This window comes from Collimonas silvisoli, assembly GCF_018305005.1.
GTDB classification, from domain to species: domain Bacteria; phylum Pseudomonadota; class Gammaproteobacteria; order Burkholderiales; family Burkholderiaceae_D; genus Collimonas; species Collimonas silvisoli.
In genome coordinates this window covers 1-56,849 of the sequence record NZ_JAGQEG010000008.1, presented here as the reverse complement: position 1 = coordinate 56,849, position 56,849 = coordinate 1, and the positions used below count along the sequence as shown (strand labels likewise).

The 56,849-nt window shown below is 58.0% G+C and carries 55 protein-coding genes and 1 pseudogene (1 of these 56 running past the window's edge); 43 read left to right on the top strand and 13 right to left on the bottom strand.

Annotated elements, in window-relative coordinates; genetic code table 11:
• Positions 1-56 carry the 3' portion of an NAD(P)H-binding protein gene (locus tag KHU33_RS03410; RefSeq protein WP_211461104.1) on the top strand. The gene continues 604 nt to the left of window position 1, outside the view, so the window shows 56 of its 660 coding nt (coding positions 605-660); the start codon falls outside the window, past its left edge; the stop codon is at positions 54-56.
• Positions 57-78: 22 nt separating this feature from the next.
• Here KHU33_RS03410 and KHU33_RS03405 read toward each other — a convergent pair whose 3' ends face one another.
• Complete coding sequence (locus KHU33_RS03405; RefSeq protein ID WP_211461103.1) at positions 79-702, bottom strand: glutathione S-transferase family protein; 624 nt, start codon at positions 700-702, stop codon at positions 79-81.
• Positions 703-880: 178 nt separating this feature from the next.
• Here KHU33_RS03405 and KHU33_RS03400 point away from each other — a divergent pair, with 178 nt between their 5' ends.
• Positions 881-1,165 (top strand): HU family DNA-binding protein, encoded by a 285-nt coding sequence (locus KHU33_RS03400; RefSeq protein WP_014004094.1) that lies wholly within the window; start codon positions 881-883, stop codon positions 1,163-1,165.
• A gap of 85 nt (positions 1,166-1,250) precedes the next feature.
• On the opposite strand, the gene KHU33_RS03395 is transcribed toward KHU33_RS03400, so the two are convergent.
• A complete protein-coding gene (locus KHU33_RS03395; protein WP_329956014.1) occupies positions 1,251-1,454 on the bottom strand; it encodes an SDR family oxidoreductase in 204 nt (67 codons plus the stop codon).
• A 225-nt stretch (positions 1,455-1,679) separates the two neighbouring features.
• On the opposite strand from KHU33_RS03395, the gene KHU33_RS03390 reads away from it, so the two are divergent.
• The 3 genes from KHU33_RS03390 (at position 1,680) to KHU33_RS03380 (ending at position 3,310) form a co-directional block, all read left to right on the top strand.
• Entirely contained in the window at positions 1,680-2,108 is a 429-nt protein-coding gene (locus tag KHU33_RS03390) for a DUF2778 domain-containing protein (protein ID WP_230414029.1), read from the top strand.
• Complete coding sequence (locus KHU33_RS03385; protein WP_211461100.1) at positions 2,105-2,371, top strand: hypothetical protein; 267 nt, start codon at positions 2,105-2,107, stop codon at positions 2,369-2,371. The genes KHU33_RS03390 and KHU33_RS03385 overlap by 4 nt, the downstream gene beginning before the upstream one ends.
• A 117-nt stretch (positions 2,372-2,488) precedes the next feature.
• Complete coding sequence (locus KHU33_RS03380) at positions 2,489-3,310, top strand: alpha/beta hydrolase (protein ID WP_211461099.1); 822 nt, start codon at positions 2,489-2,491, stop codon at positions 3,308-3,310.
• 219 nt (positions 3,311-3,529) lie between these two features.
• On the opposite strand, the gene KHU33_RS03375 is transcribed toward KHU33_RS03380, so the two are convergent.
• Positions 3,530-5,131 carry a S41 family peptidase gene (locus tag KHU33_RS03375; protein WP_230414028.1) on the bottom strand — a complete coding sequence of 534 codons (1,602 nt, stop codon included), beginning with the start codon at positions 5,129-5,131 and terminating at the stop codon, positions 3,530-3,532.
• Between the two features lie 213 nt (positions 5,132-5,344).
• Between KHU33_RS03375 and KHU33_RS03370 the strand changes: the two genes are divergently transcribed.
• Positions 5,345-7,228, top strand: a complete 1,884-nt coding sequence (locus tag KHU33_RS03370; protein ID WP_211461098.1) for a DUF885 domain-containing protein — start codon at positions 5,345-5,347, stop codon at positions 7,226-7,228.
• Positions 7,229-7,315: 87 nt separating this feature from the next.
• On the opposite strand, the gene KHU33_RS03365 is transcribed toward KHU33_RS03370, so the two are convergent.
• Positions 7,316-8,053: a helix-turn-helix domain-containing protein gene (locus KHU33_RS03365; RefSeq protein WP_211461097.1), complete on the bottom strand. Its 738-nt coding sequence runs from the start codon at positions 8,051-8,053 to the stop codon at positions 7,316-7,318.
• 185 nt (positions 8,054-8,238) lie between these two features.
• On the opposite strand from KHU33_RS03365, the gene KHU33_RS03360 reads away from it, so the two are divergent.
• Complete coding sequence (locus tag KHU33_RS03360) at positions 8,239-8,649, top strand: hypothetical protein (RefSeq protein WP_211461096.1); 411 nt, start codon at positions 8,239-8,241, stop codon at positions 8,647-8,649.
• A gap of 51 nt (positions 8,650-8,700) precedes the next feature.
• Entirely contained in the window at positions 8,701-9,486 is a 786-nt protein-coding gene (locus tag KHU33_RS03355) for a DUF2145 domain-containing protein (RefSeq protein ID WP_211461095.1), read from the top strand.
• A gap of 32 nt (positions 9,487-9,518) precedes the next feature.
• On the opposite strand, the gene KHU33_RS03350 is transcribed toward KHU33_RS03355, so the two are convergent.
• Both KHU33_RS03350 and KHU33_RS03345 read right to left on the bottom strand, forming a co-directional pair.
• The gene (locus KHU33_RS03350) at positions 9,519-10,388 is read right to left on the bottom strand and encodes a cysteine hydrolase family protein (RefSeq protein ID WP_211461094.1); all 870 of its coding nucleotides are present in this window, start codon (positions 10,386-10,388) and stop codon (positions 9,519-9,521) included.
• Between the two features lie 40 nt (positions 10,389-10,428).
• Positions 10,429-10,908 carry an HAD domain-containing protein gene (locus tag KHU33_RS03345; protein ID WP_211461093.1) on the bottom strand — a complete coding sequence of 160 codons (480 nt, stop codon included), beginning with the start codon at positions 10,906-10,908 and terminating at the stop codon, positions 10,429-10,431.
• 300 nt (positions 10,909-11,208) lie between these two features.
• Here KHU33_RS03345 and KHU33_RS03340 point away from each other — a divergent pair, with 300 nt between their 5' ends.
• The gene (locus tag KHU33_RS03340) at positions 11,209-12,204 is read left to right on the top strand and encodes an LLM class flavin-dependent oxidoreductase (RefSeq protein ID WP_211461092.1); all 996 of its coding nucleotides are present in this window, start codon (positions 11,209-11,211) and stop codon (positions 12,202-12,204) included.
• A 23-nt stretch (positions 12,205-12,227) separates the two neighbouring features.
• Positions 12,228-13,139, top strand: a complete 912-nt coding sequence (locus KHU33_RS03335; protein WP_211461091.1) for a 1-aminocyclopropane-1-carboxylate deaminase/D-cysteine desulfhydrase — start codon at positions 12,228-12,230, stop codon at positions 13,137-13,139.
• Positions 13,140-13,182: 43 nt separating this feature from the next.
• On the opposite strand, the gene KHU33_RS03330 is transcribed toward KHU33_RS03335, so the two are convergent.
• On the bottom strand, positions 13,183-13,431 hold the full coding sequence (locus KHU33_RS03330; RefSeq protein WP_211461090.1) for a hypothetical protein: 249 nt from the start codon (positions 13,429-13,431) through the stop codon (positions 13,183-13,185).
• Between the two features lie 103 nt (positions 13,432-13,534).
• Here KHU33_RS03330 and KHU33_RS03325 point away from each other — a divergent pair, with 103 nt between their 5' ends.
• Positions 13,535-14,518, top strand: a complete 984-nt coding sequence (locus tag KHU33_RS03325) for a LysR substrate-binding domain-containing protein (RefSeq protein WP_211461089.1) — start codon at positions 13,535-13,537, stop codon at positions 14,516-14,518.
• A gap of 16 nt (positions 14,519-14,534) precedes the next feature.
• Here KHU33_RS03325 and KHU33_RS03320 read toward each other — a convergent pair whose 3' ends face one another.
• Positions 14,535-15,581 (bottom strand): alpha/beta hydrolase family protein, encoded by a 1,047-nt coding sequence (locus KHU33_RS03320; RefSeq protein ID WP_211461088.1) that lies wholly within the window; start codon positions 15,579-15,581, stop codon positions 14,535-14,537.
• Between the two features lie 57 nt (positions 15,582-15,638).
• On the opposite strand from KHU33_RS03320, the gene KHU33_RS03315 reads away from it, so the two are divergent.
• From KHU33_RS03315 to KHU33_RS03305, 3 genes are all read left to right on the top strand, one after another.
• Positions 15,639-16,532 (top strand): LysR family transcriptional regulator, encoded by an 894-nt coding sequence (locus KHU33_RS03315; protein ID WP_211461087.1) that lies wholly within the window; start codon positions 15,639-15,641, stop codon positions 16,530-16,532.
• Positions 16,533-16,692: 160 nt separating this feature from the next.
• On the top strand, positions 16,693-17,895 hold the full coding sequence (locus tag KHU33_RS03310; protein ID WP_211461086.1) for an MFS transporter: 1,203 nt from the start codon (positions 16,693-16,695) through the stop codon (positions 17,893-17,895).
• A gap of 228 nt (positions 17,896-18,123) precedes the next feature.
• The gene (locus KHU33_RS03305) at positions 18,124-18,759 is read left to right on the top strand and encodes a tRNA-uridine aminocarboxypropyltransferase (RefSeq protein ID WP_211461085.1); all 636 of its coding nucleotides are present in this window, start codon (positions 18,124-18,126) and stop codon (positions 18,757-18,759) included.
• A 9-nt stretch (positions 18,760-18,768) separates the two neighbouring features.
• Here KHU33_RS03305 and KHU33_RS03300 read toward each other — a convergent pair whose 3' ends face one another.
• Positions 18,769-19,602 (bottom strand): SDR family NAD(P)-dependent oxidoreductase, encoded by an 834-nt coding sequence (locus KHU33_RS03300; protein WP_230414026.1) that lies wholly within the window; start codon positions 19,600-19,602, stop codon positions 18,769-18,771.
• A 145-nt stretch (positions 19,603-19,747) separates the two neighbouring features.
• Here KHU33_RS03300 and KHU33_RS03295 point away from each other — a divergent pair, with 145 nt between their 5' ends.
• From KHU33_RS03295 to KHU33_RS03210, 18 genes are all read left to right on the top strand, one after another.
• Positions 19,748-20,350, top strand: coding sequence for a restriction endonuclease subunit S domain-containing protein (locus tag KHU33_RS03295; protein WP_211461084.1), 603 nt, complete (start codon positions 19,748-19,750; stop codon positions 20,348-20,350).
• On the top strand, positions 20,343-21,911 hold the full coding sequence (locus KHU33_RS03290; protein ID WP_211461083.1) for a type I restriction-modification system subunit M: 1,569 nt from the start codon (positions 20,343-20,345) through the stop codon (positions 21,909-21,911). The genes KHU33_RS03295 and KHU33_RS03290 overlap by 8 nt, the downstream gene beginning before the upstream one ends.
• Positions 21,904-22,767 carry a DNA damage-inducible protein D gene (gene dinD, locus KHU33_RS03285; RefSeq protein WP_211461082.1) on the top strand — a complete coding sequence of 288 codons (864 nt, stop codon included), beginning with the start codon at positions 21,904-21,906 and terminating at the stop codon, positions 22,765-22,767. Before KHU33_RS03290 ends, dinD begins: the two co-directional genes overlap by 8 nt.
• Complete coding sequence (locus KHU33_RS03280) at positions 22,748-23,044, top strand: hypothetical protein (RefSeq protein WP_211461081.1); 297 nt, start codon at positions 22,748-22,750, stop codon at positions 23,042-23,044. Before dinD ends, KHU33_RS03280 begins: the two co-directional genes overlap by 20 nt.
• Complete coding sequence (locus KHU33_RS03275; protein ID WP_211461080.1) at positions 23,041-24,231, top strand: restriction endonuclease subunit S; 1,191 nt, start codon at positions 23,041-23,043, stop codon at positions 24,229-24,231. Before KHU33_RS03280 ends, KHU33_RS03275 begins: the two co-directional genes overlap by 4 nt.
• A 13-nt stretch (positions 24,232-24,244) precedes the next feature.
• Entirely contained in the window at positions 24,245-27,550 is a 3,306-nt protein-coding gene (locus KHU33_RS03270) for a type I restriction endonuclease subunit R (protein WP_211461079.1), read from the top strand.
• Between the two features lie 2 nt (positions 27,551-27,552).
• Positions 27,553-28,290, top strand: coding sequence for a M48 family metallopeptidase (locus KHU33_RS03265; RefSeq protein ID WP_211461078.1), 738 nt, complete (start codon positions 27,553-27,555; stop codon positions 28,288-28,290).
• 229 nt (positions 28,291-28,519) lie between these two features.
• Positions 28,520-28,798 (top strand): DnaJ domain-containing protein, encoded by a 279-nt coding sequence (locus KHU33_RS03260; protein ID WP_211461077.1) that lies wholly within the window; start codon positions 28,520-28,522, stop codon positions 28,796-28,798.
• Positions 28,795-29,334 carry a hypothetical protein gene (locus KHU33_RS03255; RefSeq protein ID WP_211461076.1) on the top strand — a complete coding sequence of 180 codons (540 nt, stop codon included), beginning with the start codon at positions 28,795-28,797 and terminating at the stop codon, positions 29,332-29,334. Before KHU33_RS03260 ends, KHU33_RS03255 begins: the two co-directional genes overlap by 4 nt.
• A 28-nt stretch (positions 29,335-29,362) precedes the next feature.
• Positions 29,363-30,073 (top strand): hypothetical protein, encoded by a 711-nt coding sequence (locus KHU33_RS03250; protein ID WP_211461075.1) that lies wholly within the window; start codon positions 29,363-29,365, stop codon positions 30,071-30,073.
• 61 nt (positions 30,074-30,134) lie between these two features.
• On the top strand, positions 30,135-31,379 hold the full coding sequence (locus KHU33_RS03245; RefSeq protein WP_230414025.1) for a hypothetical protein: 1,245 nt from the start codon (positions 30,135-30,137) through the stop codon (positions 31,377-31,379).
• Between the two features lie 182 nt (positions 31,380-31,561).
• Positions 31,562-31,969, top strand: a complete 408-nt coding sequence (locus KHU33_RS03240; RefSeq protein WP_211461074.1) for a helix-turn-helix transcriptional regulator — start codon at positions 31,562-31,564, stop codon at positions 31,967-31,969.
• 2 nt (positions 31,970-31,971) lie between these two features.
• On the top strand, positions 31,972-33,312 hold the full coding sequence (locus KHU33_RS03235; protein WP_211461073.1) for a type II toxin-antitoxin system HipA family toxin: 1,341 nt from the start codon (positions 31,972-31,974) through the stop codon (positions 33,310-33,312).
• Positions 33,313-33,443: 131 nt separating this feature from the next.
• Positions 33,444-34,637 carry an alanine transaminase gene (gene alaC / locus KHU33_RS03230; RefSeq protein WP_211461072.1) on the top strand — a complete coding sequence of 398 codons (1,194 nt, stop codon included), beginning with the start codon at positions 33,444-33,446 and terminating at the stop codon, positions 34,635-34,637.
• Between the two features lie 321 nt (positions 34,638-34,958).
• Entirely contained in the window at positions 34,959-36,179 is a 1,221-nt protein-coding gene (tagH, locus tag KHU33_RS03225; protein ID WP_211461071.1) for a type VI secretion system-associated FHA domain protein TagH, read from the top strand.
• Positions 36,172-36,984, top strand: coding sequence for a PP2C family protein-serine/threonine phosphatase (locus KHU33_RS03220; protein WP_211461070.1), 813 nt, complete (start codon positions 36,172-36,174; stop codon positions 36,982-36,984). Before tagH ends, KHU33_RS03220 begins: the two co-directional genes overlap by 8 nt.
• A 49-nt stretch (positions 36,985-37,033) precedes the next feature.
• Positions 37,034-38,776, top strand: coding sequence for a serine/threonine protein kinase (locus KHU33_RS03215; protein WP_211461131.1), 1,743 nt, complete (start codon positions 37,034-37,036; stop codon positions 38,774-38,776).
• A gap of 24 nt (positions 38,777-38,800) precedes the next feature.
• On the top strand, positions 38,801-39,286 hold the full coding sequence (locus tag KHU33_RS03210) for a TssQ family T6SS-associated lipoprotein (protein WP_211461069.1): 486 nt from the start codon (positions 38,801-38,803) through the stop codon (positions 39,284-39,286).
• A gap of 17 nt (positions 39,287-39,303) precedes the next feature.
• Here the strand turns inward: KHU33_RS03210 and KHU33_RS03205 are convergent, their stop codons facing one another.
• Positions 39,304-40,221 carry a LysR family transcriptional regulator gene (locus KHU33_RS03205; protein ID WP_211461068.1) on the bottom strand — a complete coding sequence of 306 codons (918 nt, stop codon included), beginning with the start codon at positions 40,219-40,221 and terminating at the stop codon, positions 39,304-39,306.
• Between the two features lie 138 nt (positions 40,222-40,359).
• On the opposite strand from KHU33_RS03205, the gene KHU33_RS03200 reads away from it, so the two are divergent.
• From KHU33_RS03200 to KHU33_RS03185, 4 genes are all read left to right on the top strand, one after another.
• Entirely contained in the window at positions 40,360-41,655 is a 1,296-nt protein-coding gene (locus KHU33_RS03200; RefSeq protein WP_211461067.1) for an SGNH/GDSL hydrolase family protein, read from the top strand.
• Positions 41,656-41,789: 134 nt separating this feature from the next.
• A complete protein-coding gene (locus tag KHU33_RS03195; RefSeq protein ID WP_211461066.1) occupies positions 41,790-43,871 on the top strand; it encodes an NADPH-dependent 2,4-dienoyl-CoA reductase in 2,082 nt (693 codons plus the stop codon).
• A 258-nt stretch (positions 43,872-44,129) separates the two neighbouring features.
• Positions 44,130-45,128, top strand: coding sequence for a prolyl aminopeptidase (pip, locus tag KHU33_RS03190; protein WP_230414024.1), 999 nt, complete (start codon positions 44,130-44,132; stop codon positions 45,126-45,128).
• 26 nt (positions 45,129-45,154) lie between these two features.
• Entirely contained in the window at positions 45,155-45,682 is a 528-nt protein-coding gene (locus tag KHU33_RS03185) for a BON domain-containing protein (protein WP_211461065.1), read from the top strand.
• 6 nt (positions 45,683-45,688) lie between these two features.
• On the opposite strand, the gene KHU33_RS03180 is transcribed toward KHU33_RS03185, so the two are convergent.
• Both KHU33_RS03180 and KHU33_RS03175 read right to left on the bottom strand, forming a co-directional pair.
• The gene (locus KHU33_RS03180; protein ID WP_230414023.1) at positions 45,689-47,011 is read right to left on the bottom strand and encodes a cytochrome-c peroxidase; all 1,323 of its coding nucleotides are present in this window, start codon (positions 47,009-47,011) and stop codon (positions 45,689-45,691) included.
• 104 nt (positions 47,012-47,115) lie between these two features.
• Positions 47,116-49,539, bottom strand: coding sequence for an alkaline phosphatase family protein (locus KHU33_RS03175; protein ID WP_211461064.1), 2,424 nt, complete (start codon positions 49,537-49,539; stop codon positions 47,116-47,118).
• A gap of 239 nt (positions 49,540-49,778) precedes the next feature.
• On the opposite strand from KHU33_RS03175, the gene KHU33_RS03170 reads away from it, so the two are divergent.
• Together KHU33_RS03170 and KHU33_RS03165 are read left to right on the top strand one after the other, a co-directional pair.
• Positions 49,779-50,249, top strand: a complete 471-nt coding sequence (locus tag KHU33_RS03170; RefSeq protein WP_211461063.1) for a hypothetical protein — start codon at positions 49,779-49,781, stop codon at positions 50,247-50,249.
• 27 nt (positions 50,250-50,276) lie between these two features.
• Positions 50,277-51,533, top strand: a complete 1,257-nt coding sequence (locus tag KHU33_RS03165; protein ID WP_211461062.1) for a glycosyltransferase family 9 protein — start codon at positions 50,277-50,279, stop codon at positions 51,531-51,533.
• 71 nt (positions 51,534-51,604) lie between these two features.
• Here KHU33_RS03165 and KHU33_RS03160 read toward each other — a convergent pair whose 3' ends face one another.
• Positions 51,605-52,429, bottom strand: a complete 825-nt coding sequence (locus KHU33_RS03160) for an FkbM family methyltransferase (RefSeq protein ID WP_211461061.1) — start codon at positions 52,427-52,429, stop codon at positions 51,605-51,607.
• Positions 52,430-52,663: 234 nt separating this feature from the next.
• Here KHU33_RS03160 and KHU33_RS03155 point away from each other — a divergent pair, with 234 nt between their 5' ends.
• The 5 genes and pseudogenes from KHU33_RS03155 to KHU33_RS03135 form a co-directional block, all read left to right on the top strand.
• Positions 52,664-53,803, top strand: coding sequence for a branched-chain amino acid ABC transporter substrate-binding protein (locus KHU33_RS03155; RefSeq protein WP_211461060.1), 1,140 nt, complete (start codon positions 52,664-52,666; stop codon positions 53,801-53,803).
• An 18-nt stretch (positions 53,804-53,821) separates the two neighbouring features.
• Complete coding sequence (locus tag KHU33_RS03150; protein WP_230414022.1) at positions 53,822-54,529, top strand: helix-turn-helix transcriptional regulator; 708 nt, start codon at positions 53,822-53,824, stop codon at positions 54,527-54,529.
• A 93-nt stretch (positions 54,530-54,622) separates the two neighbouring features.
• A complete protein-coding gene (locus KHU33_RS03145; RefSeq protein ID WP_211461059.1) occupies positions 54,623-55,255 on the top strand; it encodes a glutathione S-transferase family protein in 633 nt (210 codons plus the stop codon).
• Between the two features lie 25 nt (positions 55,256-55,280).
• Positions 55,281-55,400: pseudogene (locus KHU33_RS03140) on the top strand (helix-turn-helix domain-containing protein); the annotation flags it as partial.
• 270 nt (positions 55,401-55,670) lie between these two features.
• The coding region (locus KHU33_RS03135) for an aspartate-alanine antiporter-like transporter (RefSeq protein WP_211461058.1) at positions 55,671-56,849 on the top strand (1,179 nt) is incomplete at its 3' end.

The window sequence follows — 56,849 nt, the reverse complement described above, 5'->3', positions numbered from 1 at the left end:
CGCGCCAGGGCGGCCCCAAGCAGGTGCTTGAGGCAGCTGACATCAACGCGCTCTAGATTTTTGCGGCCGGCCTTGCCTTCAAGCCAGGCCGTTGCAGCCGTGCCGCAAAAAAGCAGGCCGCTGGCTCAGCCGCTCAAAATAGGCCGCCACCGCCGGAAATTCCGGGTGCTGCAAAGGCGTCATCAGCCAGCGATTCACCGACAAGCCGAGCGGCACGTCGGCCAGCGAGAACGCATCGCCCAAAATATAAGCACCGGTACTCGCCAGTTGCCGCTCCAGTATGGCGATGTGTTTGGTCCAGCTCGTCACCGATGCTTCCAGCGCGGCCTGGTCGGCATAGGCCGGATTCTTGCGCACCAGCGCCACGAAGGCATAGCGCCAAGAGTTGTTCAGCTCGGTCGCCTGCCAGTCCATCCACTGCTCGATTTTGGCCCGCGCGCGCGGCGCCGCCGGCAGCAGCGCGCCGTCGCCGTAGGCCGTGGCCAGGTAGCGAATGATGGCGTTGGATTCCCACAGCACGAAATCGCCGTCGCGGATTACCGGCACCATCGCGTTGGGATTCAAGGCCAGGTATTCCGGCGTATCGGTAGCGCGAAAGCCGCTGCCCCAGTCTGCCCGTTCGAACGGCAGGCCCAGCTCATCGCAGGTCCACAGCACTTTACGGACGTTGATCGATGATGCCTTGCCCAATATTTTCAGCATAAGAGTTCTCATTTTTTGTCGCAAAACCGGATTCTGTGCTACAGATACAACTGCCTGCAAACGAAATTTTAAAAGCAAATTGTCTGAAACCCGCGTTTGCGGTAGTCTACACCGCCGATTCCGAGCAAATACGATGCTAGAATTTGCAACTCACCACTTTTTTTGAGGATTTAACGAAATGAACAAAACCGAATTGATCGACGCCATTGCCACCGATTGCGAAATCTCGAAAGCCGCTGCACAGCGCGCTTTGGAATCCGTCGTAGACAACGTGATCAAGGCCGTGACTAAAGGTAGTACTGTTCAGTTGATTGGATTTGGTTCGTTCTCTTCCGGCAAACGCGCTGCACGCACCGGTCGCAACCCACGTACCGGCGAAGCAATCAAGATTGCAGCCGCCAAGACCGTCAAGTTCACAGCTGGTAAAGCATTCAAAGATGCAGTGAACAAAAAGAAGAAATGATGTAACGAAAAAAGCCCCTTGAAGAAATTCAAGGGACTTTTTTTTTCGTCGGCAGAAAATTCCCGATCGCCGCCGATTTCCGGCATCACAGCCCGCCATACCCGGCATCAATCACCAGCTCGCTGCCGCTGACAAAGCGGCTCGCATCCGACACCAGATACAAGATTCCCGCCGCCACATCCGTGGCCGAACCCCGGTTCGCCAGCATCCGCAATGCGGCGGTATCGGTCAGCGCCTGCGTCAGGTCACCTCGCTTGCGCATAGCCGCCGCCAATGCAGGTGGCCGCACTACACCGGGATATTTGGTAAAAATGGCGAAGGCAGTTCAAGCTGTTCTTGCCGAACAATCGAAGTAATCGCGCTGAAATATTGCTACTGATCGACCGCGAGCTAGCACACGCCACTCAGAAAATTATATATTTGACAATAAAAAAGCTTGTAAATATAATCAAATTTCATTTGCTGGCGAAGGACTATTTTGATTGAGTGCAGCTTTGTACTGAATGACAAACCCATGAGCGTTTTCTCGATTGGGGCGCTTTCTGTCCCGGCATTTTCGGGGAAGGACGCAGACGTTAACCGGCGTGCGGCGATGTGCAGCCGTAGCACAGGCCCGATTCCATCCGGGCAGTACCACATCTTTGATAGGCAATCGGGCGGGAAGCTCGGGCCGCTGTGGGACATACTTAGCGGTAGCGATAAAAGCGAGTGGTTTTCTCTCTATGCCATTGATGAAAAAATTGATGACTATGTGATTTGTAATCATATTAAACGGGGAAATTTTCGACTTCATCCCAAAGGGCGTTACGGCATCAGCGAGGGATGCATTACGATTGAACATATGTCCGATTTCCAGAATATCAGGGCGATATTGAAAGATAGGCCGCAAGTAGCTGTTGCCGGCACTTCGCTCAAAGGGTACGGTCGAGTGACTGTTCGATGAAAATGATTTATCGTGTTTTGGTTGGCTTATGGGTGCTGGTGGCAACATGGTCGCTATCTCATTGGTGGCAAACACATCCCGATACGTCACTCAATCTACCGCCTCCTATATGGGACTGGCTGGCAAGCGTGTACGGTGCAAAAAATGCCGAACAAGCGGCAGATTTAGTTTCACTCGTTGCGCTTGTTGGGTCATTGATTCTTGTTTCTGCGATGACGTGGTTAATACTTTTTATCTGTCGCCGCTTTAATATCTGCCAATAGCAATAACCATGACCACCTCGACAGTCTCGCCGCACGCAATACGCACACCAGCCCCAGGCATCTTAAGATGCCTGGGTATCCGTCCCACCAGATCTCTACGACCGAAACTAACAGACTATGACGACTCTCTATCGCGGCATGGATCGGGCGACTCTCGATGCCGCCTACAACAACACCCAGGCAATTCCAAATTTCCCCGAAGTGCTGCGGGGTTTTCAGTCGCGCAGCGCGAAACTGTATGAAAGAGTCGCGTGCCGGCGCGACCTGCGTTATGGCGAGGCTCCCCGCCAACGTTTTGATTGGCTTCCCTGCGGCAATTCCGGAGCGCCCACATTCATCTTCATCCACGGTGGCTACTGGCAGAACTGCGCCAAGGAAGATTTTGCGTTCATCGCGGATGGCGCTCTTGCCAAAGGCTTCAATGTCGTACTGGCCGAATACACGCTTGCGCCGGAAGCATCGATCACGCAAATCGTTGGGGACATCGGCCGTCTGCTGGATCACCTCGAAGCAGATGCCGAAGGGTTTGGAACAGCAAGCCGCCAAGTGTGTCTCAGCGGTCACTCGGCCGGCGGTCATCTGACGGCGCTGCATCGCGCGCACCCGGTCGTCACGAGCGCGCTTGCGATCAGCGCTCTGGTCGATCTTGAACCGATCAGTCTTTCCTGGCTCAACGACAAGCTGCAGCTGAGCAGGGATGAAATCGACACCTACAGTCCGTTGCACCATATAGGCAAGGGAGCGCCGATGATCGTCGCGGTCGGTGCCGCGGAATTGCCCGAGCTGGTGCGTCAGTCGGACGAATATGCGGCGGCATGTGAGGCCGCAGGGGAAAAAGTCGAACACGTTCACGTGCCGGCGTGTACCCATTTCTCGGTGCTCGACGACCTTGCGCGACCGGACGGCATCTTGATGAGTGCGTTCGACCGACTGGGCTAGCTTTCCCTGAAGACAATTGACGGTTGCACGCGTCGTGGAGTAACTCCGAGTTCTCGTCCTGATCAAACCATCCCGCAGCACCTACTTCGTATCCGTGCAATCAATGCCGTTTGCGAGACCTCATCTGCCGGAAATTCTGCAGATGGTTGATTTTGCGAAAATCAATAGTTGCCAGGCCAGAGGCGGATATGTGCCGTGGTAGCCGAAAGAAACGATGCGCTATCCGTCGAGTTTCACGCACACCGGCTGCGCCGGCATGAACCTCGGATTCACTGTTACCGTTTGCACCGGCCTTCCGGCCAAGGCGTTGAGCGCTTGTTTCAATTGCCAATCCTTGTCGCTTGCAAATTCCTTTTGCGGCAGTGCTGCGCTCTTGCTCTCGTCCAGCTTGGCGAGCGCGCGCCGGTCGCGCAACCGTTGGCGATCCTTGCGTACATCGGCGAAGGGATCGGGCGCGGACTTGCTGGCATAGGCGGGGCGCGCAATGTCGACCTCGCGATAGCTGAGCAAGACGCCGTCCATGTCTGCATCTTTGCGCGGCGGCACGATCCAGTCCGGCGCCACGCCATAGCCTTCCATCGGGCAGCCGTTCGGCCGTAAATTGCGGGCGTTGGTCCAGTTGATATAGGCGCCGTCGCGTATGCCGACGCCGGTTTGCGCCATGCCCTTGCCGTAGGTCGGCGTGCCTAGCAGCTTGGCGCGGCCAAGGTCTTTCAGCGCGGCGGCGGTGGCTTCGGCGGCGGAGGCGCTTTGGCCGTCAATCAGCACGATGAGCGGCACGCTGCGCCACCAGTCGTCCGCTTGCAGCGGCGCGAGCGGGTCCTGGCCCTGCATTACCGGCAGGTCGTAGTCGGGCCAATTGGTGGTGATGCGGTGCTGGGTTTTGTCGTCGCGTTGCAGCGTCACCATCGCCGTCTTGTTGCGGCCGGTGAATAGCGCGGTAATGCCGATCGCAGCGTTAAGCGCGCCGCCGCCGTTGATGCGCAGATCGAGAATCACAGCGTTGATCGGCGGCCCATTTTTTCGCTCCGCTTGTACTACGTTGATGTAGTCGCCAATGGTGGGTTCGGGGAAGTTGGCAAGCCGGGTGTACAGCACGTTGCCATCTAATCGCTTGGCGGTTGCGGGGCGCGGCTTGATGATTGCGCGCAGCAGAGTGAATTCCAGCCGTTGCCGCGCGCTGTTTTTAATACCGCGCAGCAGCGTGAGCTTGAGCGGCGCACCAAGCTCGCCGTTGGCATATTTCGCAATCTCGGTATTGTCGACGCCGGCCACGCTATTGTCGTCCATCTTCACCACCAGGTCGCCGCTATGCACGCCGGCCAGCGCGGCGGGTGCGTCGGGCACTACATCGATGATATGCAAACCGTCTGGCAGGGTCTCAAAGATGATGCCGATGCCAGGCGCACCGTGGCGCGTGCGTTCGTCTTTCTTGATCTGTTCTTGCTGTTCCTCCGCACTGCGAAACCCGGCGTAAGGCAGCGTTTTGACGCCCAGGCGGAGCGTTTCGTCGAGAAAGGCCGGGACGTCGATTTCCGTCAGGTGTTCTTTCTTGAGCAGCTCCACCACCGATTTAAGCTCGCAGATCTGGGCCTCCCAATCCGGCGGACACGGCGAGACCTCGGCAGCGCGGGCCTGCGAGCAAAAACAGAATGCAAAGAGTACGGCCGGGGCAAGTCGCACGACAGGCAGCACAGTAAACAGCACGGCAGGCGGAGGCCATTGGCGGCTTGAAATACTTTTGTCGCTGCCGTTAATCAGCGCTCGATTTCCCGCCGCTGCATAGTTGGTTTTGCCATACGGTCGCCCAATGCCGAACATGAATTTTCCCTTGCAAGTTTAGGTACAACTCTATCAGTCCCCGCACAGAATAACTATTTGCCGAACTGGCGAGAAGATTACCTTTTCGCATCGACTATAAGCAATCCGCAGCTTCTTTCATCGAAGCCGCAAATTCCGTTGACATCATTCCGCCACTCGCGATAAGGTCAGCAACGCATAAATTCTTTTCTTCAAGCAATAAAAAAGGATTCCATGAACGAGACGCCCCCGACTCAGACTTTTTCCCGCCGCGAAGTGCTGCTGGCCGCACTGTCCGCCACCGCCGTTGCCGCACTACCCGCACTACCTGGCATCGCCCGCGCCGAGGCCAAGGATGCGCTCCCGCCCGACGCCCGGTTTTCTGCCCTGCTAGCCGATTTCTCGGAAGAAATCCTGCGTCTGTCGCCAACCTCGGCGACCGCGCTGGGACTCGATTCTGGAGCCCGCTCCGCGCACAAATCGCGTTTGCCGGATGCTTCTCCTGCCGGCGACGCCGCGTGGGCCGGCCAGGTGAAATCGATGCTGGCCCGGATGGCGGCGCTGGAGCGCGCCAAGCTCAGCCCGGATGCGCAAATCCGCTACGACAGCGTGCGCTATGCGGCGACCGAAGGCGTCAACGGCCTGCGCTTTTCCTATGGCGGCGCGGCCAGCGGTTTCTACGGCGGCACATCGCCATTCCCGGTTACCCAGCAGAATGGCGCACTGACCGCCGTGCCCGAATTTCTAGACTCGCAGCATAAGATCGCCAACGCCGCCGACGCCGAAGCCTATCTTGAACGCGTGACCGCGATGGCGCGCTTGCTCGATCAGGAAAGTGCGCGCATCGCCGAGCAGGCCGGCAAGGGCGTCATGCCGCCGGATTTCATTGCCCGCACCGCGCTCGGCCAGCTGCGCGACTATCGGAACACTCCGGCCGAGAAGCAGAAGCTGGTTACCTCGATTGCCGGGCGCACAAAAGAACTCGGCATCGACGGCGCATGGGAGGCGCGCGCGGCCAAGCTGGTGAACACGTTGGTGTATCCGGCGCTTGAACGCCAGATCGATACTTTCGCCAAAGCTACCGCCAAGGCCACCGATGTCGCCGGCGTGCACCGCTTGCCGGATGGCGCAGCGTACTACGAATGGGCGCTGCAGCTGGGAACGACGACGACCCGTAGCGCCGCAGAAATCCATGCGATCGGGCTGGAGCAAAACAAGATGCTGCAGGCGCGTATCGACGCCATCCTCAAGGCGCAGGGACTCACGCAGGGCACGGTCGGCGAACGCCTGCTGGCGCTGTCGAAAGATCCCAAGCGCTTCTATGCCGACAACGACCAGGGGCGCGAGCAGCTGATCGCCTACTGCAACGAGCGGGTGGCCGCGGTGCGGGCGCTGATGCCGGAAATTTCGCATCTGGATCTGAAGGCGCCGCTGGTGATCAAGCGCGTGCCGCCCGATATCGAAGCCGGCGCCCCGCTCGGTTATATGAATTTCGCCGCGCTGGATGGATCGCGGCCGGCGATTTATTACATCAACCTGAAATCGACCACGCTCTGGCCGAAATCCGAAATAGCCACGCTCACCGCGCACGAAGGCATTCCGGGCCACACCTGGCAGGGCGCGTATCTGGCCGAACACCATGCGGAGATGCCGCTGATTGCATCGCTGATGGGCTTCAATGCTTTTATCGAAGGCTGGGCGTTGTATGCCGAGCAGCTGGTCGATGAGTTCGGCCTGTACGCGGCGGATCCGTTCAGCCAGATCGGTTATCTGCAGGCGCAGCAGTTCCGCGCCTGCCGGTTGGTGGTCGATACCGGCCTGCACGCGATGAAATGGACGCGCCAGCAGGCGATCCGGTTCCTCGGCGAAAACACCGGGCGCGGCGTCGCCGCCATGACCAGCGAGATCGACCGCTATTGCGTGTCGCCGGGACAAGCCTGCGGCTACAAGATGGGGCACAACGAAATCCTGCGCCAGCGCGAACGGGCGAAACTGGCGCTGGGCGGCAAATTCGATCTGGCGGGTTTCAATGACGCGCTGGTGAAAAGCGGCGGCGTGCCGCTGACGGTGCTGCCGACTGTGATCGATCGCTACATTGCCGGGTTGCGGACGATCTAAGACCGGCGATAAGGGAGCGTCTCTGTTTTTATTGTTGCGCGTTGCAATGCGCGTTCATCTGCGGCGCGAAAAGCATTGGCCTCATATTCACGGCTTTTTCTGGAACTTTACAAATGCTTCAGGAGACCAGGGCCGTACCGCCAGAATCAGGCTGGTGCCAAACCGTTCAGAAAAAGGCAAACTCAAATCCTGATGATGCAGCGCTGAAAATTCTGCGCTCAAACGGCGCATGTGGTCTTGGACGATTGCGTTGCTGGCCCGCGACAGCATGCCGCTGACCATCGTCATTTTTTCGCCGTCACGGTCGAAGCGCGAATTGAAAAAATCATTCCTTAGCTGTGCGCGAAAATATTGCTGTATCGGCCCGCCCGGCAGCCAGGTAAAGTCCGGCGCCACGCGCACGCGTATTTTATTGTTGGGCATCAGATCGATGATGCCAAGCTTGTCCAGGCGCGCGAGCAGCCGTATGCATTCGGCCTTGGAAAAATCGAAGACCTCCAGGATTTCTTCCAGCGACCAGTGATTCAGCGCATGCACCGCGATCAGCAGTAATTTGGGATCGGACACCAGCTTGTTTTCCTGCTCCTGGGATAATTGCGACGGGGTTGCCGATTCATGCGAGATCATGCGCGCCAGGTCGCTGATTTGTATGCCCAGCAGCGCGCATATCTGATCGAAACGTCCGAGCGTGAAGCTTTTCGCCGCAAATACGCGCTTGACGCTTGCCTCGCTCAATCCCAGGCTTTTCGCCAGTTGGGCATAAGTGACGCCGCGCGCTTTCAGCACATTCTTTAGCGCTCCGACCAAGGCTTCTGCTTGCGCCATGTTTTCCTCGCCGATTTTGCTATGTGAAACAGTATTGTATTTCAATACTTTAATAAGCAATATATGATTCTTTCCATTACTTATTTGAAATAATCAATACTTTTGTTACAGTCTGTTCATCGTTTAATGAAGCGATCAACCGGGCATAGCCGAATTCCAATCACCCTATTTTTAGGAAAAATAATATGAAAAATCTGACCCTGCGTCGTGTCGCCGTTGCGCTTTCTTTGTGCGGCGCCTTGGTCGCCAACCAGAGTTTTGCGCAATCCACCGTGAGCGATATGTCGGCGATATCGGTCGTTGCTTCGGTGGTGGCTCCTGCTTATTTCATTTCTGAAGGCGGCGAATATCTGGTCAAGGGCGTCGAAGCCTCTGGCAACGGCATGCTCTACGTGCTGGAAAAAGTCGGCACCGGCGTGCGCGGTTCGGTCACTGTTACGGCCAACGCCAGCGGTGCGGTATCGGTCAGCGTGGGTGAAGTCATCAGCGTCACCGCGAGCTCGGCCGGCATGTTGCTGGTCAGTGCGGGGCGAGTTCTGGCGATTATCCCTAGCGAGCTTGGCAAGTCGCTGATGAAAAGTAAGAAGATATCGTAACTCTTGCCAGCTGCTGCGGTGATCCCCACAAAATTTTCATGAAAGCGCACCATGCATAAAAGATATCTGCTCGCGGCTACGGCTAGTTTGTGTTTTTTAGCCCCCGGTCTCGTTCATGCCGGCCAGGCTTGCGAGCAAAAATCACCAATGGCCACCATGGTGACGCAAGGGCTGGCGCTGGCGGTGAAAACCGTCGAGCAACTTAATGCCAGCGGCGCGGATGTGGTGATCATCGGCCGTGTCGGCCAGGATCTCAGCAAATATGGGCAGCATTATTCGCACATCGCTTTTGCCTACAGGGACGGAGCGACCTGGAATATCGTGCATAAACTGAACGAGTGCGGCACCGCGGTCAGTAATATTTTTGAACAGGGAATGGGGCAGTTTTTCCTCGACGATCCGTTCAAATTCGAGGACGCCATCGCGGTGCCCGCACCCGATGTGCAAAAGCGGATATTGGCGGTGCTGAAGAATCCGGAACAGGTGTTAACCGAATACATTCCGCAATACAGCATGCTGGCTTATGCCTGGGGCAACAAGTATCAGCAATCGAACCAATGGGTGCTGGAAACGCTGGCGCTGGCGATGGAGCCGCAAATAAAAAACCGCGAGCAAGCCCAGGCATGGCTCAAGTTCAAGGGATATGAACCGTCTACGCTGAATATCGGCCCGATGACACGGCTTGGCGCCCGCATGTTCAAGGCCAATATTGCATTTGACGATCATCCGAATGACAAACGTTTCAGCGACAGGATCGAGACTGTCACCGCCGATTCGGTTTTCGATTTCCTCAAAAAATCCGGACTCGGGGTCAGTTATTTCACGGTGAGTCTGTAAGCTGGGGTTAACTAGCGCGGGCTAAGGTCACGTCAATTGCCCGCGTTATCCAACAGTTCCAGCAACACATCCGCTGCATTTGCGGTGCGTGCCCCGCGCGCCGCCATATCCCGGACAAATTCCCGATACTGCTGCTCGAACCCGCTCACCGGACTCATGCAGTCGGTGACCAGCACCAGTTTCGCCATCTGCTGCGGGCCGAAATAGTCAGCAATGTGTTCTGTCGTCGCTTTCACGCAATGGCTGCCGGCTTCACCGGTGATGTAGACGCGGTCGGCCTTGGCCAGGCTGTCGAGAAAGGCCTGGTTCGATTGCGTCAGCTTATCGTCCGGATCGGGCACTTCGGCTTGCACCGCGGAATAGTGCTCGGTCCACGGATTGCTGCCTTTGCTGATTTTATTGACGCTGCGCAGGGTGTGTTCTTCCCAGCGGTTGTAGGCGCGCCGCACCTCGGCGTGGACGTTGTGCCCCCATGAGCCGATCTCGCAATGGACCGGCCACACCATCAGCCGGTAACGCCCTGCCGCTTCCAGTTGATCCAGGTATGCCAATACTCGCGGCAGGGCTGCGGGCAAGCGCGGCAGATAAGCGCCGGCGCGTACCTCGGCTGCCGAGATTTGGGTAAACGGCGTGACCTCGCCGCCGGCCGCGCTGATCCAGAAACCGGGATGGGCGATATCTAGCCGGTGATGCGAATCGAGCGTGACGCTGATTTCGCTGATGCCTGCGCCGCCGCGTTGAATCAGGTCTGCCACGCGCAGCATGTCGGCGTGGGCGCCCGGCACCGGCAGCGATGGCGCGGCATTGCCGCCGTTGGCCGGATCCGGCGGCAGATAAGCGGCCGGCAGATCGCAAAAATCGTTTTGCGGATCGATGATCAATAAGTGGTGATTGCGCCGCATCTGTCTCTCCTGTGCCGCCTGCCCGTTTTCGATTTTCCGCTTAAAGTGCCGCCAGCATTTTTTTCAGCGCATCCTGTGTGGGCGGATCGCTCAAGCCCAGGTTGCCTTTGGTTTCCAATAGATGGTTACGGCAGGCTGCCGGCCAGCCGAAGGCGTCGTCGTCCAGCGCCAGCCAGCTGGTCGGCTTGCGGCGTTCGACATCGCGCCAGACCTGCATGCCGCGCGGCATGGTGTCGAACTCTGCCGGCGTCAACTTGGGATGATGGAAAGTGGAGCCGATCACACGCTCGCGCAAGCTCTCCGTGAGTTCCTGTCTGGTGGCGTCGAATCCCAGCGCCCTGATCCAGCTGGTGGACAAGACGATTTTGACTTCCGGGTAGGGCTCCAGCAATTGTTCCAGGATCGGCATCCATTCAAAGAATGCACGGTCGGGAGTGGCGATGTACAGGCCGCGCTGGCGGTTGCGGATTACCTTGGCGTCGTGCAAAACGCCGTTGTAGTCCAGATAAAGAATTTTCATAAAGCGTCAGTTATCAAAGTTGAATCGCAAAATTGAATCGCAAGGTTAAGTCGCAAGGATAAATCGAGACGTTGGCCTCGGATCGGGGCAAAGGCATAGTCAGCCAGCTTGCCGAGCCAGGCATCTGCAGATTGGCGCTATTACCGAGGAATTGCCGCCAAGTTTACTCCAAAGGCATCGCCCACGGCCTCCGAGACGGCCGAATTCGCTCACGAACGGCAAAACGGCACGCCGCCAGCAGGCTTAAAGCGCTGCGGATATACTCGAAAACCGCACAAATAGTTGAGCAAGGAAGTCCCTGTGATCCCAATTTCAATTCTGGACCTGGTCCGTATCCGCCAAGGCGGCGATGCGCGCACCGCGCTCGACCATGCGCGCGATCTGGCGCAGCACGCCGAGGGCTGGAACTATCGCCGCTTCTGGATGGCGGAACATCACAATATGCGCGGCATCGCCAGCGCCGCCACTGCGGTGGCGATAGGCCATGTCGCCGCCGGCACCAGCACCATACGGGTGGGCGCCGGCGGCGTCATGTTGCCGAACCATGCGCCGCTGGTGATTGCCGAGCAGTTCGGTACGCTCGCCGCGCTGTTTCCCGGCCGTATCGATCTCGGCCTGGGGCGCGCGCCCGGCACCGATCAGATCACCACCCGGGCGCTGCGGCGCGATCCGGCCAGCGCCGAGTCGTTTCCGCAGGATGTGCTGGAACTGCAAGCCTTCCTCGCGCCGGCTGAGCCGGATCAGCGTATCGTCGCCGTGCCGGGCCATGGCAGCAAGGTGCCGCTGTGGATTCTGGGATCGAGTACTTTCGGCTCTCGTCTGGCCGCCGAGCTCGGCCTGCCCTACGCCTTCGCTTCGCATTTCGCGCCGGATTCGCTGGAAATGGCGCTGCAACTGTATCGCGCCCAATTCAAGCCGTCCGAACAGCAGGTCAAGCCGCATGCGATGGTGGGCGTGAATATCATTGCCGCCGATACCGACGCCGAAGCGCGCCGTCTGGCGACTACCCAGCAAATGTCGTTCACCGACATGCATCGCGGCGTACGCGGCCTGAGCAAGCCGCCTATCGACGATATCGAAACTTATTGGTCGCCGCTGGAAAAGGCGCAGGCTTCGCACATGCTGGCATGTTCGATCATCGGCTCGCCGGCAACCGTGCGCGAGGAGCTGGAACGATTCCTGCTGCGTACCGGCGCGGATGAATTGATGATCGTGTCGGATGTGTTCGAGCATCAGGCGCGGCTGCATTCCTATGAAATCATCGCCGACGTTGCGCGCAGCGTGGAACGCATTTAGACATCGGTATCGGTTCGACGCGCATGCCCATGTCCTTCCTGTTCTCCAGCTTGTCTTCGCCCTGCCAGCACCTGGAAAGCGCGTCTTTCCTGGGGCGCGATATCTGGGTAAAACGTGACGATCTGCTGCACGCCGAGGTATCCGGCAATAAATTCCGCAAGCTCAAATATCCGCTGCTGGCGTTGCAGGGGCAAAAATCATTAGTGACCATGGGCGGCCCGTGGTCCAATCATTTGCATGCGCTGGCTCATGCCGGGGCCTTGGGCGGCTGGCCGACTACAGGATTGGTGCGTGGCGCGGCCGGGCTGGAGAGCGCCACGCTGGACGATTGCCGACGCCTGGGCATGCAGATCCGGTTCGTATCGCGTGAGGACTACCGCCAGTTGCGTGAAGACCCGCATGCCTGGCGCCGGCACTTGGCTGTCGACGACGATAGCCACGTCTGGCTGCCGGAAGGCGGCAGCGCGCCGGCGGCCTTGCGCGGTGTTGCCGAGCTGGCGGACGAACTGGCTGCGGAATTGCCCTTCATTCCCGAAGTAATCATGGTCGCTTGCGGCACCGGCGCTACGTTGGCCGGTATTTTGGCGGGTTTGCAAGGCCGCAGCCGGGTGATCGGTATCGCCGTTTTGAAGAATGCCGATTATCTGCATCAAGAGATTGCCCGCTTGCTGCAAGAAGCCGGCTATCCCGCCTATCAAAACTACGAACTGATCACCGATGCACATCACGGCGGCTACGGCAAAGCGCCGCCTGAGCTGCGCCGGTTCTGCCGCGATTTTTCGCAGGAATTTGCCTTGCCGATAGAACCGGTTTACACCGGAAAGTTATTTCACGCCCTCAGAAAAATACAGCTGGCGCACGCCTTCGGTGCCGATGAGCGGGTGCTCGCGGTGCATACCGGGGGCATGCAGGGAGCACGCGGATTTATCGATTGAAATGGAGGACTGCATATGCTCCCTGCCGGCGCAGCATCCAGTTTCAATAATGCGCATCGCGCTGCCCGTATTCGCGTGGCGGCAGGGAGTCGAGATAGCCGATGTCGCGCAACAGGTGATCGTTCATCTCGCGGGTATCCAGCAGATGCCCTGGCTGTGTTGCTGCCGGTTGCGCCGGGATCAGGCGTTGCCGCCACCAGTTGTTCTTGACGGCCTGTAAAACGTCGCCCAGCAGACTTTGCGGACGTGGCAATGTTGTAGCGATTTGGTTGGGTGTCGATACGCAGTTCATGGCAGCCTCACAAGTTGATTATCGGGAACGTTTTCTATACTGGTCAGAATATCCAACCAAGGCGACTTAGGGAAACGACTTGTTCTAACCATCTTGGTCAGCTATGCTTACCAGCATGAGCCGACTCCCACTCCATACCCTTCCCGTCTTCCGCAGCGCGGCGCTCTCGCAGAATTTGCGCGCCACCGCGCTCGAAATGCACCTCACCCACAGCGCTGTCAGCCAGCAGATCGGCGTGCTTGAACAGCAGCTTGGCTTCGCCTTGTTTGAGCGGCGCGGCCGCCGCATCGTACTCAACGAAGCGGGGCAGGCGCTGCTGTGCAGTGTCGAGTCGGCATTGGCCCAGTTGGACGCCGGCGTGCTGGCAGCCGCCGCCACCGCGACCGGTACTGCGCAACGGCTGCGGCTGACGGTGATGCCGTCTTTCTTGCAGCGTTGGCTGTTGCCGCGCATGCAGCGCTGGCGCGAGCGTCATCCCGACATCGCGCTGGAGCTGCACTCTTCGCAGCAAGTGATGGATTTGCAGCGTGACGGTTTTCACGTGGCGCTACGGCAGGGGCGCGGCGGCTGGATGGGGCTGAGCGACGAACGTCTGTTCGACAGTCCCTTGGTGGTGGTGGCTTCGCCGGCTACAGCGCGCCGCTTGCAGGGCGGCGGCGTGGCCGCGCTGGCGCACGAAGCCTTGCTGGGCGACGCCGAGTTGTGGGATCTCTGGTTCAGTCAAGCCGGGCTTACCTTGAAAACCAATCCCGTGGCCAGCTTCAACGACGCCGGCATCATGCTGCAAGCCGCCGAACAAGGCTTGGGAATCGCGCTGGGGCGCGAGTTCATGGTGGCAGACGCCTTGCGCGACGGCTTGCTGGTGCGGCTGTCCGAACAAAGGCTGGCGCCGGACGCCGATTACGCTACTTATTTCCTGGTCTATCCCCCTGCATTGGGCGATTGGGCGCCGTTGCAAAAATTGCGCAGCTGGCTGCATGAGGAAGTGCGCGTTTTGCAGGAGCCGGTGAACGCGACGCTATCCATCCTTGCGCCCTTGGATGCGGCGCCGGCAAAAAAATCGGCAGCGCGCAAAAAAACACCGTAAGGAGCCAGCGCCCGGTTCAGGAAATCGGCGGCGCTTCGGACGGCAAGAAGTTCGCGGCCTGGCGCAGCAGGCAACCGGTATTCAGCCAGGCCAGCGACTCCGGCCATAGACTGCGGCTGAAGCGGTCATGGAAAAAAGCGAAATGGCCGATCTCGGCAAGCGCGAATTCTGCCGGAGTCACGACCACATGGGTTCTATCGCTGCCGCGGTAATAGCGCAACAGCCGCAACACCGCGGCCGGTGTGCCGCACTCGTCATCGCTGATGCTATAAGCCAGCAGCGGGCAGTGCAATTGCGGGAAATAGCGCGTGCGATCGTTGTGCTGTTTTACCGATTTGGCAAAGACGCTTGAATTGGCCCTATCGTTGGACTTATCACTTGCCCTATCGCTGCCGCTACCCAGCGTCGCGCCGCGAAACGCCCATTCATAGGCCACACCGGCCGGAAGATCTTCCAGCCAACCCAGCAAGCGGCCCGGAAAGAAGCCGGCCAAGCTGGTCGCCAGGGGCATCAGCACATGCCATTTCAGCAGCATCCGGTAGCGCACGCGTTCTGCATAATCCTGCCAGTAGGCGAACTGCGCACCCACAGTCAACATGCGGTCTATGCGCCAGTTGGAGGCGCTGAAGCCGGGCAGCACGCCGCCGATGCTGTGGCCGATCACGACGATTTTCGCATCGGGGAAATTCTTCATCACCCATTGCATGACGCCTTCGAAATCCTTGCTGCCCCAGTCGAATTTGGTCGCTTTCAAGCGGCGCAGCGATGGCGGCCGCGAGGCGCCGATGCCGCGATAATCGTAGGTGATGGCCAGGTAACCGCTGGCGGCCAGGAATTTTGCGTAGCGCGCGTAATAGGCCGCCTTGACGCCGGTAGCGCAATTGATGATCGCCACCGTTTGCGGCACGTGCAATGCATCCGAGTAGTACAAGTTCGCACTTAAGGGATAGCCGTCCGTGGCCGGAATCTGGATAGGCGATTCTATGTGCGTTTTGGGGGGCGTTGTGGGGAACATTTTCTGGTCGAGCCTGGCGGTCTGCGTACTCTCGATTGTAGAGAGCAAAAGACCTGCGCATAAGGTATGCTGCCGGCATATCTTTGTTGAGCGAAACTCACCAATATGAATAATCTCGACGCCAATTCCCTGATCATTTTCCATCAGGTTGCCAGCAGCGGCAGCCTGACCAAGGCGGCCGAGGCGCTGGAGCTGTCGCGTTCGGCGCTCAGCCACAGGATCAAGGCGATTGAAGCGCGGCTCGGCTGCCAGCTGCTGATCCGCACCACCCGCAGTATCGGCCTGACCGACGCCGGCTACCGGCTGGCCGCCTACGCCAGCCGGATTGCCGACACCCTGAGCGAGGCCAACCTGCTGGCCAACGGCCTGAACCAGGATACCGCTGGCCTGGTACGCATTTCAGCGCCGTCCGGCCTCGCTTCGGTCTGGCTGCGGCCTTTGCTGATGGCGTATATGCAGGCCAATCCGCTGGTCAGCATCGATGTGCGCTTGAGTGAATTCGGCGTCGATATCATCAAGGATCCGTTCGACCTGGCGATCCGCGTAACCTCTCAACCGCCCGAGAATGTGGTCGCCAAAAAATTGTTCGATGTGTCCTGGTGGCTGTGCGTCAGCCCGGAATTGGCTTCACGCTTTGCCGACGATCTGGCCGCAGGCGATCTCTCTGCGATACCGATTGCAGGTTTTGCCCGCGCCAGCCAGTTGCATGAAATCACGTTGACACGCGGTGAGGAAAAGCTGTTTGCGATGCGTTCGCCGGTACTGCTTTCGAATGAGCTTGAATTCGTCCGCGATGCGGCAATCCGATCCTTGGGCATGGCAATCTTGCCTGACTACTATGCCAAGCAGGATGTGCTGGAGGGACGCTTGTTGCGATTGCTGCCAGACTGGCAGGTCAGCGCAGGATATGGCGATCAGGCCTATGCCTTGCATCTGCCGGGGCGCATGCTGCCGCCGCGGGTCAAGCGCTTGATCGATTTCCTGAGCCGCCGTAGTTAGTAAAGACAACGGACGCATGCCATTGTTGAACCATGCTCAACTCTGATGCGTTCCCAAACCATCTTATCGAACCTCTCCGCTCCACCTACAATTACTCACTCGATAGCGGATATTGATGAAATGAGTTCTAAAAGTTAACCATCTAAAAGGTATCCATCCCATGACTGCCAAGGCCCGCGCCAACTGGATAATGCTGACCTGCTTCGGCATGATCCTGTTTCTTTGTATCGGCCAGCGGCATAGCTTCGGCCTGTACCTGCGGCCGATGACGATGGACCTGGGTTGGGACCGCGCCACTTTTTCCTTTGCCATCGCCTTGCAAAACCTGATGTGGGGCATCAGCCAGCCGTTCACCGGCATGCTGGCCGATCGCTACGGCGCCAGGCGGATTTTCATTGCCGGCGGCATTTGTTATGCGCTCGGCTTGTACGGCATGTCGCAAGCCAGCACCGGAGTTGGCCTTGCCGCCAGCGCCGGGCTGCTGGTCGGCATCGCTCAAAGTTGCACCGGGTTTGGTATTGTCTATGGCGCTGTCGGCAAAATGGTCAGTGCCGAGAAGCGCGGCACGGCATTGGGCATCGTCGGCGCCTTCGGTTCATTGGGACAATTTACGATGCTGCCCGCCAGTCAGGCATTGATCGGCCATCTGGGTTGGGCGCACGCCTTGCTGATCGGCAGCGGCGCATGCCTGCTCATGGTGGCGCTGGCGTTCGGCACTTCGGCGCCGACGGCTGCGAAAGCCGAGGCCGCAGGACAAAGCATGGGGCAGGCGCTCAGGCAGGCGTTCCGGCACCAAGGATTTTTACTATTGACGCTGGGTTTCTTCGCCTGCGGTTTCCAACTGGCCTTCATCGCCACCCACTTGCCGGCTTATCTGGCGGATCAGGGCTTGCGGCCGGCAGTCGGCGTGACGGCGCTGGCGATCGTGGCTTTGGCGAATATCCTGGGCACCTATCTGTGCGGTTATTTCGGTGAAAGATTCAGCAAGAAATATCTGCTGGCAGCAATCTACGGGGTACGCGGCGTCGCCCTCGCCGCTTTTGTCATGCTGCCGGTAACGCCGCTGACGACCTACCTATTTGCGGCGGTGATGGGCTTGATCTGGCTCGGCACGGTGCCCTTGTCGAACGGCGTGGTCGGCCAGATCTTCGGCTACCAATATATCTCGATGCTGTATGGGTTTGTCTTCCTGAGCCATCAGCTGGGCAGTTTTCTCGGCGTGTGGCTGGGCGGCGTTTTGTTCGATCTCACCGGCAATTACCAGGCAGTCTGGGCGATTGCGATCGGTCTCAGCGCCGTCGCCGCCATCATCAGTTTACCAATCGACGATCGAGCGGTTCAGCTCGAACCTGCTCATGCCTGAATTGTCGTCCGCACACGCGAGAAGATTGGTCGCGCTCTTGGCCGGCTGGTCTTTATTGCTGGCCTTGCTGGCTGCTTGTTTTTGGGCCTATTTGCAGCCGGATTTTTTGCTGGAACTGATTTCAAGTAATTTATTGTGTTGAAGCCGTGGCACGGCGGTCACAATACTGCATACGGTGGTTAGAATTGCGGCTGCTACAGCATCCTTCACCTCCCGAAGTAGTCCGACATGCAGCCAGACCACATCAAACGCCTCACTTGCCACAAGTGCCTGCGCCCGCAGCGCAGCTGTATCTGCGCCTGGGTCACGCCGACAGAACATGCGGTCGAAGTGCTGATCTTGCAGCATCCATTGGAAGTGCATCAGGCGAAAGGCAGTGCGCGCCTGCTCCAGCTGAGTTTGCCGCATAGCGAATTGGTCGTCGGTGAAGCGTTTGCGGAACAGACCTTGCAAGCACTACTCCATACGCCGGCTGCCAGGCACACTATCCTGCTGTATCCGGACAGCCCCGATGACAAAGGACTGAATCTGGCCACGCCGCCTGTTCTGGATGAGGCTTTATTGAATGAGCCAACGCAATTACGTTTGGTGGTGCTGGACGGCACCTGGCGCAAGAGCCGGAAAATGCTTTACCTCAATCCGTTGCTGCAACAACTGCCGCGCCTGCCGCTACGCAATACGCCCGCGTCCCAATACCTGATCCGCAAAGCTCACGGCCCAGGGCAGCTTTCGACGCTGGAGGCAACTTGTTACGCTTTGATGCAGCTGGAGCAGAGTGAGGAAAAATATTGGCCCTTGCTGGCAGCATTTAATGGCTTTGTGGAACAGCAGGCAGCTTATCGGCAGCGTTCAGTGGATAGCTGACAAGGCTTCTTATCCAAAGTTACGGCAAATATATCCACCATCAATCACCAGCTCGGTCCCGGTGACAAACCGGCTGGCGTCCGAGGCCAGATATAGAATTCCCGCCGCGATATCACCGGTCGAGCCGATCTGCCGCATCGGGTTGAACGACGCCAGGCCGCTCAACAATACTTCCAGGTTGCCGAGCTGGCTTACCGCCGCCTCCAGCATCGGCGTGCGGATGAAACCCGGATGCACTGAATTGACGCGGATGTTGCGCCCGCCATACTGCACCGCATCGATCCTGGTCATCCTCCTGATCGCAGAGATCGAGATATTGAACTCGCGCGCTTCGTGCTCATTGAATATGCAGCACAACGACGACAGGTTGACGATAGCGCCACCGCCCGCCCGCTCCATCGCGTCAACCACCTGCATGGTGCAAAGAAGCGTGCCGTAACTGTCGACTTGCATCGCTCTTTCCCATTCGCCCGGTGTCAACGCTTGTACCGGCAGGTCAACGCCGTCCACGCCGGCGCTGTTGATCAAAATATCGATACGGCCGAAATGCGCTTCTATTTCACAGAACACCCGCCGCACCGCCACCTCATCGCCCACATCGAGGCGCCAGAAACGGGCCTGGGCCTGATTGCTGCTCATACTTCGGACAATCGCCCTGCCTTCCTGTTCCAGCGTATCCAGCACCGCCACTTGCGCGCCGGCCGCCGCCAACAAGTGCGCGGTATGGGCGGCGATGCCGCGCGCCGCGCCCGTGACCACGGCGACCTTGCCCTTGAGCGAAAAGTAATCTGAAAGCGGCATCGTGTCGTGCAGCCAGTGAGCGGGTGTGGGGTTTTGATCCATAAGTCCATAAGTGGCAATAATTCACGAAAGATTGAAAATCACTTTTAACGCATCAATCTACTTGGTGCGATAAATATTGCTATATCCTAGTTGCAATGTTTATCTTTCACAAGGAAAATTGCTGCATCAAATTGATTGGTGCACAATGTTAGGTGAATTACTTACGTTTGCCGAAGTTCTAGTCGGGCATCCCTTTCGCGGCAGCGTGCCGGAAGTGGCTGACGGCCCGGCGTTGGCAATCCAGATGCGCGACATCAGCATCGCCGCCGGCGTCGACTGGAGCACGGTGATGCGCACTCGGCTGCAAGGCCGCAAACAACCGGATTGGCTGCAGCCGGGCGATATTCTTTTTGTCGCCAAGGGCGCGCGCAATTTTGCCGTCTGTCTGGGCCAGGTTCCCGCCCCGGCAGTCTGCTCGCAATACTTCTTCCTGATCCGCGTGCATGACAGCAAGCAACTGCTGCCCGAATTCCTCGCCTGGCAGATCAACCAGCTGCCGGCCCAGCGCTACTTCGGCAAAAATGCCGAAGGCACCGATCAGCTCAGCATCCGCCGTGGCGTGCTGGAAGCGCTGCCCATCGCTGTGCCGGCCATGGCGCAACAGCATGCGCTGATCCGGCTGGATCAAGCGGTGCGGCAAGAGCGCCAGCACCTGGAAAGCCTTATCCACAATCGCCAGCAGCAAATACAGGCTTTGTCCCTGCAATTGCTGGCCGAGCAACACTCATCAGATCAAGCCCATGAATGAAATCGATAAGGTAAATAACAGCGTGAACAACAATGCAAGCAACAGTGTGAGCAAGCACGCCCCAATCGAACAAGACGTCATCAACCGCGCCGTCTGGGAAGCCTGCGACACCTTTCGCGGCACTGTCGACGCCAGCATCTACAAGGACTACGTGCTGACGATGCTGTTCTTGAAATATATTTCAGACGTCTGGCAAGACCATTACGACAGCTACAAGAAAAAACACGGCGACCATCCGGAACTGATCGCCGAGCTGCTTAAGAACGAGCGTTTCGTGCTGCCGCCCGCCGCCAATTTCTATGACTTGCACACCAAGCGCCATGAACCCGGCAACGGCGAGCGCATCGACAAGGCCCTGCACGCCATAGAAGAAACCAATATCCAGAAGTTGCGCGATGTGTTCCAGGACATCACCTTCAACTCCACCAAGCTAGGCGACGAAGCGCAAAAGAACGACATCCTGCGCCACCTGCTGGAAGACTTTGCCAAGCCGGCACTCAATTTGCGCCCGAGCCGTATCGGCACATTGGACGTGATCGGCAACGCCTACGAATTTCTGATCAAGAATTTCGCCTCCACCAGCGGCAAAAAAGCCGGCGAGTTCTACACACCGCCCGAAGTCTCGCAACTGATGGCGCTGCTGGTCGATCCGCAAGAAGGCGACGACATTTGCGACCCCACTTGCGGCTCCGGTTCGCTCCTGATGAACTGCGGCCAGTTGATCCGCCAGCGCAACGGCTCGCGCAAATACGCGCTGTACGGACAGGAAGCTATCGGCAGCACCTGGGCGCTGGCCAAGATGAATATGTTCCTGCATGGCGAGGATAACCACCGCATCGAATGGGGCGACACCATCCGCAACCCCAAGCTGCTGGATGGCGATGCGCGGCTCAAGCATTTCGACATCGTCGTCGCCAATCCACCGTTCTCGCTGGAAAAATGGGGGCACGACGGTGCGCAAGACGACAAATTCCTGCGCTTCCAGCGCGGCCTGCCGCCAAAGACCAAGGGCGACTACGCCTTTGTCTTGCACATGATAGAAACCATGAAACCCGGCTCAGGCCGCATGGCCGTGGTGGTGCCGCACGGCGTGCTGTTCCGTGGCGCGGCGGAAGGCGTCATTCGCAAACAACTGATTGACGAAAACCTGCTCGATATTGTCATCGGCCTGCCGGAAAAATTGTTTTACGGTACTGGAATTCCTGCCGCCGTACTGGTGTTCCGTAAGAAGAAGCAAGACGATAAGGTCTTGTTCATCGACGCCAGCCGCGAATTTTTGGATAGCAAGAACCAGAACGTATTGCGCGACCAGGATTTGCAACGCATCCTCACTACCGCTCGCCAGCGTAAAAGCGTGGGTAAATACGCCTACCTAGCCAGCGTCGCCGAGATTGCGGAGAACGATTACAACCTCAATATTCCGCGCTACGTCGATACCTTCGAGGAAGAAGCAGAAATCGACATGAAGGCTGTGCGTGCAGAACGCGAAATACTCAAGACTGAGCTGGCGCTGCTGGAAGTAAAGATGGCGGGTTATCTTAAGGAGTTGGGTTATGACTGATAAAGATCTTTCGACATCGAACCAAACTTTCGAAAGCATTCGCCGAGAAGACAATGACGGCAATGAATTCTGGTTTGCCCGTGATCTAGCGCCATTGCTGGATTATCGGGATTACCGAAATTTTCTGCGTGTCATCGACAAAGCCAAGCAGGCCTGCGCGCTCTCAAACCATCCGGTTTCAGACCATTTCGGTGACGTCACCGAAATGGTCCAAATCGGCTCTCGGGCTCAACGTGCGATCGAGGATATTAAGCTGACGCGTTACGCCTGCTACCTGATCGTTCAGAACGGCAATCCGGCCAAGCCAGTCATTGCTAACGGCCAAACTTACTTCGCCTTGCAAAGCCGACGTCAAGAGCTGCAAGATGAGACCTCCTTCGCACAACTCAAGGAAGATGAACGCCGCCTCATGTTGCGCAATGAGCTTGCCCGTCACAACAAAGACCTTGCCGCAGCAGCCAAGCAGGCCGGCGTCAAGACGCCGATAGACTATGCCGTATTTCAGGATCATGGATACAAAGGCCTCTACGGCGGTCTGGGCGCGAAAGAAATTCACCGTAACAAGGATTTGAAAAAAAGCCAGAAAATTCTTGATCACATGGGTAGCACGGAACTGGCCGCCAACCTGTTCCGCGCAACGCAAGCCGAAGAAAAGCTGCGTCGCGAAGGTGTGCACGGCAAAACCGCCGCCAACCACACTCACCTCGAAGTTGGCAAGAAAGTACGCCAGACCATCAAAGAGCTCGGCGGCACCATGCCGGAAAATCTGCCGGCGCCGGACAAAAGCATTCAGCAGATAGAGCGCCAGCAGAAAAAAATCGATGGAAAGAAAAAGAATGAACAAGATGATAGCTAGCCCGCCCTTTGCGGCACGGTTCTATCAGTGCGCCATGGGAAAATTGACTGGCGGAACAACTATTAAGGAAGATTTAATAGTTCAGGCCAAAAACTTTTTTCTGCAGCAGGCAACAGTCAAGGAATGCTTGACTGTTCAAACGACGTGGAAATTGCAAGTCGCGGCAGTTGTAAAGGAAAACTTGATACCTGTCGCTGACGACAAGAGCGGTTGTATATCAAAAGCAGGGGCAACCTGTAAGAGTTACTTACAGGTTCAAAGAGAGGAAGCGCAATGAGTTATGACGGTAATTGCCACCTCGGCGATCTTTTTTCCAGCCGTCGTGAAAAGGGCCGCGAGGGGCTGCCAACTCTATCTGTCACGCTGAATAACGGGCTGGTTAATCGTGATGATCTTGAGCGCAAACAGGAAACAACGCTGACTGCCGACGAGCATTTGCTGGTCAAGCCAAATGACATTGCCTACAACATGATGCGGATGTGGCAGGGCGCATTTGGTCTTGCAGAGAAAGAGGGGTTGGTTAGCCCAGCGTATGTGGTGCTGAAGCAAAAACCGACTGTAGATCCTGCTTTTGCTTCGCAGCTTTTTAAAACTAAACGGATGCTCTATCTGTTTTGGGCTTATTCACATGGTCTGACAGAAGATAGGCTGAGGCTGTACGCACAAGACTTTGCTCGCATTCCGGTCAATGTTCCTAGCATTGCCGAACAGTCGAAGATTGCGGAAATGTTGGAAGCTTGGGATCAGGCTGTTGAAACGATAGAGAAATTAATTGAGAACAGCGCTGCACATAAGACGGCATTGATGGATCGATTTTTTTCAAAATACGAGTCTTTCCACCTGGCGGCGGGAGAATGGCATTACATGGCGCTCGGCGATTTGGCTGATATTGACGCCGAGTCACTAGGCAAAACCACACCGGCTGATTTTCAGTTCCGCTACATCACCCTGTCGGACGTAAACGAGCATCATGTGAGTCAGAGCTTGGCAACCTATCGTTTGTCAGAGGCGCCTTCTCGCGCGCGTCGCGTGGTACGCCCCGGCGATTTATTGATGTCTACCGTGCGTCCGAATCTGCAAGGGTTCGCACGAGTAACCCGCGCCCATGCCGATTGCATCGCCTCGACCGGCTTCGCGGTGCTGACGGCAAAGTCGGGAACGTCATCGGATTATTTGTTTCACTATTTGTTTTCCAGGCATATCCAGGATCAGATCAACGCCATCGTGATCGGCTCCAGTTATCCTTCCATTAATTCCAGCGATGTTGAGCGTCTTTTGGTTAGATGCCCGCCGCTGGAACAGCAGTTGACCATCGCAAAAATTCTCGATACAGCCGATGAAAGAATCCAGGCAGAGATACAACAGCGCGATCTTCTTATTAGACAGAAGCAAGCGCTGATGCAACAACTCCTCGCCGGAAAGCGCCGCGTAAAAAGCGATCAACCCGATATGGCCGCGGCCTGACGCGAACCAGTCCATGCCTAACGACATCCCGCAAACCAAAGAACAATTCAGTGCCCACATCCCAGCCTTGCACCTGCTGTGCACGCTGGGCTGGACCTATCTGTCGCCTGCGGTGAGTCTTGCAAAGCGCGGTAGTAACCGCGAAGTTCTGTTGAAGTCGACGCTGATTGAGGTGCTGCAAAGCCGCCGTTTCGAATACAAGGGCGAGATGCATCCGCTCTCGGCGAACGCGATTGACCAGATCGTGCGCGAGTTGTCTGCTGCGGGTTTGCAAGACGGTTTGCCGGCGGCGAATGAGCGCCTGTACAACAAATTAGCCTTGGGGATCACCGTCACCGAATTCATGGCCGACGGTAAAAAGCATCAACCGACGATTGCCATCATCGATTGGCAAAATCTGAAAGCGAATCGCTTCGAGGCAGCGGACGAGGTTGAGGTGTTGTCGGCACAGGGCACGCATACGCGCAGGCCGGATATCGTGTGTTTCATCAACGGCATTCCGATGGTGGTGATCGAGGCCAAGCGGCCGGATTCGGGCAACTTGAATGCGTCGATGATTACGGAGGGCATCAGCCAGCAGTTGCGCAATCAACGGGTGGATGAGATACCGTTGTTGTTCGCCTACGCACAGCTACTGCTGGCAATCAGCCAAACAGACGGCCGTTACGGCACGGTGCACACCGCCGCCAAGTTTTGGGCGCACTGGAAGGATGAGGAATTCGACGGGGCGCATTTCAACAACGTGAAGAACACGCCCTTGAATGGCTCGGTGCAGTCTGCGTTGCTGGCTGAAAAATCGGCCGAGTTGCGGACCTATTTCAAGCGCTTGTGGTCCGGCCCGATGTTGCCGACCGAACAGGATAGGCTGTTGATCAGTCTGCTGACGCCTGCGCGCTTGCTGGAATTTGTGCGTTACTTTGTATTGTTCGACCGCAAGGTCGGCAAGCTGGTGGCGCGCCATCAGCAATTCTTCGGCATCCGCGCCCTGCTCGATCGCGTCAGCCTGCGCCGCCCGGATGGCGGGCGCGAGGGCGGCGTGATCTGGCACACCACCGGCTCCGGTAAATCGTTCACCATGGTGTTCTTGACCAAGGCGCTGATTCTGCACGACAGCCTGAAGGATTGCCGTGTGATCGTGGTGACTGACCGGCTCGATCTGGAAGATCAGCTATCGAAAAACTTCATGAGCAGCGGCGCTTTCGGTTCGATGATCGCGACCAAGAAGGAAGGCGAGAAATCCAAGGTCAGCTCGGGCCGCGATCTGGCGCGGCGTATCGGCTCCGGCACTGAACGCATTATCTTTACGCTGATCCACAAGTTCAATACGGCGTCTAAACTGCCGGAATGTTTTAACCCTTCGCATAATCTGATCGTGCTGGTCGATGAAGGCCATCGCAGCCACGGCGGCGAAACCCACGAGCGCATGCGCCGCGCCTTGCCGCGTGCAGCTTATGTGGCTTTCACCGGTACGCCGTTGCTGAAGGATGAAAAGACGGCCAACAAATTCGGCCCCATCGTCCATGCCTACACGATGCAGCGCGCGGTGGATGATGAAACCGTGGCGCCTTTACTGTACGAAGAACGCGTCCCCGAGCTGGACGTGAACCAGGCGGCAGTCAATCGCTGGTTCGACAAGATCACACTGGGTTTGTCGGATCAGCAGAAGGCGGATTTGAAGCGCAAGTTCGCCACCAAGGGCGCGATTTATAGCGCGGCGAATCGGATCGATTTGATTGCCTGGGATATCGCGGTGCACTTCAGCGAGAACATCAAGAAGGTGTTCCCGGAATTGAAGGGGCAAATCGCCACCGCCAGCAAACAGGACGCGATCCGTTACAAGAAGGCGTTGGACCTGACCGGGCTGGTGAGTAGCGCGGTGATTATTTCCGCGCCGGATACGCGCGAAGGCAATATCGCCGTCGATGAAAGCACGCTGCCGGAAGTGCAGCAGTGGTGGAAGGAAAATATCGGCCATGGTCAGGATGCACAGGACGCTTATGAGCGGCGCGTGCTGGAGAATTTTTCGACCGAGGGCGATCCCGATTTGCTGATCGTGGTGGATCGTTTGCTGACAGGCTTTGACGAGCCTGCCAATACCGTGCTGTACATCGACAAGCCTCTGAAGGAACACAGCCTGATTCAGGCGATTGCGCGGGTCAACCGTTTACATGAGGCCAAGCGCTATGGGCTGCTGGTCGATTATCGCGGCATCTTGAAAGAGCTGGATACCGCGATCCGCGCCTATCAGGAGTTGGAGACGCAGACCCAGGGCGGTTATGCGCTGGAAGATATCGAGGGTTTGTACCGCCAGTTCAGCACCGAATACAAGCGTTTGCCGACGCTGCATCAAGCGTTGTGGGAGATATTCAAGAACGTCAGCAATCGCGGCGATATGGAGCAGTTCCGCCAGGTGCTGATACCGAAGTATGTCGAGGATGAGCAGGGCGAAAGTGTCGATACGCGGCAAAAGCTGCGCGAGGATTTTTATGAAGCTTTGACTGCTTTCGGCCTGTGTCTGCAGACGGCGTTATCGTCGCGCACCTTCTTCGAGGACAATGATTTTTCTGAAGAAGATGTCGAGATCTACAAGCGCGATCTGCGTTTCTTTACCGAGTTGCGCCAGTCGGCCCGGCGCGATGCGTTGGAAACGGTGGATTACAGCGTCTATGAAGAACAGATCCGGCGTTTGGTGGACAAGCAGGTCATCGGTAGCGAGGTGCGGGAGCCGCAGGGTGTGTACCTGGTGCATAAGCTGGGTGAAGACCCTGAGCGCTGGAGCGAAGAAAAGACGCGCAACGAGAGCGATATCATTCGCACCCGCCTGCGCAAGACCATCGAGCAGGATCTGGCCGACGATCCGTACGCGCAGAAAGTCTTCGGCGATCTGTTGAAACAGGCGATTGCCGAGGCCGAGGCGCTGTTTGAGCACCCCTTGAAACAATATGCCTTGCTGAAGAAATTCGAGGATGCGGTCGAGAAGCGCGAGGTAGATGGCGTGCCTGAGGTCTTTGGCGATAACCATCATGCCTGTGCCTATTTCGGTATCTTCAAATTGATTCTGGGCGACAGCGATTTTTCTTCCGCCGATGAAACGGCCACAGCCGTCACCCGCCAGTACACGGAGCTGGCTTTGCATATTGACCGGGCGGTGCGCACGGCCGTGGCTGAGCATTCCTTGAATCCGCAGAACGTTGAAGCGGCGATTCGCAAAGCGCTGTTGCCGACATTGTTCGCCGTAATGGGCCTGGAAAAAACCAATGCCGTGCTGGAGCAGGTGATCCAGATCACGCGCATCGGACTGGCGCGCGGGAATTTCTGAGCATGCAGCGCTTTATCGACTACGGCGAGGAGCGAATCGTCTTCGACATCCGCTTTTTGCCAACGCCGGCCAGGCGGATCGCCATTCATGTCGATCCGAACGGCGCGGTGCAGGTGGATGCGCCGCAAGAGGCCACGGCCAGCGAGGTGATCGCAGCGGTGCGTCTGCGCGCCCGTTGGATTTGGCAACGTTTGCTGGAGCAACGCAGCCGCACCAGGCATGTGCTGCCGCGTGAGTATGTCAGCGGCGAAACCCATTTTTATCTGGGCAAGCGTTATCAACTCAAAGTGCTGCTTGACCAGAGTGCGCCGCAGAGCGTCAAACTGTTGGGCGGACGGCTGGAGATCGTCACCCACTCGAAGGAAGCCGGGCAAGTGCGTGGGCTGCTGGATGGGTGGTACCGGCAACGCGCAGAAGAGGTGTTTGGCCGCCGTCTGCTGGAATGCGCCGGCGGCCTGCGTTGGCTCAAGCAATTGCATCCGGCCTTGCCGTCGTTTCGTTTGCGCAGCATGCGTACCCAATGGGGCAGTTGCTCGCCCCAGGGTGAACTGGTGCTGAACCCGCAATTGGTGAAAGCGCCTCGGCATTGCATCGATTACGTGATTTTCCATGAGCTTTGCCACCTCAAGGAGCACAACCATAGCCCGCAGTATTACCGGCTGTTGCTGCGGGTTTTGCCGGATTGGGAGCAGCGCAAGATGGAGCTGGATGGTTTGGCGGAGATGTTGCTGAATCGATGATGAGGTGGAGCGCGATCGCCATTTTTGCGAATTCCTTGACAAATGCCTTGTTTGCAGCCACTTATTCCCTCCACGCCATCGACTTCCTGTCGCCGCTCGTGTATCCTCCACGGTCTCTTCTAAAGTGTTTGTTTGCGTTCGGCAACAAAGACTTACTCTGCAAGTATTCCATCAGTAACAAGACGACGGTCGCCGACGGTCAACGATAACCGCCAACGTGTGAGGACGCATGAAGGATTATTACGCCGTTCTCGGCATAGACAGTGATGCATCGATAGCCGCTCTGAAAAACGCCTATCGCAAGAAAGCCTCAGAGTTTCACCCCGACAGAAATACAGCGCCCGATGCGCCTTCCCGCTTCCGCGAAGTGCAGGAAGCCTATGACCTGTTGTCGGATACCGTGAAACGCCAGGAATACGACGAAAACCGGCGCCGCAGCCTGCTGGAAAACCCGCTGGAAACCGCCCAACAAATCTGGACCACTTATATGAACAAGGTTTTGCAATGATGCTTTCTTCTTTTTTCGAGGATCTGACCAAGGCTTACCAGGCTGAACTGGAAGACCTGCAAAGCGATTCCGAGGGCAACGATATCCTGACCTCGCGCCTGAAAAGCAAGCGCGCGCAGTTTGCGCCGATGATGCCGATGATAGAAATTGCGCCGGAAATGGTGGCGGTGGCTTTTCACGGCGGTATCGATTTCATCAATCCGCAGGCGCTGACCATGTTGTTGTCCGAAGAACCGGACGACTTTCCATCCTGGGCCGAGGTTGCCGATGCCGTGCAGTTCGAGGCGTGGGCGCAAAAGCTGGCGGACGTTGCTTTGCAGGAGCCGGGCGGCGAGCGGTTTTTGATCACCACGATTTGCCTTGAATACATGCACGAGAAGAGCAACGGCAATTATCAGGGCGCCTATCAGTCTGCGCATGGCGAGTCGGACGATGCCGTGGACGAGGTGGAGAGCGATGACGACGAAGACGACCGCGACCTCGAAGTCGAAGGCGCCGACTGGCTCGCTGAGCAAGGCTTCGAACGCCTGGGCTAAATTAAACCATTTTTGACATAGTGATTCCATGACAAACGCGCTCGTAGTAAAAGCAGCAAACCTGATCCGCAACGGCGACATCGCCGGCGCCGAATTCGCCTTGGTCAGCCTGGCTGAGACCGAGGGCGATTACGCGCTGGTGGCGGCGCTCGATACGTTGCCGCCGAAAGATCTGCTGGCCGTGATACGCGAATACGATACATCGAAAGAATCGGTGGTCAATTTGCTGGTGACGCCGGAGCAGTTCGCGCGGGCGGTGGTCATGGAAAGGCTGTACGGCGACCATAGCCATGTGCGCCTGCGCGGCATGGTGAATGCGGTGCTGTTCCGCGACGATACCCAGACCGGCGAATTCATCGAGGCGATCGGCGAGGTCGACGGCGGCTGCGAAGCGCTGATCGACTATCTGTCGGACCGCGACGAAGAGGTGGTGCATTTCGTCACGTATGACACTTTCAACGTCAACCGCACGGAAGAAGGCGATGAAGTCGACAAATCGGAAATCAGCGATCGCGACTGGAAAGAGCTGACCTGGCTGCTCAAGCATGAGCACGCCGATATGTTCGAGCAGATCTGGCCGGTGCTGAAAAAACGCATGAAGGAACGCTTGCGGCGCGAGGCAGAGCTGGAGCTGGCGGAGCAGAAAATGCTGGAATCGCAAGAACGCCCTGTGGCTGCGGCTGTTGCTGCGCCGGCAGCCGTCGCCGCCGCCGATCCTGGCGAAGAGTCGGCGCTCTAAGCGTCAACCTTATCTGTTATCTGTTTATCTGTTTTAACTGTTCCAGAAACCCACGCATCCCATGTCCTCCATGTCCTCCATGTCCGATATGCAGCGCAATATCGACGTCATCGACAAGCGCCCTTTCTTCGAAAAGGCGCTTGGTTTTGGTCTCAAGAACGGTATCCTCGATCAGGAAAAATGCCGTGCGATGATAGCCGACGCCGCCAAAGGCACGGTGCAGGTCGCCGCATTCTTCGGCACCAGCCATCTCCACACCGATCTTGAAAATGCGCGGCAACGCATCGTCAATCTGATTAGCCTTTACCTGGAACACACGTACAACGGCGATTTGCAAAAAGCGGCGGAATCCCTGCGCGACAATACTTTCCTGTCGCATTCGCGCGGCGGCAACGAGATGCTCAAGGCGCTGCATGCGCTGCCTGATTCCACCGTCTTCGGCGATACCAAGGGCCAGGGCCTCAAGGAATTCCAGGATGAGCGCACGCTGGCCAAGCCGTTTTCCCTTAGCGCCTATCGGAAAGAGCGCAAGGCGCGCGAGGAAACCGCAACGGTTATCGCTGCGGCGCTCTGGTTTGCCGACGACATGGGGTTGGAACGTGCCGTGCTCGATTTTGCCGGAGCCGAAACGGTCATCCGTACCGCGTTGCTGGTGCGTCTTGGCGGCGCTGACGAGTTTCCCAATCGGCTGGGTTTTGCCAAATTGATCGCCACGGTGCGCAGCGACAGCGCTGGCAACGGGAAGTTGAAATTTCCCAAGCAATTGCTGGACGATGTGCCGCCGGAATATCGCGACGTCGCAGGTAAGGTCCGGCGCGAAATCGAGAAGCATGATGCGCTGGCAGATCCTGCAGAGGCGCTCGATTCCTTGCTCAATCTTGTCGAATTGCGTTACTTCGTTCAAGAGGGCGGCCTGGAAGATGTCGACGGTTTTGACGCTCTGGTGTCGAAGGAATGGCACGAGGTTACTAAGGGGAAGGAAGATCCCTACTCGCGTTTGACTGTTTTCATGTGTATTGCAACGGGCGCAAAACCCAAGACCACCGTGTCGGATACCGAGGCGCGGGCCATGATCCGCCAGGTTCGCCAGCATGGCTTCGATAGCACGGCGGTCGCGGCTTTCATCAGGAATTCTGCACCGTTCGAGATCAAGGACAATTTGCTGTCTTTGTGGGAGGACGAGTTCTTGCCGGATGCGCAGGAATACCTGGTGGACGATGACGATCTCAAATACGCGCGCGCCATGAAATTCTTGAAAGAGAATTGCAATATCAAAGTCAAGCAAGCTGCCAAGGAACAGAAATAGCTGGTGCAGGACTGAACCGGTGATGATCCGGAGCATCAAAGTTGTGCGAAATAACAGGTTATGTATTGTATTTATGTTTTACAGCCTAAGAGTTGTATTATTTAAATACATTAAATAGACTGTTTTATTGATTTACAAAAGATAGTATGTAAAATCGGTAATGAGCAACAACGGAGATTGCAATGAATTATCCAATCAAGACGCTTAGTCAATTGCGCCTCATCCTCCAGGGGTTCCGTAAGACCAATCGCCTGACCCAGGCGGCATTGGCAGACAAGCTGGGCATCACGCAGCAAAGCTATGCGCAGCTGGAGGCCAATCCGGCTGCGGCCAGCGTTGAAAGACTTTTCAGGGTTTTGCAGGTATTGGGAGTCGATCTGGTGCTGAGTGGCGAGACGCCATCCTTATCGGGCGCCTCCTATGCGAGTGGAGAAGCAACGCCTGGGCAACAGGATTTTGCGGCACATCAATCTTCGGCTTCGTACGTGTCTGCCGGCTCGGGCGCACTGAACCAGGGAAAATCGGCGCAAGAGCCGGCCAGGAAAGCCGGATCGGCCCGTGCTGCGGCTAAGAAAAAAGAAAGCTGGTAAGCATGGGGCGCCGCTCGCAAAAACAGCAGCTGCATGTCTGGATGAACGGTATTTCTGTCGGTGTCTGGCAGCGCACTCCGCAGGAAGAGAGCCTGCGCTATTTTGATGAATGGATAGCCGACGAACAAGGGCGGCCGCTCTCCCTATCTCTGCCATTTACGCCGGGAAACCAGGTCTACAAGGGACAACTGGTCAGCGCTTTCTTCGATAATCTTTTACCGGACAGCGACGCCATCCGGCGCCGTCTGGCGCAGCGTTATCAGGTAGCCGGCGTGGCGCCGTTCGATCTTTTGGCCGCACTTGGGCGGGATTGTGTCGGCGCCTTGCAATTGCTTCCAGAGGACGAACAGCCAAGTGCTCTGTATTCGCTCACAGGCCAGCCGCTGACTACCGCACAGGTAGCGCAGCAGTTGCGCGAAAGTACAGCCGGCGGGGCGCTGGGGCAACATGCTCATGACGCCGATCTGCGCCTGTCGATTGCCGGCGCTCAGGAAAAAACCGCGCTGCTGTGGCATGCCGGGCAGTGGATGCGCCCGCAAGGCAGCACGCCGACGACGCATATCTTCAAGCTTCCTTTAGGCCTGGTAGGCAATATGCAGGCCGACATGCGCACCTCGGTGGAAAACGAATGGCTGTGTTCCAGACTGGTCGCCGCTTACGGTCTTGCGGTGGCGCATTGCGATATAGCTCGCTTTGAAGAGCAAAAGGTGTTGATCGTCCAACGCTTCGATCGTAAATTGGCGAGTGACGATAGCTGGATTGTCCGTCTTCCCCAGGAGGATTTCTGCCAGGCCACCGGCACCTGGCCGCTGGCCAAATACCAGGCGGACGGCGGCCCCGGCATTGCCGCCATCATGGAGGTGTTGCGGGGCTCGGAGCAGGCTGAACGGGATCGGCGGAATTTCTTTAAAACGCAGCTGATCTTTTGGCTGCTGGCGGCGACTGACGGTCATGCCAAGAATTTCAGCATAGCGCACCTGCCCGGCGGCCGTTATTGCGCGACTCCGCTCTACGATATTCTCTCGGCGCATCCGATCCTGGGCAGCGGACGCAACCGGATCGCGCCGCAAAAGGCGAAACTGGCGATGGCCGTGCGCGGCAACAGCAACAACATCTACCTGCTCGGCCAGATCCAGCGCAGGCACTGGGTTGCACAGGCGCGGCAGGTTGGGTTGGGGGCTGACAGCGCAGAGGAAATCATCGCCGAATTGATCGGCGCGACCGCAGCAGTGCTGGCAGATGTCGCCGCACAGCTGCCTGCCGATTTTCCGGAAGACCTGTCTGACGCCATTCTCAGCGGTGTGCGGAGCCAGTGTGCGAAGCTGGCTGCAATGCCGGCCTAGCATTGGGGCGCTGGCAGGCATTGCAGAATCGCCAGATGTTCACTAGAATCGTCAGCGGAACATTCCACGCAAATGGAAAACCTGTTCCAACGTCGCTCGGACGGTTCCGGGCGCTAACGTGAAAGAAAAACATGTCTGAATCCCCAACTCCGCGCAGATTTTCGCGCATCGATCGTCTTCCCCCCTACGTTTTTAATATCACCGCTGAACTGAAAATGGCGGCGCGCCGCCGTGGCGAAGATATTGTCGACATGTCGATGGGCAATCCCGACGGCGCTACGCCGCCGCATATCGTCGACAAGCTGATCGAGGTAGCGCAGCGTCCCGACACCCACGGTTATTCGGCATCCAAGGGCATTCCGCGCCTGCGGCGCGCGATCAGCCATTGGTACAAGAAGCGCTACGACGTCGAATTCAATCCGGATACCGAGGCGATTGTCACCATCGGTTCCAAGGAAGGGCTGGCGCATCTGATGCTGGCGACGCTGGATCGCGGCGATACGGTGCTGGTGCCGAATCCCAGTTATCCGATCCACATTTACGGCGCGGTGATTGCCGGCGCCGACATCCGTTCGGTGCGCATGAGCCCTGGCGTGGATTTCTTTGCCGAGCTGGAGCGGGCGATACGGGAAAGTTATCCGAAGCCGAAAATGATGGTGCTGGGTTTTCCCTCGAATCCAACCGCGCAATGCGTCGAGCTGGAATTTTTCGAGCGGGTGGTCAAGCTGGCGAAGGAACACAACATCCTGGTGGTACACGATCTGGCCTACGCGGATATTGTCTTCGACGGCTGGCAGGCGCCGTCGATCATGCAAGTGCCGGGCGCACGCGATGTGGCGGTGGAGTTTTTCACCCTGTCGAAGAGCTACAACATGGCCGGCTGGCGCATCGGTTTCATGGTCGGCAACAAGGAACTGGTGGCGGCGCTGGCGCGCATCAAGAGCTATCACGACTATGGCAGTTTCACGCCGGTGCAAGTGGCGGCGATTGCGGCGCTGGAGGGCGATCAGCAATGCGTCGCGGATATCTGTAAAAAATACCAGAGCCGGCGCGATGTGCTGGCCAAGGGTTTGCACGAGGCCGGCTGGATGGTGGATATCCCGAAGGCGTCGATGTATATCTGGGCGCGCATACCGGAAGCCTATCGGCATCTGGGATCGCTGGAATTTTCCAAGCAGCTGCTGGAAAAGGCCAAGGTTTGCGTCTCGCCGGGCATCGGTTTCGGCGAATACGGCGATGAATACGTGCGCTTTGCGCTGATCGAAAACGAAGCTCGGATCCGCCAGGCGATCCGCGGCATCAAGGCCATGTTGCGCCAATCCTAAACGGCATTCGCCCGGCTTGAGGGATAGAGCGCCGCTCTATCCCTTTATCTCCAGATTTACACGGAACACTCCGATCCGTTTTTCAGCTGATTCCAGCTGACAGAAAATGTCACCATGGATGACAAGAGAGGGCAGTTTTGCAGGTTGTAAAGTTGTAAATAAGCTGCAAATCACAAGGTTTTTTGCGCTTTTTTCACACCTTTTCCAGGTTTATCGGAACGATTCCAACAGGCAATTCTTGGGCATGGAACTTGCTGTCAAGCATGTAATAATGCTCTAGGATAATTTGCGCAAAATTAGGCGCAGCTGGAAACCGATCCGATGATAAAAATTAGTGTTGTTTCTTACAATAATGTGGCGCCCGAGCTGCCCTTGTCGGCCGTGTTCGGCCGTGAGCCGAAAACGCTTGGCCGCAGCGAAGAGAATTATTTCGTGCTGGCCGATCCCAGGAATCTTGTATCGCGGACCCAGGCGGCGATCAAAAGCGACGGTGTCCGTCAAACCATTACCAACCTCAGCCGCGCCAATCCGATCTTGCTCAATGGCCATGAGATCGAAGCCGAACGTGAACACGATTTGCTGATAGGCGATGAAATCCAGATCGGCCTGTATCTACTACGCGCCGAAGCGCAGCTCAACCTAATGAAGGATAACCCTGACATGACCAATCAGCCGGGCCAAGCATCGGCCAATCCTGTGCGCCGGATAAATGGCGGCAAGCCCTTATTGAGCGTATCCGAAACCCGCTTGGCGGCGCTGGCGCAATTGAACCTGGAATTGGCGGCAACCGCCAATGCCGCCCTGCCGACAACATTGCAATCGCCGGCAACACCGGTGCGCCCCGTGAATACGGGGCAGCAGGCAGCCGCAAATCCTGCGCCAGCGCCGGTCGCCGCCGGCGACGACAGCAATAAGGTTGCCGAACCATCTGCATCCAGCGAGGCATTGGTTCAGGCTTTCATCAAAGGTGCGGGTTTGCCTGACGGGGCTCTGGTGTCGGAATTGACGCCGGAATTGATGGAAACCATCGGCAAGTTATTAGCCACGGCGGTGCAAGGCACGATAGATTTGAATGCGACACGTGCGCTGGTCAAGAAAGAAGCGCATGCGGATGTGACCAAGGTGGTGGTCAGAAACAATAATCCGCTGAAGTTTTTTGCCGATAGCCAGACCGTGCTGATCCAGATGCTGCGCAAGAAAATGCCGGGTTTCATGGGCGCCACAGAAGCCATGCGGGACGCTTACCTGGATTTGCAGGCGCACCAGGCGGGCGTGGTCTCCGGCATGCGCGCGACTATGAAGGAGACGTTGCAGCGTTTCAATCCCGAGGTGATGGAGAGGCATTTAAAAAAAGGCGGCATGCTGGATGCATTGCTGCCGTCGACCCGCAAAGCGAAGTTGTGGGATGCTTATAATGAGCGTTTCCAGCGGATTATCGCGGAATCCTCGCAAGACGATTTCCAGACCTTGTTTGGCAAGGCATTCTTGCAAGCTTACGAGAGAAAAGTCGAGAAGCTGAGGAAAGAGACGCAGCATGCCTGAGCCGTCGCTGCTCAGCGACAGCAACACAGCAATTTCGGTTGTCCTGAGTCTGGCGCAGCTGAGTCATGCCGGTGGGCGGCAGGTCAATCAGGATTCCTGGGGCAGCGTGCTGCAGGAAGATCTGGCTTGCGTGATTGTCTCTGACGGTGTCGGCGGCGAATACGGCGGCGAGATCGCCTCGAATATCGTGGTCCATTCGATCATGGAAATGTTCGTGGAAGAGGCGTCTTTCGGCCCGCGCGCGCTGCAATCTTATATCGAGCATGCGGTGGCGCAGCTGAGCCGGCGTCAAGCCCAGATTCCGCGCCTGAAAGACATGAGTTCGACCGTGGCGGTATTGCTGGTCGATCAAAAAAACCGTTGCGCGCTATGGGCGCACATGGGCGACACCCGCCTCTATCTTTTCCGTCGCAATAAACTGCACAGCGTCACCAAGGATCACAGCCTGATCCAGCAATTCGTCGAGGCCGGCCATTGCTCGGCCGAACAATTACGCCGGCATCCGCGCCGCAGCATCCTGACTGCCGCGGTTGGCGTCGAAGGTAGTGCGCCGGCCGAGGTGACCCAGAGCGCGACGCAGTTACAGGACGGCGACGCCTTCCTGATCTGCAGCGACGGCTTCTGGGAATGGATCAACGAAGCGGAGATGGAGCAGGCGGCGGCGCGAGCCGGTTCGGCACAAGAATGGCTGGACCTGATGCACGCCATCGTAGAAAAGAACGGTAGCGCATCCAATATCCCGCTGGATAACTGTACTGCATTCACGATTTTTATCGCTGATCCGCGAGCGTCGGCGAACTGTTAGTATTGACGGCTGTCCAGAACAATATGACTAACGTCGAATCCAATTGAATATGCAAAACGCCAAGCCGATTGATCAGCACGAAATATCAGCAACGGCTGTCGAAAACTGCTTGCCCAAGGGTACCCGCCTGGCCGATTTTGAAATCATAGGCGTGATTGGCGAAGGCGGTGTTGGGATTGTCTACTTTGCTTTCGACAGATCGTTGCGGCGCATGGTGGCCATCAAGGAATACATGCCGGGTACGCTTGCCGGACGCGGGCCGGACAGGAAAGTAGCGGTGCGCTCGCAGCGGCACCAGGAGACCTTCAGCATAGGCCTCAAGAGTTTTATCAAGGAAGCGCGCCTGCTGGCGCAATTCGACCATCCGGCGCTGATCAAGGTGTACCGGTTCTGGGAACAAAACAATACCGCCTATATGGCGATGCGTTATTACGAGGGCCGCACGCTCAAAAGCGTGGTGCAGAACTCGCCGGCCCAGATTACCGAAGCCTGGCTGAAAAGCATGTTGAAGCCGATGCTGGAAGCGCTCGACGCCATGTACCGGGTGCAGATCCTGCATCGCGATATCTCGCCCGACAACATCATGATCCAGAAAAGCGGCGAAGCGGTATTGCTGGATTTCGGCGCAGCGCGTCAGATTATCGGCGACATGACCCATTCGCTGACGGTGATTCTGAAGCCCGGATATGCGCCCATCGAGCAGTACGCCGACGACGCCCAGATGAAGCAGGGGCCGTGGACCGATATCTATTCGCTGTCGGCGGTGATTTATTTCGCCGTCGTCAAGAGCGCACCGCCGACCTCGGTGGCGCGCATGATCAAGGATCCGATCGTCCCCTTGCAGGATGGCCAGCACAGTGGCTTCAGCAAGGAATTCCTGGCCGCCATCGACCAGGGGCTGGCGGTCAGGCCGGAAGACCGGCCGCAATCGATAGAAGAATTCCGCAAGTTGCTGGATCTGGAACTGTCGGTCCCGATGCCGATGCCGGACAATGATGTCGCGGCTCCCATCTCGTCCCACGCCGCCAGCGGCAAGCCGGGCGAAAGGCCGGGTGAAAAGCTGGCAGCTGCCGGCGGCAAGCGCGCAGGCAACAGGGCCGTCGCCCAGCCGGCCAGTTTTCTGGACAAACCGCTGCGTGCCCCGGGCTGGTCGATAGCCGCGGCGGCAGCAGTGCTGGCGCTCGGCGCCTATCTATGGCTCAAGCCGGCGCAGCAGCCGGCGGCTACAGCGACGGTGGTCTCTGTACACCCGCATACGGCGCCGGCTAAAGCGGCAGCTGCGGTGCTCGCGCCAACACCAGCACAGAAAGTTGCCTCTGCTGCAGCTGCGGCTTCGGCCGAGCAAATCCTTGATGAAGAAACCATCAGTTGGGAAACCCTGAAACAGCTGAACAACGTGACGCCGCAGCAGATCAGCGCTTTCTTGCAGAAATACCCGAATAGTCCCTATGCGGCAGCGGCGCAAGCCAGATTGGCGGAGCTGCAGAGCAAGGATGGCGGGAACAATGCAACGGCGGCAGCAACAGCCAAGCCGGCCGATATCAAGGACAAGGGCAGTGATGCAAAGGCAGTCGACCCGACCGGCGTCGTCTTGTTGACCATCAAGCCTTGGGGCAAGGTGCTGGTCGACGGCAGCATGAAGGGCGTCAGCCCGCCATTGAAAAAACTGGTTCTGGCGGAAGGCAAGCATCAGATCAAGGTGGTCAATCCGAGTTTTCCGGATCGCGTTTTTGAAATCGACGTCAACCAGAAAAAATCGCGTAATATCGACTACGATTTTTCATCCCACTAAATCCATTTCAGCCAAGAACGCGTTATGACCACCTCTTTTTACCGTACCGGCAGCGCTGCCATGCTGGCGGCAGCCGTCATGCTTGGCGGTTGCGAAAGTCCCGGCCCAGTACAAAAACAAAAGCCGGTAACCGCCGCTCCGGCGCCACGCGCGTCAAGCCCGGTTGCGGCAGCCGTCGCTGCTGAACCGGCGGCGGCGCCAGCCGCCTTGAACGATGGCATTTCCTTGTACAACAAGGGCAGTTACAGCGCGGCGATCAAGCGTCTCGCCAATGCCCCGGAAATCTGGTCGGCTGATATTTCGTTACAGACTGAAGCCTTGAAATACATGGCCTTCAGCTATTGCGTGACTTCGCGGAAGAAGCTGTGCAAACAGCAATTTGAAAAAGCCCTGAAGCTCGACGCCAACTTTGACCTGGCGCCTGGCGAAAAAGGCCATCCGCTGTGGGGACCGGTATTCGATCAGGCCAAGAAGGCGGCTGCGGCAACTACGGCAACCGCGAAAAAATAAGAACCCAAAATATTTTGTCAACGTCCAAAGCTTGGCGCGGCAAAACCCGGCAACTGTGGAAGCCGCTCCGTCATGAATTGCATGAAGATCGTGGCGCGCAAGGATTGATAGCGGCGCGAGGGATACAGCAGCGAGGCTTCTTGTCCGGGCGCGCTCCAGTCAGGAAGAATGCGCTGCAACTGGCCTGATTCAAGCAGATCGTGCACCAGCCAGGACGGGCATATGCCGAGGCCGGCGCCCATGACGAAACTCTCGCGTATCGCCAGTGAGCTGTTAACCTGATAACGGCTGCGGGTGGCAATTTCGACCGTGCCGCCGGGGCCGCTGAGCTGGCTCACTTCACCATTGGCCGGCCGTGCGAAACCGATATAGCGATGCTGTGCCAGATCTTCAGGACGCCGAATCTCCGGGTGGCGCGCCAGATAGGCGGGCGCCGCCACCAGATACCGTTGCGCATTGGCGATTTTGCGGGCGATCATATTCGGCGGCAGCGAGCCGGCAAGCCGCAGCGCCACGTCGACGCCATCTTCCACCAGATCGACAAAGCGGTCATTCAGGATCAGCTCCACCTCAATTTCCGGATATGACTCCAGGAACTCCAGCACCAGCGCGTTGAGCCGCAACTGGCCAAGTCCGAGCGGGGCATTGACGCGCAGCAGGCCGGTCGGTTTCTCGGTCAAGCCGCGCGCATCGCTGACTGCTTCGTTGAATTCTTCCAGCACCCGTTTGGCGCGTCCATAAAAGCGCTTGCCTTGTTCGGTGGCGGTCAGGCTGGTGGTGCTGCGTTCCAGCAAACGCACCCCGAGCCCCTGTTCCAGCGCGGCGATGGTTTTGCTGACGGTCGGTTGCGTGCTGTGCTGCTCGCGCGCTACCGCCGACAGGCTGCCAAGTTCAACCGCCCGCACGAAACTGCGCATTGCTTTGATGTGATCCATGTCATTCCATTTTGGAATAAGTGATAGTCAATTATGGCTTCTACCATGCCTATTGAGAAGGGTATATCTTGGTTGCATCGCTTACTTTTGTATCGCTTGCTTGCGCCACATTCTTGATCCAATAAAAGGAGTCACTTCATGCATTTCCCTGTGGGCTGTCCAAAAATCGCCGCGACGCTAAGCTTGCTGTCACTCTTGTTCGTACCAACCGTAGCAACGCAGGCGGCCGCCACCGACCTTGAGCATGCTGCGCCGAACTCTGCACAGCACTGGAGCGCCAGCTGGACTGCCGCACCGCAGCCGATTTGGGAGGCCGGTTTTGCCTTGCCGACCAATATCCCGGCCAGCTTGTCGAACCAGACGGTGCGCCAGATCGCCCGGCTCAGCGTCGGCGGCAAGCGCGCCAGGGTGGTGTTGTCCAACGAATACGGCACAACGCCGTTGACGATAGGCGCGGCGCATATCGCGTTGGCCGCCGGCGGTTCGGAAATCGTCGCCGCTTCGGATCGCAGCCTCACCTTCGGCGGCCGCAGCGAGGTAACGATTGCGCCGGGCGCACCGGCTGTCAGCGATCCGGTCGATCTGGCGCTGGCGCCGCTGGCACAGGTGGCGGTCAGTATCTTCTTGCCGCAAACGACCCCGCTCACCACCTTTCATTGGGACGGCAAGCAGACCGCTTACATCGCACCGGGCAACCTCGCGGCAGCGCCTCTGATCAAGACCGACACGACGCTGGAAGCACGTCTGTTTCTCAGCACGATCCTGGTCGACGCGCCACCTGCATCGCGAGTGGTGGCGGCCTTTGGCGATTCGATCACCGATGGCGCCGGTTCCACTTCGAACAGCAATCAGCGCTGGCCCGATCTGCTGGCGCAACGGCTGGTCAAACAACGGATCGCGGTGATCAACGCCGGCATTTCGGGGGCCAGGATGCTGAACGACAAAATGGGCGTCAACGCCATGGCGCGCTTTGACCGGGACGTGCTGAATCAAGCCAATGTGGATACAGTAATCGTGCTGATGGGGATCAACGACATCGGCTGGCCTGGCAGCAGCTTCATACCGGATGATCCGGCTTTGTCGGTGGATCGCCTGATCGCCGGATACCGGCAATTGATAGCGCGCGCCCGCTTGCGTCACGTGCGCATACTTGGCGCTACCTTGACCCCATTCGAGGGCGCACTGCAGGATACCGACCTGAAAAGCTACTATTCCGAGAGCAAGGAGCAGGCGCGGCAGGCGGTGAATCAATGGATACGCAGCAGCGGCGAATTTGATGCAGTGATCGATTTCGATGCCGCGGTGCGGGATCCGCAGCATCCACGGCGCTTCCTGCCGGCTTATGATTCCGGTGATCACTTGCATCCCGGCGACCGAGGTTACCGCGCCATGGCAGAGGCGATTGATCTGGCAACATTATTGGGGAAACGCTGATCGGCAAGGAGGGGGCCGAAATAGGCTAGTGCCTCTAATCGCCGCTAAAACAGGGCTGTTTCAGCGATCTGCCGCTGCTTTTCAGGTAGATTCCGGCCTGGTGTTGATAATTGCCACGACCTCCTGGAAAACCTATGTCCCATCCTGTCTACCCACATCTGCTCGCTCCGCTCGACCTTGGTTTCACCACCTTGAAAAACCGCGTGGTGATGGGTTCCATGCACACTGGCTTGGAGGATCGTTTCTTCCACTATGCCAAGCTGGCGGAATATTTCCGGGCGCGCGCCAAAGGCGGCGTCGGCCTGATCGTGACCGGCGGCATTTCACCCAGCAGGCAAGGCTGGCTGCTGCCGTTCGGCGGCACCATGAACAGCATCGGCGATATCCACAACCACAAGCGTTTGACCAGCGCCGTGCATGAGGAAGACGGCAAGATCGTGATGCAGATTCTGCATTCGGGACGCTACGGTTATCACCCGTTCGTGGTGTCGGCCTCGCCTATCAAATCGCCGATTTCTCCGTTCAAGCCGCGCGCATTGAGCGAGCGCGGCATCCAGTCCACTATCGCCGCCTACGTGCGCAGCGCCGTGCTGGCGCAGCGCGCCAACTACGACGGCGTGGAAATCATGGGCAGCGAAGGTTATCTGCTCAACCAGTTCCTGTCGCCGCGCACCAATCATCGCCAGGACCGCTGGGGCGGCAGCATCGAGAACCGGATGCGGTTGGCGCTGGAAATCGTGCGGCGCATGCGCGAAGCAGTCGGTGAGCGTTTTATCATCATGTACCGTTTGTCTTTGCTGGATCTGGTGGAAGGCGGCAATACCGGCGCAGAAGTGGTGGCGGTGGCGCAGGCGTTGGAACAAGCCGGCGTGACCCTGATCAATACCGGCGTCGGCTGGCATGAGGCGCGGGTGCCGACTATCGTCACCTCGGTGCCGCGCGGCGCATTCCGCGAAGCGACAGCGCGCCTCAAGCGCGCCATCAGGATTCCGGTGATCGCCTCCAACCGCATCAATACGCCGGAAGTGGCGGAACAGCTCCTGGCCGAGGGCGACGCCGACATGGTGTCGATGGCGCGGCCGTTCCTGGCCGATCCGGAATTCGTGTTAAAGGCCCAGCAGAATCGCGCCGATGAAATCAATACCTGCATCGCTTGCAATCAAGCTTGCCTCGACCATACTTTCAAGAACCAGCGCGCCAGTTGCCTGGTCAACCCGCAAGCCTGCCATGAAACCGAACTGGTTTATCGGCGCACCGTGCAAGCGCGGCGGGTGGCAGTGATCGGCGCCGGCCCGGCCGGTTTGTCGGCAGCCACCGTCGCCGCCGAACGCGGCCATCAAGTCACCTTGTTCGAAGCTGCTGAACAAATCGGCGGCCAGTTCAATATCGCCATGCGGATTCCCGGCAAGGAAGAATTCCGCGAAACCGTCCGCTATTTCAAGCACCGTCTGCAACGCACCGGGGTTGAAGTCAAACTCAATCAACGCGTTACCAGAGAACAGCTGGAAGCGCTCGGTTTCGACGACATCATCGTCGCCACCGGCGTTTCGCCGCGCAAGCTGCGCATTCCAGGCATCGAACATCCGATGGTGCTGTCCTATCTCGACGTGTTGCAAGGCAAGGCCGCGGTCGGTAAACGGGTAGCCGTGATCGGCGCCGGCGGCATCGGTTTCGATCTCTGTGAATTCTTGCTGCACGATCCGCAACTGCCGTTGCCGATATCGATAGCGCACTGGATGGATGAATGGGGTGTCGATCCGTTGGCTGCTGAGTCAGGCGGCTTGCGCCCGATGGAGCCGGCCACGCCGCTGCGCGAAATCCATCTATTGCAGCGCAAGCAAAGCAAAGTCGGCGCCGGCCTCGGCAAAACTTCGGGCTGGGTACATCGCAGCATGATGCAGCGTAACGGCGTGCAAATGCTGGCTGGCGTTGACTACCGACAGATCGACGATCAGGGTTTGCATATCAGCGTTGATGGCGAAAGCCGCTTGCTGGCGGTAGATAACGTGGTGATCTGCGCCGGCCAGGAATCACTGCACGAACTGGTTCCGGCTGCCGCCATTGCACCTGGCAAACCGGGCCAGCCGGTCAAGACACAAACATTGCAAAACAGTGGCGCTATGCGCTACCACCTGATCGGCGGCGCTTCGTTCGCCAGTGAACTGGATGCCAAGCGGGCGATACGCGAAGGTGCGGAGTTGGCGGCGAGGTTGTAGCAGTTTGCCGCGTTCAGGGGCGATCAAAAAGCGGGAGAGGGCTTACGCTAGTGATCGAAGGCAGCTTTACCGGCAATCCGCATTTCGCCGCTCGCCCTTGTCGGATGGGATCGCTACCGGAATGCCTGGCGCGAGTGCTGTGCGCAGACGCCAGGCGCCTGATACGGCGACATGCAGCACATGGCTGGACGGCAACGCCAGACTTGCTTATGATCATCGTTTCCCTAGCTTCATTTCTCTCCCAAAAGGAAACATGCCATGACCACCAGCCTACCCGCTGTGCAGCCTGCCGCGCCATCCCCCGTTGAAACCCCATTGCGCAGTCTGTATCCGCCGCTGGAACCGTTTAAATCCGGTTTGCTGGAAGTGGGCGACGGCCATAGTATTTATTGGGAATTGTGCGGCAATCCAAACGGCAAGCCTGCTGTTTTCCTGCATGGCGGCCCTGGCGGCGGCTGCAACGCTGACCATCGGCGCCTGTTCAATCCGGAAAAATATTGCGTCATGCTGTTCGATCAACGCGGTTGCGGGCGTTCGACACCGCACGCTAATCTGGAAGCCAACACCACCTGGCATCTGGTGGCCGATATCGAACGCTTGCGGACTTTGCTCGGCGTCGAAAAATGGCTGGTGTTCGGCGGCTCGTGGGGCAGCACTTTGGCCCTGGCTTATGCCGAGAAACATCCGCAACATGTCAGCGAACTGGTGTTGCGCGGCATATTTACCGGTACGCATACAGAAGTGCAGTGGTATTACCAGGACGGCGCATCGCGCCAGTTCCCGGACAAATGGGAAGATTTCCTGGCGCCGATTCCGCCGGCGGAGCGGCATGACATGGTGGCAGCCTACAGCCGCCGCCTGACCGGCACGGACGAAATCGCCAAGCTGGCAGCGGCAAAAGCATGGAGCGTGTGGGAAGGCAGCACCGTCAAGCTGATACCCGATCCGGCGCTGGCCGAGCATCACGACGAGCCGGAGTTCGCGATCGCCTTTGCCCGTATCGAAAATCACTATTTCACCCACGGCTGTTTTCTTGAAGACGGCCAGTTGCTGCGTGATGTAGAGCAGCTGCGGCACATTCCCGGCGTCATCGTGCAAGGGCGCTACGATGTCTGCTGCACGCCGAGCACCGCATGGGCCTTGCACAAAGCCTGGCCTGAAGCGGAACTGCACATGGTTGCGGACGCCGGGCACGCGTATAGCGAACCGGGCATCTTGCATCAGCTGATTCTGGCGACGGACAAGTTTGCCGCTTAGTTCACCTATGCATCAAGGGACCAGGCATGTCACTACCGCTTCGCTTGCAATACGGTTGGCCAGTGCGGCTGGCGGTAGCCGGCATGATGGTAACGATGGCGCCGGCTTCCGGTGAACCCTTGAAAAACTGGTTCAACGATCCTTTCATCCAGGTCCGTAGCGCCGTAGCGGATTGTCCGCCGCCGCTGGGGCCGCTGGTGAGCCAGGAAGAAGCCCGCAAGGAATCGCATTGGCGCACGGAGCGCGGCACCACTTGCTGGCTGGCCGGCAAGTGCGATAAACCTAACTCCTATCTCTACGATGCGCCGATTGCCCGATCGGTACAGGCGCATTTTGCCGCCGAGCCGGGATTCGCCCGCAACAGCAGCCTGTGGCTGACGTTTCAACGCCGCTTCGTCTGGGTCGAGGGTTGCAGCGCCGATTCGGCTATCGATGCGGCCGCGCTGGCGGCCTTTGTCCGTGCCGAACCGGATGTGGAACGAGTGATCGTTAACCTGCGTCGGCCAGGCGACAGCCAACCACCTTATCCGCTGGCGCCGGCGCCGCATCCCTGAACTCCGTCATTCGCTGCGGGCGGCGCCGGACTTGGCCGAATAACCGTCGTTGAGGGTTTTCAGGAAAGCGATCAGATCGCCGATTTCTTCCTCATTCAAGGCCGGTGCATCGCCTGCCTTGCGGTTAAAGGGGGCATCCAGGGTATCGACGTTGGCGCGATAACGCGGCGGCAGATCGTCGAACTTGATCACCTTGCCTTTCACCTTCGGGTACCACCTGGCGGGATCGGTATCGCGCGTGACATAAAACCGCATCATGTCTTGCAGCGTGTGGAAACGGCCGTTATGGAAGAACACTTCGCGGGTCGCCACATTGCGCAAGGTGGGCGATTTGAACATGCCGCAGAATTGCGCTTCCTGCGCCATGTCCTTGCGATCGGGGCCGCAGATGCCGAGATCGAAATACTTCGGATTACGGTTTGCCGCGATCTCCGGGTTGCGCGGCACGCCCAGCGCCTGGAAGCCGAAATCGGTGAACTGCGCCGGCCGTCCTCCCGGCCCCGGCGTATCGACGTGGCACTTGGCGCAGTTACCCTTGTTGGGATTATTGAACAGGCCGTAACCGCGCAATTCGGCGGCCGTGAAATCGGCGTTGCCAGACATCGCCGCATCGAATTTGCTGGTGTAGGGATGGAAGCTTGGGTCTTCGGTCTGGAACGCTTCCAGCGCCAGCGTCGCCTGTTGCAGTGCCGCCGCCGGATGATCGAAGATATCGGCGCCATAGACTTGCCGGAACTGTTCGACATAGGCGGCCTTTTGCAATTTGGCGACCACTGCAGCTGGATTCGGATTGGCCATTTCATTGACGTTAAGCAGCGGAATCAGCGCTTGCTCATGCAGCGAATCGACCGCCCCATCATGGGTAAAGCCGCCGGTAGGGCCTTCGTCTTCGGTCTCGTCCGGCCCTGGCACATAGTAGTGGCGGGTGAACTTGGGAGTGAAACCCAGATAGCGCAAGGACGGCACGGCACGCCTGCCTTGCCGTTGCATGTCGGCGCCGCCGAGTTGCACCGCCAAGCCGTTGGGCGGGCCGTAAGCATGATCAGGACTGTGGCAGGTAGCGCAAGACATCTTGCCGGAAGCCGACAACGAAGGATCGAAGAATAGTTGCCTACCCAAATTCGCCGCGACACTCAGCGTGGTTGGCGGCTCAGGGTAACGCACCCACATTTTCAAGGACGGTTTTGACGTCGCCGGCGCGGCAGCATCCGCATGCGCAGCCCGCGCCGGCGTTTCCGCGTCGTGACAGCCGCCCAGCAGCGCAGCCGCCAACAGCGCCGCACCGACATACCAGTGCCTACAAATCAGCCAACCATGATTGCTACTCAAAACTTTCAATCCATTTCAATAATTCAATTGGGGTCAGAATTCAATTGGGGTCAGAGTCAAATTGATTTGATCATTTATTTGACTCTGACCCCAATTGATGGGGTTTAGAAGTTGAACATCGCCATCAGGTCGCCGATGGCAGTGGTGTTTACCGGGCGGTACCGGTCGGCGGCGAAGCTGACCGGGTTGGGCAGGTTGTCGCGGCTGCGTGGCGAGAGCGGTGTCAGGCGCCAGTTGCGTTCGATGAATTTCAGCACCGACGAGTGATCGTAATAAGTGTGATCGATGAAGCCGGTGCGGGCGTAAGGCGATACCACCAGGAACGGGATGCGCGGGCCGTCGCCGAAGAAATCGACGTTCTGGATGTAGCCGGTATCGAAGTGGCCGCCGCCTTCATCGGTGGTGACCAGGATCGCGGTATGCGCCCAGAGTGTCGGATTGGCTTTGACCTTGGCGATCAGGTCTTGCAGGAACGCTTCGTAGCGGGCCGGTGCGGAATAACCGGGATGGCCGCTGTCGAGGTTTTTCGGCACCACGAACGATACCGCCGGCAAAGTGCCTTTGGCGACATCGTTATAGAAGGTGGTCAGGCCGGCCAGATTCGATTTCAGGTTGCTGTTCATGACATTGCTGGATGCTACCAGCGGGTCGCCGATGGCGTTGTACTGGGCCGCTTGGGCAATCGCCACCGGGAAACCGAGGGCGGCGGCGTCTGCCGTCACGTCGGCTAGGTCGCGGCCGCCGGTATACCATTTCCAGCCGACGTTTTTCTTGGCCAATCCTTCGGCGATGGTCGGTACGGTTTGCGGCGGGTAGTTGTAATTGTTGGGGCCGATCGGCTGCGGCGTGCCGTTCATGTCGTAGCCGGGATTGTAATTATTCACCAGGTAGTATTTGCCGGCGTCGCAATTGCTCTTGACCTTTTTACCGCTCAGGAAATTCAGGATGGCGCCGACGCCAGGCTGGCCGGCGTCGGAACAGTTGACGTAGGAGCCGCCCTGATAGCCGTCCTGGGTATAGAAATTCGGGGTTTGCGCCAGCGGATTCGGGTTCTCGATCTGGTTCGCCGGCGGGACGCCAACCGCGCCGCCGCTATTGAAGTACGGCAGATCGCCGGTGGCGATGGTGAAGAAGTTGGCGCCGGTGCCGCCCATGATGCCTTGGTGATAGTTATCGCTCAAGGCATATTGCTGCGCCAGCGATTTGAAGAACGGCGCATCGCCGCTGGCCATGTTGAGGAAACCCATCAGTTCGCCGCCCTGCCCTGGATTGCTAGGTGTGATGCCTTTGGTGTCGCCGCCCTGGCCGACGCTGTCCGCAACCCAGGTAAACAGATCCAGCTTGGCGTTATCGCCGCCGGTTTGCTGCCACATCTGGAAGAAACGGTGCACCGGATCGCCGGTCTGGGCGCTGCTGGCAGTGCCGTAAGGGACATATTTGGTGAGCTGGAACGGCCCGCTCGGCAGATTTCCGGGGAAGCGGGTATCCGGTACGCCGCCCGGGTCCTGGAAGGTCGGCGGCGTGAGTTCGCCAATCGCGGTTGGCTGCGGCAGCGTGGCGTAGGCGCCGGTACGGGCCGGGTTGATGGTGTAGGCAGTCTGGTTCGCGCCTTGGTTTTGCAGCGCCAGGCTGAAGTTCGGGCCGGGTGTGCCGTCGGCGTTGATGATGCCTTGCGACAGCAGATTCTTTACGGTCTGCCCTTGCGGCGGCTGATAAGCGCCAAATACCGCATCGAAGGTTTGGTTTTCGCCGACGATCACGATGACGTTCTGGATCGGGGTGGTGGTCGGGCCATTGTTCAGCGCCACTACCGACTGGATTGCGCTGGCCGGCAAAGCGCCGCTGATATTGCCGCTGGCCGGAATCGTCAGCAGCGCCCGGTTGGCGTCGGCGCCGACCGCGATCTGGCCGGTGTGCACGGTGAAGCGGGCCAGATCGAACAAATTGTCGAGCGGGTCGCTGGCGTTGGCCTGATATACCGTGCTGCCTATCGGATCGCCGGTTTCACTGGCAGGAACGCCAAGCGCGGTAAACAAAGGCTGCAGCGGCAAGGAGACATCGCCGACGGCCTGCGCTATGCTGGCGGCACTGATTTTGGCGGCGCTGATTTGTGTCGCGCTCGGGCTGCCGTCCGGGATCATGCCGAGTACGCGCTGGGTGATCAGCGAGGTCAGCGGATTCAGATTGGCGCGTACCGTGTTGGCCGCACCTGCAGTGGCCGAACTCGGATTGATGACGGAGGATAAGGTGGCGGCGCTGCCGTCGGCGTCGTTAAATGGCGCAGTCAGGATGAAGGGCGCGCTGCCTTTGAGCGCCAGGGTGAAGTTGCCGTTGGCGTCGGTCAGGGTGGTCTGCACGTTCTGGCCGCTGCTGTCGGTGATGGTGACGGTGACGCCAGCCAGGGCTTTACCGCTCGCGGCGACGCCGCTTACCGTGGCGCTGCCTGCGCCGGACGAATTGCCGCCGCCGCTGCAGCCGCTCAGATAGACTAGCGTTGCGCATGCCAGCGCCAGGGAACGAGGTTTCATGAAACTATCCTGTTGATATTGGTTGTTAGAGTCAGGGTTGTCAGCGTCAGGAAAACGAACATGCGCGACTGCTGCGGCCAGCATGTGTCTGAGCAGTCTTATATTGTCACAAGGGAATATGACTGCCTGATGTCAGGTGTTTTCAATTTGCTAAAAAACAACAAATTGTTTAGAGTGGGCGGCCTATTGCGCCGGGGGATTTAGTGTGTTGCGTTCGCAAAACAAAAGGTAGGTTATCTATGAAAATATCTCTGACGCCCTGGCTGTTTAGCGTTTTGCTGGCTTCCGATATGGGGTTGGCGGCCGAGATGCCGATGTCTATCGGCGACATGCTGGCCGACAAGGATGTGATGCAAGCCGCCAATGCCTGCCTGTTGAAACATCCGAAAGGCGGCAATGTTTTTGTCGAAAATGTCTACCCGATGAACCACGGCATGGTGGGCATCGTCACCGCTGATGCTTCAGGGCGCCGTTACGATTGCAACGCCGAGCTGGGAACCGGCAAAGTGCGCGGCAGCGAGCCGATTATCGAGCCGAAGGGGCCGCTGTTCGTGTCGGTCAGGCAGGTGCAAGCGCCGCCTCAAGGCGAGTGTTTCAGCAGCAACCCTTTGGTGATCGGCAAGCAGTTGCAAGGCTGGCTGCTGATACAGACCGGTAAATGCGGCGGCACTTCCTGGAACGGCATCGCCGCCAGCGTGAAAACCCCATAATTCTCTGAAGTGCTTTTTTCATCCGACATGACTAATCTTAATGAATTAATTGCAGCCTACGCCGCCTATCAAACTGATGGCAATGTGGGGACTGCGCTGCATCTTATCCGGCAATTACGCGGAGCCGGGAAGGTAGAGGATGCGATTGCCCTTGCCAATCAATGGGCCGCCAAAACGGCAACACCGATGGAGCGCGCTCAGCTTGGCGTCGACATGAGTTATCTCGGCATGTTCGCGCAAGCGGAAGTATTGTTGGAAGAGGCGGCGCCACAACTGGCGTCCAATCCTGACGCCAGTTACCAGGTAGAGCTGGAACTGTCGATAGTCAAATACTGCCAGGGCAAGTTCCACCAAGCCCATCTGCTGCAAAAATCGCTGCATGCGCCGGAGTGGTGCGAGGTGTGGACCCGCCTTGCCTCGCCGAATCAAGACAATAGCTGGTTTTTACCGTATCTGGACAAAGTGCTCCACAAGCAGCCGGTAGCCGGCAAGAGCATCCTGATATCCAGCGAAGGCGGCGCTGGCGACCTGCTGCAGCTATGCCGTTATGTGGAAAAATTGCGGCAAGAGGGGGCCGCCGCCATTTATTGCAGCGCGCCGCGCTCTCTTCATGGATTATTGAGAAATGCCGGTCTGGGCATCGTGGTTGCTGAGAACCCCGATGACATGATGCGCGACTGCGACCTCATCACCTGGCCTTTCGCCTTGTTTACCCGCTACCAGCAAAGCCCGTATTTCCCGCGTGCGGCCGACAGCTATTTGACGCTGGCGAGAGATTACGTACTGCCGGAATCGATTCAGGAAAAACTTCGGGTTGAGGCCGGCGGCCGGCAAAGAATAGGGCTGACCTGGCGCAGCAACAGCGGAGTGCGCCACGAACCGTTCCGCTCAATCGAACTGACCACCCTGCTGCCCTTGCTGGAAAATTCTTCCGCAGAATTCTTCTCGCTGCAAGTGGGCGAGTTGAGCGAACCGGAAAGAATGCTGATGGCGCATCATCGGATAGTCGATCTGGGAGCGCACTTGCGCTCGTTCGAGGACACTGCCCACGTGATGGAACGGCTGGACCTGGTGATTTCAATCGATTCGGCGCCGGCGCATCTGGCCGGCGCCCGCAACCGGCCGGTGTGGGTGTTGCTGGCGCAGGCAAGCGATTATCGCTGGTACGACAGCCAGCGCTATACACCCTGGTATTCGTCGATGCGCCTGTACCGCCAGACCAGGCTGGGCGATTGGCAGCCGGTGATTGCGGAAATGGCCGAAGCACTGACTCGCCAGGGCTGATTGAATGGAAAAAATGGTATGGCGAATGTCAGCGTTAAAGATCTGCTGTTTCAGGTTTCTTGAACGATGCCCTAATCCGCGTTCAAGAACACCACATTATCCTTCACGCTGATCTGATGGATAGTCGGATCGGTCGTATGCACCGCAATGATGTTTAGCCCAGCCGGAAAGACGCGATAGCCGAGTCCGGTGACGAAATTCTCAATTGCGGCGCGGTCGGATTTGAGGACTTCGACGATCATGATCGGATGCTGCTTGGACAGCACTGACCGGGCGCCGCGCAATACATCGATTTCCATTCCTTCGACGTCCAGTTTTACCAAGTCCAGACGTCCCATATTGAGGGAATCCAGGCTGACCAGGGGAACCGTGTTGCAAGCCGAGGCTTCGTAGGAAATCTGCTGTCCGATGAATTCGTTGCCATCGTTCTGACGCATTTCCAGACTGCCGAAACTCGCGGGCGTGAAATAGTCCGGCGCCGGCACCGTCAACTCACCGCATGTTTCGCCAAGAGCGGCAAGCCTGACACGGGCGTTCAAGCAATTATTCAAGGCTACATTGCCGGCTAAAGCGTAGTACACCGCCTCTTGCGCTTCAAAGCTCAGCACCCGGCCCCAACCGTGCATGTGCCGCGCCCATTCAATCGTATGCACGCCAATATTCGCACCGCCGTCTAGCGCAACGACGCCATCGCCGAAATGTTTGCGGCGACAGTTGAGCAACGCCAGGGCGAAACCGATTTCACTTTCATCGAAGCTTGATTTGCTTAGTATCTGGTAGCCGACTCCATAACCCTCAGTCGCGTTGATCATGTGATAATCGTTGCGGTTGACAATCATGCTCCCATGATTGGAGGCGGCTAGCACAAAAGCGATGGGGCGCGGTGGAAATGACATGATTGAAAATCCTTCAAGGGTTTGTCGGCAACCAGGCGGTCCGGATATAGCCGCGAACGAAATGCAGGAAAGGCGTGTAGTTGCGCGCTAGTTTCTCATAAATGGCGACGATATAAAAAATGCACATAAGCATGGATCAGTTTGGAAGAGGCTGGGATAATTGCGGTGCTTCAGAGAAACGGTAATCCCAACACGTTCGGTGGGCGTGATCAATTTGAATCCCGGAGAGAACAGATGCAGACTAATGCCAATACCATTTTGCCGGCCGTAGCGATCGCCTTGGCGCTGACCGGTACCGTGCAGGCCCAGGAACAAGTAGTGAAGATTGCCCACGTCGGCCCGATCACCGGCCCGGTTGCGCATGTCGGCAAGGATAACGAAAACGGCGCGCGCATGGCGATTGACGATTTGAACGCCAAGCATCTGGTCATCGCCGGCAAGAAAATCAAATTCGTCTTGCAGGCGGAAGACGACGCCAGCGATCCGAAACAGGCCACCAGCGTCGCCCAGAAACTGGTCGACGCCAAAGTGGCGGGAGTGGTGGGGCATCTGCAATCAGGCACCTCGATTCCCGCTTCGAAAATCTATTTCGACGCCGGCATCCCGCAAATCTCTCCTTCCGCGACCAGCGCCAAATACACCCAGCAGGGTTTCAACACCACCTTCCGCGTGGTCGCCAACGATTCCCAGCTCGGCGCTGCGATGGGGCGTTACGCGGCAAATACCTTGCACGCAAAAAAAATCGCGGTGATTGACGACCGCACCGCCTACGGCCAGGGACTGGCGGCGGAATTCCTCAAAGACGCCAAGGCTAACGGCGTCGAGATTGTCGCCACTCAGTACACCAACGACAGGGCCACCGATTTCAGCGCGATCCTGACCGCCGTCAAGGCCAAGCAGCCGGACCTGATTTTCTTCGGCGGCATCGACGCCAGCGCCGGCACCATGTTGCGCCAGATGCGCCAACTGGGCATCACCGCCAACTTCATGGGCGGCGATGCGATCTGCACCGGCGCCCTGCCGCGCCTGGCCGGCGAAGGCTTGATCGACGACAAGGTCTATTGCGCGGTGGCAGGCGGGGTTGAAGACCCCGCACCGTTTGAGGCTTTCAAGGCGGCTTACAAGAAAAAATACAATGCCGACATCGTCCAGTACGCGCCGTATACCTACGACGCCGTGATGATCATCGCCAAAGCCATGCAGCAGGCCAATTCGGCCGATCCGAAAAAATATCTGCCGGCGCTCAGCAAGATCCAGTACACCGGCGTCACCGGCAAGATCGCCTTTGACGATAAAGGCGATATCAAGAACGGTACGCTGTCGATCTACACCTTCAGGAATGGCCAGCAGACCTTGCTGACGTTGACTAAGTAGCTGGTCCTAAGGAGACGGATGTTGGCACAGGCAGCAAGCCGTACCGGACGATTATTCATGCTGATGGACGCCTTGCGCAGCCATCGGCGGCCGGTTACCGCTGCCTGGCTGGCAGAGGAAATGTCGGTTTCGGTACGCACCATTTACCGCGACATGCAAACCCTGACCGAGCTGGGTGCGCCGGTCGAGGGCGAAGCCGGCCTTGGCTACGTGTTGCGCTCCGGCTTTTTCCTGCCGCCTTTGATGTTCAACGAAGACGAACTGGAAGCGCTGGTGCTGGGCGCGCGCTGGGTGAAGCAGCAAGGAGACGATGGTTTGGCGCAAGCCGCCAAGAGCGCGCTGAGCAAGATTGCCGCCGCTGCGCCGGTCGACCTGCGCGACAGCATGGCGAATATGGGTTTGTGGGCCGCGAGCTACCAAGAGGAAGCGGTCAACAACAATACGCTAGGCCCGATCCGCGAGGCGATCCGGCGTCAGCACAAGGTCAGCATCAGCTATCGGGATGAAAGCGGCAACGCCAGCGAAAGGCTGATCTGGCCGATAGCGCTGGCGTTCTTCGAAGGCAAGCGCCTGGTCATCGCCTGGTGCGAGCTGCGCGGCGGATTCCGCCACTTCCGTAACGACAGGATCAGTGTATTGACGGTGACCAAGGTGCGCTATCCGCAGCAGCGCAACCTGCTGTTGCAGGCTTGGCGCCGTGAAAATCCATTTACGGAAAACCAGTAGGAATTACTTGTCGGAACGCTACTGACACAGACTGTCAGCAGCCGGGGACTAAGATGCTGACATCGCATTCACAAGCCCCGGGAGATCGTCATCATGCGCCTCTATCACCATCCAATTTCATCCAATGCGCGGCGTGCCGTCATGACTGCGCACCATCTCGGGCTGCCGCTTGAGCTGGTGTTGCTTGACCTCTCCAGCGCCGAGCAGCGCAAGCATTTGCTGGCGCTTAATCCGAACGAGAAAATCCCGGTGCTGGTGGATGGCGACTTCATCCTGTGGGAATCCTGCGCGATCATGCAATACCTGGCCGACAAGACGCCGGGCCAGACGATATACCCAACCGAGTTGCAGGCCAGGGCCGATGTCAATCGCTGGATGTTTTGGTCGGCCCAGCATTTTGCGCCGGCGATAGCCATTTTTTACTGGGAAAATTTCATCAAGGGTCTGATCGGCGCGGGCCGGCCAGACCCGGTCGAACTGCGGCGCGGACTCACCGATCTGGAGACGTTTGCCGGCGTGCTGGATGGCCATCTGGCGCAGCGGCCTTGGGTATCGGGAAGCGGCCTGACCCTGGCCGACCTGGCAATTGCCGCGCCCCTGATGGCGGCCGAGCCGGGCCGCGTGCCATTGCAGCAGTACGCCAACTTGCAAGCCTGGTTCAGCCGCGTGCAAGAGCTCGATGCGTGGCGCCAGACTGCGCTTGAAGAAGAACTTATGGTGGTTTGAAAACACTCAGGCCTGTTAGCAGCGGGAACACATTCAATCTGTACTGGCGCAACACCAAGGCAATGCCTCTTCGACTGCGCGCACCCTGAACATGCATCGCCGTACCTTGCAGCGGCGGCCGGCCAAGAAACCGGTTGCAAATTGATGTCTGCCGCATCTGCCTAGCCGCTCTTCCCGTTCCGACACCTGTTTCTCCGGCGTAACCAGCCAGGTTACGCCCGTGCTCCTCAGTTCGCCGTCCGGCGCGCTTTTCTCCCTGGTAAAACAATTGTTATTTCTTTTGAGAAATAACAATTCTGTTACTATGAAAATGCTTTTTGGCAACTTATCAGGCTTCCAACTTGCATCGAATACTCTGGCAATGACGTCAGTTTGTTGCGCAATCCGTATTTTTCATCGTGAAAGGATGTCCCTTATGGCATGGTTGCATGACTTATTCGAGAAGTCCCCAGAGATAGCGCTGTTTTTGTCGCTGGCGGTCGGCTATGGCGTCGGCAAGATCAAGTTCGGCAAGTTCCAGCTGGGCGGCGTCGCCGGCTCCTTGCTGGTGGCGGTGGTGGTCAGCCAGGTCGGGGTGCAGATCGATCCTGGCGTCAAGGCGGTGCTGTTTGCCCTCTTCATTTATGCCGTCGGTTACGAGAGCGGTCCGCAATTCTTCAATTCGCTGGGCAAGCAGTCGATCCGCGAAATCATCCTGGCAGCGATATTGGCGCTGACCGGCCTGGCGACAGTGGTGGTGATGGCCAAGCTGTTCGGTCTCGACAAGGGTCTGGCGGCAGGTATTGCCGCCGGCGGCCTGACGCAGTCGGCGATCATCGGCACTGCCGGCGACGCCATCACCAAGCTGGGGCTGGATGCGGCCGAGGTAGCGCGTTTGCAGGGTAACGTTGCGGTGGGCTATGCGGTGACTTATGTGTTCGGCTCTTTCGGCGCCATCATCGTCTGCGTGAATATCCTGCCGAAACTGATGGGCCGCACCATCCGCGAAGATGCGATCAAGGCCGAGACCGCGCTGCAGACCGGGGTCAAGGTGCTGGGGCCGGAACAGCACGCGGCGCTGCCGGAACTGGTCGGCCGGCTGTATGAAATCACCCACAGCAAGATCTCGGTCGACGAAGTGGAGACTCTGGACCCCGACACCGCCGTCACCATCGAAAGAGTCAAACGCGGCGGCCGGGTGATCGAGGTCAGTCCCCAATTGCTGCTGCTGCCGCATGACATCGTGCTAGTGGTGGGGCGGCGCGAAGCGGTGGTCAGCACTTCCGGTTTCCTGGGCAAGGAAGTGTATGCGATCGACGGCATGGAACTCACCATGCAGCATCGCGAAGTGGTGCTGACCAACAAGGAATTCCATAACAAAAGCGTGGCTGAAATCCGCACCCAGACCGCCGGCGGCGTGCGCCACGGCATTTACGTGGTGCAGATCAGCCGCATGGGACAGGTGCTGCCGATCCTGCCTGAAACCATCGTGCAACTGGGCGATGTGGTGTCTATCTACGGCGCCGAGCAAGACGTCAAGCGGGTCGCCGATGTCGTCGGCTATGTGATCGTGCCGAGCGCCAAGACCGACTTCGTCTATCTGGGCGCGGGTTTG

Coding starts and splice junctions, on each gene's coding strand:
- KHU33_RS03405 (WP_211461103.1), bottom strand. CDS start 702: ATGCTGAAAATATTGGGCAAGGCATCATCGATCAACGTCCGTAAAGTG.
- KHU33_RS03400 (WP_014004094.1), top strand. CDS start 881: ATGAACAAAACCGAATTGATCGACGCCATTGCCACCGATTGCGAAATC.
- KHU33_RS03390 (WP_230414029.1), top strand. CDS start 1,680: ATGAGCGTTTTCTCGATTGGGGCGCTTTCTGTCCCGGCATTTTCGGGG.
- KHU33_RS03385 (WP_211461100.1), top strand. CDS start 2,105: ATGAAAATGATTTATCGTGTTTTGGTTGGCTTATGGGTGCTGGTGGCA.
- KHU33_RS03380 (WP_211461099.1), top strand. CDS start 2,489: ATGACGACTCTCTATCGCGGCATGGATCGGGCGACTCTCGATGCCGCC.
- KHU33_RS03375 (WP_230414028.1), bottom strand. CDS start 5,131: ATGTTCGGCATTGGGCGACCGTATGGCAAAACCAACTATGCAGCGGCG.
- KHU33_RS03370 (WP_211461098.1), top strand. CDS start 5,345: ATGAACGAGACGCCCCCGACTCAGACTTTTTCCCGCCGCGAAGTGCTG.
- KHU33_RS03365 (WP_211461097.1), bottom strand. CDS start 8,053: ATGGCGCAAGCAGAAGCCTTGGTCGGAGCGCTAAAGAATGTGCTGAAA.
- KHU33_RS03360 (WP_211461096.1), top strand. CDS start 8,239: ATGAAAAATCTGACCCTGCGTCGTGTCGCCGTTGCGCTTTCTTTGTGC.
- KHU33_RS03355 (WP_211461095.1), top strand. CDS start 8,701: ATGCATAAAAGATATCTGCTCGCGGCTACGGCTAGTTTGTGTTTTTTA.
- KHU33_RS03350 (WP_211461094.1), bottom strand. CDS start 10,388: ATGCGGCGCAATCACCACTTATTGATCATCGATCCGCAAAACGATTTT.
- KHU33_RS03345 (WP_211461093.1), bottom strand. CDS start 10,908: ATGAAAATTCTTTATCTGGACTACAACGGCGTTTTGCACGACGCCAAG.
- KHU33_RS03335 (WP_211461091.1), top strand. CDS start 12,228: ATGCCCATGTCCTTCCTGTTCTCCAGCTTGTCTTCGCCCTGCCAGCAC.
- KHU33_RS03330 (WP_211461090.1), bottom strand. CDS start 13,431: ATGAACTGCGTATCGACACCCAACCAAATCGCTACAACATTGCCACGT.
- KHU33_RS03325 (WP_211461089.1), top strand. CDS start 13,535: ATGCTTACCAGCATGAGCCGACTCCCACTCCATACCCTTCCCGTCTTC.
- KHU33_RS03315 (WP_211461087.1), top strand. CDS start 15,639: ATGAATAATCTCGACGCCAATTCCCTGATCATTTTCCATCAGGTTGCC.
- KHU33_RS03310 (WP_211461086.1), top strand. CDS start 16,693: ATGACTGCCAAGGCCCGCGCCAACTGGATAATGCTGACCTGCTTCGGC.
- KHU33_RS03305 (WP_211461085.1), top strand. CDS start 18,124: ATGCAGCCAGACCACATCAAACGCCTCACTTGCCACAAGTGCCTGCGC.
- KHU33_RS03300 (WP_230414026.1), bottom strand. CDS start 19,602: ATGGATCAAAACCCCACACCCGCTCACTGGCTGCACGACACGATGCCG.
- KHU33_RS03295 (WP_211461084.1), top strand. CDS start 19,748: ATGTTAGGTGAATTACTTACGTTTGCCGAAGTTCTAGTCGGGCATCCC.
- KHU33_RS03290 (WP_211461083.1), top strand. CDS start 20,343: ATGAATGAAATCGATAAGGTAAATAACAGCGTGAACAACAATGCAAGC.
- dinD (WP_211461082.1), top strand. CDS start 21,904: ATGACTGATAAAGATCTTTCGACATCGAACCAAACTTTCGAAAGCATT.
- KHU33_RS03280 (WP_211461081.1), top strand. CDS start 22,748: ATGAACAAGATGATAGCTAGCCCGCCCTTTGCGGCACGGTTCTATCAG.
- KHU33_RS03275 (WP_211461080.1), top strand. CDS start 23,041: ATGAGTTATGACGGTAATTGCCACCTCGGCGATCTTTTTTCCAGCCGT.
- KHU33_RS03270 (WP_211461079.1), top strand. CDS start 24,245: ATGCCTAACGACATCCCGCAAACCAAAGAACAATTCAGTGCCCACATC.
- KHU33_RS03265 (WP_211461078.1), top strand. CDS start 27,553: ATGCAGCGCTTTATCGACTACGGCGAGGAGCGAATCGTCTTCGACATC.
- KHU33_RS03260 (WP_211461077.1), top strand. CDS start 28,520: ATGAAGGATTATTACGCCGTTCTCGGCATAGACAGTGATGCATCGATA.
- KHU33_RS03255 (WP_211461076.1), top strand. CDS start 28,795: ATGATGCTTTCTTCTTTTTTCGAGGATCTGACCAAGGCTTACCAGGCT.
- KHU33_RS03250 (WP_211461075.1), top strand. CDS start 29,363: ATGACAAACGCGCTCGTAGTAAAAGCAGCAAACCTGATCCGCAACGGC.
- KHU33_RS03245 (WP_230414025.1), top strand. CDS start 30,135: ATGTCCTCCATGTCCTCCATGTCCGATATGCAGCGCAATATCGACGTC.
- KHU33_RS03240 (WP_211461074.1), top strand. CDS start 31,562: ATGAATTATCCAATCAAGACGCTTAGTCAATTGCGCCTCATCCTCCAG.
- KHU33_RS03235 (WP_211461073.1), top strand. CDS start 31,972: ATGGGGCGCCGCTCGCAAAAACAGCAGCTGCATGTCTGGATGAACGGT.
- alaC (WP_211461072.1), top strand. CDS start 33,444: ATGTCTGAATCCCCAACTCCGCGCAGATTTTCGCGCATCGATCGTCTT.
- tagH (WP_211461071.1), top strand. CDS start 34,959: ATGATAAAAATTAGTGTTGTTTCTTACAATAATGTGGCGCCCGAGCTG.
- KHU33_RS03220 (WP_211461070.1), top strand. CDS start 36,172: ATGCCTGAGCCGTCGCTGCTCAGCGACAGCAACACAGCAATTTCGGTT.
- KHU33_RS03215 (WP_211461131.1), top strand. CDS start 37,034: ATGCAAAACGCCAAGCCGATTGATCAGCACGAAATATCAGCAACGGCT.
- KHU33_RS03210 (WP_211461069.1), top strand. CDS start 38,801: ATGACCACCTCTTTTTACCGTACCGGCAGCGCTGCCATGCTGGCGGCA.
- KHU33_RS03205 (WP_211461068.1), bottom strand. CDS start 40,221: ATGGATCACATCAAAGCAATGCGCAGTTTCGTGCGGGCGGTTGAACTT.
- KHU33_RS03200 (WP_211461067.1), top strand. CDS start 40,360: ATGCATTTCCCTGTGGGCTGTCCAAAAATCGCCGCGACGCTAAGCTTG.
- KHU33_RS03195 (WP_211461066.1), top strand. CDS start 41,790: ATGTCCCATCCTGTCTACCCACATCTGCTCGCTCCGCTCGACCTTGGT.
- pip (WP_230414024.1), top strand. CDS start 44,130: ATGACCACCAGCCTACCCGCTGTGCAGCCTGCCGCGCCATCCCCCGTT.
- KHU33_RS03185 (WP_211461065.1), top strand. CDS start 45,155: ATGTCACTACCGCTTCGCTTGCAATACGGTTGGCCAGTGCGGCTGGCG.
- KHU33_RS03175 (WP_211461064.1), bottom strand. CDS start 49,539: ATGAAACCTCGTTCCCTGGCGCTGGCATGCGCAACGCTAGTCTATCTG.
- KHU33_RS03170 (WP_211461063.1), top strand. CDS start 49,779: ATGAAAATATCTCTGACGCCCTGGCTGTTTAGCGTTTTGCTGGCTTCC.
- KHU33_RS03165 (WP_211461062.1), top strand. CDS start 50,277: ATGACTAATCTTAATGAATTAATTGCAGCCTACGCCGCCTATCAAACT.
- KHU33_RS03160 (WP_211461061.1), bottom strand. CDS start 52,429: ATGTCATTTCCACCGCGCCCCATCGCTTTTGTGCTAGCCGCCTCCAAT.
- KHU33_RS03155 (WP_211461060.1), top strand. CDS start 52,664: ATGCAGACTAATGCCAATACCATTTTGCCGGCCGTAGCGATCGCCTTG.
- KHU33_RS03150 (WP_230414022.1), top strand. CDS start 53,822: ATGTTGGCACAGGCAGCAAGCCGTACCGGACGATTATTCATGCTGATG.
- KHU33_RS03145 (WP_211461059.1), top strand. CDS start 54,623: ATGCGCCTCTATCACCATCCAATTTCATCCAATGCGCGGCGTGCCGTC.